The organism is Synechococcus sp. OH20 (assembly GCF_047502685.1).
Taxonomy (GTDB): Bacteria; Cyanobacteriota; Cyanobacteriia; order Thermostichales; family Thermostichaceae; genus Thermostichus.
Genome location: NZ_JANSIQ010000011.1, coordinates 95155 through 151514, shown reverse-complemented (window position 1 = coordinate 151514; position 56360 = coordinate 95155). Strand labels below are relative to the sequence as shown.

General features: G+C 61.6%; 53 protein-coding genes (1 of these 53 running past the window's edge). 14 read left to right on the top strand and 39 right to left on the bottom strand.

All coding sequences use genetic code 11. From position 1 onward, the window contains the following. Positions 1-355 precede the first annotated feature (355 nt). Positions 356-868: a phycobilisome rod-core linker polypeptide gene (locus NW826_RS02685; protein ID WP_414332438.1), complete on the top strand. Its 513-nt coding sequence runs from the start codon at positions 356-358 to the stop codon at positions 866-868. Between the two features lies 1 nt (position 869). Here the strand turns inward: NW826_RS02685 and NW826_RS02680 are convergent, their stop codons facing one another. After that, positions 870-1874 (bottom strand): ABC transporter substrate-binding protein, encoded by a 1005-nt coding sequence (locus NW826_RS02680; RefSeq protein WP_414509373.1) that lies wholly within the window; start codon positions 1872-1874, stop codon positions 870-872. A gap of 361 nt (positions 1875-2235) precedes the next feature. Between NW826_RS02680 and cobA the strand changes: the two genes are divergently transcribed. Continuing rightward, positions 2236-3735 (top strand): uroporphyrinogen-III C-methyltransferase, encoded by a 1500-nt coding sequence (cobA, locus tag NW826_RS02675; protein WP_414426933.1) that lies wholly within the window; start codon positions 2236-2238, stop codon positions 3733-3735. A gap of 49 nt (positions 3736-3784) precedes the next feature. Further along, the gene (menB, locus tag NW826_RS02670) at positions 3785-4609 is read left to right on the top strand and encodes a 1,4-dihydroxy-2-naphthoyl-CoA synthase (RefSeq protein ID WP_414378485.1); all 825 of its coding nucleotides are present in this window, start codon (positions 3785-3787) and stop codon (positions 4607-4609) included. 275 nt (positions 4610-4884) lie between these two features. Here the strand turns inward: menB and NW826_RS02665 are convergent, their stop codons facing one another. From NW826_RS02665 to NW826_RS02655, 3 genes are all read right to left on the bottom strand, one after another. Continuing rightward, positions 4885-5109 carry a hypothetical protein gene (locus tag NW826_RS02665; RefSeq protein ID WP_414332430.1) on the bottom strand — a complete coding sequence of 75 codons (225 nt, stop codon included), beginning with the start codon at positions 5107-5109 and terminating at the stop codon, positions 4885-4887. A gap of 193 nt (positions 5110-5302) precedes the next feature. After that, positions 5303-5908 (bottom strand): precorrin-6Y C5,15-methyltransferase subunit CbiT, encoded by a 606-nt coding sequence (cbiT, locus tag NW826_RS02660; protein ID WP_414332428.1) that lies wholly within the window; start codon positions 5906-5908, stop codon positions 5303-5305. 220 nt (positions 5909-6128) lie between these two features. Continuing rightward, complete coding sequence (locus NW826_RS02655) at positions 6129-7247, bottom strand: hypothetical protein (RefSeq protein ID WP_414332426.1); 1119 nt, start codon at positions 7245-7247, stop codon at positions 6129-6131. Between the two features lie 150 nt (positions 7248-7397). Between NW826_RS02655 and NW826_RS02650 the strand changes: the two genes are divergently transcribed. Together NW826_RS02650 and murI are read left to right on the top strand one after the other, a co-directional pair. After that, a complete protein-coding gene (locus tag NW826_RS02650) occupies positions 7398-9224 on the top strand; it encodes an N-acetylmuramoyl-L-alanine amidase (RefSeq protein WP_414509372.1) in 1827 nt (608 codons plus the stop codon). A 104-nt stretch (positions 9225-9328) separates the two neighbouring features. Next, entirely contained in the window at positions 9329-10195 is an 867-nt protein-coding gene (gene murI / locus NW826_RS02645; protein WP_414332422.1) for a glutamate racemase, read from the top strand. Positions 10196-10242: 47 nt separating this feature from the next. On the opposite strand, the gene NW826_RS02640 is transcribed toward murI, so the two are convergent. Next, a complete protein-coding gene (locus tag NW826_RS02640) occupies positions 10243-10824 on the bottom strand; it encodes a hypothetical protein (RefSeq protein ID WP_414332420.1) in 582 nt (193 codons plus the stop codon). A gap of 409 nt (positions 10825-11233) precedes the next feature. On the opposite strand from NW826_RS02640, the gene fba reads away from it, so the two are divergent. Further along, positions 11234-12313 (top strand): class II fructose-bisphosphate aldolase, encoded by a 1080-nt coding sequence (gene fba, locus NW826_RS02635; RefSeq protein WP_414332418.1) that lies wholly within the window; start codon positions 11234-11236, stop codon positions 12311-12313. A 129-nt stretch (positions 12314-12442) separates the two neighbouring features. On the opposite strand, the gene NW826_RS02630 is transcribed toward fba, so the two are convergent. The 10 genes from NW826_RS02630 to NW826_RS02585 all read right to left on the bottom strand — a co-directional run bounded on the left by NW826_RS02630 (position 12443) and on the right by NW826_RS02585 (position 22409). Next, positions 12443-12676: a hypothetical protein gene (locus NW826_RS02630; RefSeq protein ID WP_414365410.1), complete on the bottom strand. Its 234-nt coding sequence runs from the start codon at positions 12674-12676 to the stop codon at positions 12443-12445. A 39-nt stretch (positions 12677-12715) separates the two neighbouring features. After that, a complete protein-coding gene (locus NW826_RS02625) occupies positions 12716-12922 on the bottom strand; it encodes a hypothetical protein (RefSeq protein WP_414332414.1) in 207 nt (68 codons plus the stop codon). Between the two features lie 335 nt (positions 12923-13257). Beyond that, positions 13258-13746: a Fe-S cluster assembly sulfur transfer protein SufU gene (gene sufU / locus NW826_RS02620; protein ID WP_414509371.1), complete on the bottom strand. Its 489-nt coding sequence runs from the start codon at positions 13744-13746 to the stop codon at positions 13258-13260. Positions 13747-13895: 149 nt separating this feature from the next. Beyond that, positions 13896-15125, bottom strand: coding sequence for an NAD(P)/FAD-dependent oxidoreductase (locus NW826_RS02615; RefSeq protein WP_414509370.1), 1230 nt, complete (start codon positions 15123-15125; stop codon positions 13896-13898). 33 nt (positions 15126-15158) lie between these two features. Further along, positions 15159-17030, bottom strand: a complete 1872-nt coding sequence (locus NW826_RS02610) for a tetratricopeptide repeat protein (RefSeq protein WP_414509369.1) — start codon at positions 17028-17030, stop codon at positions 15159-15161. A 178-nt stretch (positions 17031-17208) separates the two neighbouring features. Further along, positions 17209-18015, bottom strand: a complete 807-nt coding sequence (gene cobM, locus NW826_RS02605) for a precorrin-4 C(11)-methyltransferase (RefSeq protein ID WP_414509368.1) — start codon at positions 18013-18015, stop codon at positions 17209-17211. Positions 18016-18130: 115 nt separating this feature from the next. After that, positions 18131-18838, bottom strand: a complete 708-nt coding sequence (gene ispD, locus NW826_RS02600; RefSeq protein WP_414509433.1) for a 2-C-methyl-D-erythritol 4-phosphate cytidylyltransferase — start codon at positions 18836-18838, stop codon at positions 18131-18133. A 123-nt stretch (positions 18839-18961) separates the two neighbouring features. Beyond that, positions 18962-20368: an ammonium transporter gene (locus NW826_RS02595; protein WP_414509367.1), complete on the bottom strand. Its 1407-nt coding sequence runs from the start codon at positions 20366-20368 to the stop codon at positions 18962-18964. 134 nt (positions 20369-20502) lie between these two features. Then, complete coding sequence (locus NW826_RS02590; RefSeq protein WP_011430352.1) at positions 20503-20841, bottom strand: P-II family nitrogen regulator; 339 nt, start codon at positions 20839-20841, stop codon at positions 20503-20505. A 173-nt stretch (positions 20842-21014) separates the two neighbouring features. Beyond that, the gene (locus NW826_RS02585; protein ID WP_414332401.1) at positions 21015-22409 is read right to left on the bottom strand and encodes an IctB family putative bicarbonate transporter; all 1395 of its coding nucleotides are present in this window, start codon (positions 22407-22409) and stop codon (positions 21015-21017) included. Positions 22410-23267: 858 nt separating this feature from the next. On the opposite strand from NW826_RS02585, the gene holA reads away from it, so the two are divergent. Further along, a complete protein-coding gene (gene holA / locus NW826_RS02580; RefSeq protein WP_414332399.1) occupies positions 23268-24248 on the top strand; it encodes a DNA polymerase III subunit delta in 981 nt (326 codons plus the stop codon). A 295-nt stretch (positions 24249-24543) separates the two neighbouring features. On the opposite strand, the gene NW826_RS02575 is transcribed toward holA, so the two are convergent. After that, on the bottom strand, positions 24544-26883 hold the full coding sequence (locus NW826_RS02575) for a transglycosylase domain-containing protein (protein ID WP_414509366.1): 2340 nt from the start codon (positions 26881-26883) through the stop codon (positions 24544-24546). Between the two features lie 3 nt (positions 26884-26886). Then, the gene (locus NW826_RS02570; protein ID WP_414509365.1) at positions 26887-28707 is read right to left on the bottom strand and encodes a protein kinase domain-containing protein; all 1821 of its coding nucleotides are present in this window, start codon (positions 28705-28707) and stop codon (positions 26887-26889) included. Between the two features lie 133 nt (positions 28708-28840). Between NW826_RS02570 and NW826_RS02565 the strand changes: the two genes are divergently transcribed. Then, on the top strand, positions 28841-29758 hold the full coding sequence (locus tag NW826_RS02565; RefSeq protein WP_414509364.1) for a histone deacetylase: 918 nt from the start codon (positions 28841-28843) through the stop codon (positions 29756-29758). 11 nt (positions 29759-29769) lie between these two features. On the opposite strand, the gene NW826_RS02560 is transcribed toward NW826_RS02565, so the two are convergent. The 11 genes from NW826_RS02560 to NW826_RS02510 all read right to left on the bottom strand — a co-directional run bounded on the left by NW826_RS02560 (position 29770) and on the right by NW826_RS02510 (position 39426). Further along, positions 29770-30489, bottom strand: coding sequence for a Stp1/IreP family PP2C-type Ser/Thr phosphatase (locus tag NW826_RS02560; RefSeq protein ID WP_414332391.1), 720 nt, complete (start codon positions 30487-30489; stop codon positions 29770-29772). After that, positions 30489-32225, bottom strand: coding sequence for an ABC1 kinase family protein (locus NW826_RS02555; protein WP_414509363.1), 1737 nt, complete (start codon positions 32223-32225; stop codon positions 30489-30491). Before NW826_RS02555 ends, NW826_RS02560 begins: the two co-directional genes overlap by 1 nt. Beyond that, on the bottom strand, positions 32222-32533 hold the full coding sequence (locus NW826_RS02550; protein WP_414332387.1) for a DUF6825 family protein: 312 nt from the start codon (positions 32531-32533) through the stop codon (positions 32222-32224). The genes NW826_RS02555 and NW826_RS02550 overlap by 4 nt, the downstream gene beginning before the upstream one ends. Positions 32534-32675: 142 nt before the next feature. Continuing rightward, positions 32676-33401 (bottom strand): phycobilisome rod-core linker polypeptide, encoded by a 726-nt coding sequence (locus NW826_RS02545; RefSeq protein WP_414332386.1) that lies wholly within the window; start codon positions 33399-33401, stop codon positions 32676-32678. 46 nt (positions 33402-33447) lie between these two features. Continuing rightward, positions 33448-34089: a HEAT repeat domain-containing protein gene (locus NW826_RS02540; RefSeq protein WP_414332384.1), complete on the bottom strand. Its 642-nt coding sequence runs from the start codon at positions 34087-34089 to the stop codon at positions 33448-33450. Between the two features lie 46 nt (positions 34090-34135). Further along, positions 34136-34906, bottom strand: a complete 771-nt coding sequence (locus NW826_RS02535) for a HEAT repeat domain-containing protein (protein ID WP_414332382.1) — start codon at positions 34904-34906, stop codon at positions 34136-34138. A 52-nt stretch (positions 34907-34958) separates the two neighbouring features. Further along, positions 34959-35228: a phycobilisome linker polypeptide gene (locus NW826_RS02530; RefSeq protein WP_414332380.1), complete on the bottom strand. Its 270-nt coding sequence runs from the start codon at positions 35226-35228 to the stop codon at positions 34959-34961. Between the two features lie 298 nt (positions 35229-35526). Then, positions 35527-36015: a phycocyanin subunit alpha gene (locus tag NW826_RS02525; RefSeq protein ID WP_414332378.1), complete on the bottom strand. Its 489-nt coding sequence runs from the start codon at positions 36013-36015 to the stop codon at positions 35527-35529. A gap of 141 nt (positions 36016-36156) precedes the next feature. Further along, positions 36157-36678, bottom strand: coding sequence for a phycocyanin subunit beta (locus NW826_RS02520; protein WP_304411987.1), 522 nt, complete (start codon positions 36676-36678; stop codon positions 36157-36159). A gap of 408 nt (positions 36679-37086) precedes the next feature. Next, a complete protein-coding gene (gene trpA, locus NW826_RS02515) occupies positions 37087-37902 on the bottom strand; it encodes a tryptophan synthase subunit alpha (protein WP_414509432.1) in 816 nt (271 codons plus the stop codon). 69 nt (positions 37903-37971) lie between these two features. Beyond that, positions 37972-39426: an ABC transporter substrate-binding protein gene (locus NW826_RS02510; RefSeq protein ID WP_414509362.1), complete on the bottom strand. Its 1455-nt coding sequence runs from the start codon at positions 39424-39426 to the stop codon at positions 37972-37974. Between the two features lie 201 nt (positions 39427-39627). On the opposite strand from NW826_RS02510, the gene NW826_RS02505 reads away from it, so the two are divergent. Then, positions 39628-40533 (top strand): class I SAM-dependent methyltransferase, encoded by a 906-nt coding sequence (locus tag NW826_RS02505; protein WP_414509361.1) that lies wholly within the window; start codon positions 39628-39630, stop codon positions 40531-40533. Positions 40534-40543: 10 nt separating this feature from the next. Here NW826_RS02505 and NW826_RS02500 read toward each other — a convergent pair whose 3' ends face one another. After that, entirely contained in the window at positions 40544-41332 is a 789-nt protein-coding gene (locus tag NW826_RS02500) for an amino acid ABC transporter ATP-binding protein (protein WP_414332372.1), read from the bottom strand. A 274-nt stretch (positions 41333-41606) separates the two neighbouring features. Here NW826_RS02500 and NW826_RS02495 point away from each other — a divergent pair, with 274 nt between their 5' ends. The 3 genes from NW826_RS02495 (at position 41607) to NW826_RS02485 (ending at position 45087) form a co-directional block, all read left to right on the top strand. Continuing rightward, a complete protein-coding gene (locus NW826_RS02495; RefSeq protein WP_414332370.1) occupies positions 41607-42635 on the top strand; it encodes an amino acid ABC transporter substrate-binding protein in 1029 nt (342 codons plus the stop codon). An 84-nt stretch (positions 42636-42719) separates the two neighbouring features. Then, on the top strand, positions 42720-43892 hold the full coding sequence (locus NW826_RS02490) for an amino acid ABC transporter permease (RefSeq protein WP_414367782.1): 1173 nt from the start codon (positions 42720-42722) through the stop codon (positions 43890-43892). 7 nt (positions 43893-43899) lie between these two features. Beyond that, positions 43900-45087, top strand: coding sequence for an amino acid ABC transporter permease (locus NW826_RS02485; RefSeq protein WP_414509360.1), 1188 nt, complete (start codon positions 43900-43902; stop codon positions 45085-45087). Positions 45088-45258: 171 nt separating this feature from the next. Here the strand turns inward: NW826_RS02485 and NW826_RS02480 are convergent, their stop codons facing one another. Both NW826_RS02480 and NW826_RS02475 read right to left on the bottom strand, forming a co-directional pair. After that, the gene (locus NW826_RS02480) at positions 45259-47049 is read right to left on the bottom strand and encodes a peptidase M3 (protein ID WP_414332364.1); all 1791 of its coding nucleotides are present in this window, start codon (positions 47047-47049) and stop codon (positions 45259-45261) included. Between the two features lie 33 nt (positions 47050-47082). Further along, a complete protein-coding gene (locus NW826_RS02475; RefSeq protein WP_414337906.1) occupies positions 47083-47457 on the bottom strand; it encodes a sensor histidine kinase in 375 nt (124 codons plus the stop codon). Positions 47458-48072: 615 nt separating this feature from the next. Between NW826_RS02475 and NW826_RS02470 the strand changes: the two genes are divergently transcribed. After that, positions 48073-49623 (top strand): YifB family Mg chelatase-like AAA ATPase, encoded by a 1551-nt coding sequence (locus NW826_RS02470; RefSeq protein ID WP_414509431.1) that lies wholly within the window; start codon positions 48073-48075, stop codon positions 49621-49623. Positions 49624-49763: 140 nt separating this feature from the next. On the opposite strand, the gene recF is transcribed toward NW826_RS02470, so the two are convergent. The 5 genes from recF to rppA all read right to left on the bottom strand — a co-directional run bounded on the left by recF (position 49764) and on the right by rppA (position 53417). Further along, positions 49764-50930, bottom strand: coding sequence for a DNA replication/repair protein RecF (recF, locus tag NW826_RS02465; RefSeq protein WP_414509359.1), 1167 nt, complete (start codon positions 50928-50930; stop codon positions 49764-49766). A gap of 128 nt (positions 50931-51058) precedes the next feature. Next, complete coding sequence (locus NW826_RS02460) at positions 51059-51751, bottom strand: DNA-binding protein (protein WP_414509358.1); 693 nt, start codon at positions 51749-51751, stop codon at positions 51059-51061. A gap of 66 nt (positions 51752-51817) precedes the next feature. Next, on the bottom strand, positions 51818-52195 hold the full coding sequence (locus tag NW826_RS02455; protein WP_414509357.1) for a sensor histidine kinase: 378 nt from the start codon (positions 52193-52195) through the stop codon (positions 51818-51820). Continuing rightward, positions 52158-52706, bottom strand: coding sequence for a hypothetical protein (locus tag NW826_RS02450; RefSeq protein WP_414509356.1), 549 nt, complete (start codon positions 52704-52706; stop codon positions 52158-52160). The genes NW826_RS02455 and NW826_RS02450 overlap by 38 nt, the downstream gene beginning before the upstream one ends. Positions 52707-52727: 21 nt before the next feature. Further along, a complete protein-coding gene (rppA, locus tag NW826_RS02445) occupies positions 52728-53417 on the bottom strand; it encodes a two-component system response regulator RppA (protein ID WP_414509355.1) in 690 nt (229 codons plus the stop codon). Positions 53418-53495: 78 nt separating this feature from the next. On the opposite strand from rppA, the gene NW826_RS02440 reads away from it, so the two are divergent. Continuing rightward, positions 53496-53906 (top strand): hypothetical protein, encoded by a 411-nt coding sequence (locus tag NW826_RS02440; protein ID WP_414509354.1) that lies wholly within the window; start codon positions 53496-53498, stop codon positions 53904-53906. A 66-nt stretch (positions 53907-53972) separates the two neighbouring features. Here NW826_RS02440 and NW826_RS02435 read toward each other — a convergent pair whose 3' ends face one another. The 3 genes in view from NW826_RS02435 to NW826_RS02425 are tightly spaced (at most 40 nt apart) and all read right to left on the bottom strand, a layout consistent with a single transcriptional unit that may run on beyond the window. Next, positions 53973-54839, bottom strand: a complete 867-nt coding sequence (locus tag NW826_RS02435) for an ABC transporter substrate-binding protein (RefSeq protein WP_414509353.1) — start codon at positions 54837-54839, stop codon at positions 53973-53975. 18 nt (positions 54840-54857) lie between these two features. Next, on the bottom strand, positions 54858-56147 hold the full coding sequence (locus NW826_RS02430) for an energy transducer TonB (RefSeq protein ID WP_414426927.1): 1290 nt from the start codon (positions 56145-56147) through the stop codon (positions 54858-54860). A gap of 40 nt (positions 56148-56187) precedes the next feature. Next, positions 56188-56360, bottom strand: the 3' end of a protein-coding gene (locus tag NW826_RS02425) for a TonB-dependent hemoglobin/transferrin/lactoferrin family receptor (protein ID WP_414509352.1). It continues 2248 nt past the right edge of the window; only the last 173 of its 2421 coding nucleotides appear in the window; its start codon lies off the right edge, out of view; it ends in the stop codon at positions 56188-56190.

The following is a 56360-nucleotide window of genomic DNA, read 5'->3' as shown; positions in this document are numbered from 1 at the left end:
ATTTTGGCCAGGCTGAGAGAATCAAAATGTCATAATCTTTAACTACGAATAAATACGGAAATTTTCTCCATGTAGAAAGCTGGAAAGTAGAATCACATAAACTCGAAAAAACTGGGGGCCTTCTTGTAAACATTTATCGCAAGCTTCCCCAGTTCAACTTATCGACAAGATAAATCTTGAGTAGGGCTTTTGCTCGATTGGATTTTGGGTTGGCATTGACAATTTTCGGATCTGGTTAATGCCGACTGTAAAAGTGTATCGAGCAACCCTATCTTCATTGTTTCTTTAAGTTGACCTCTTGTCTAATCGGTTTTTGTTCGCTTTTTGTCGGTCGCGTTGCTTGGGAGCTATCGCTATGGAACTACGCCAGCGGGATCCGCAAACGTTGCAAAACCTGTTGCGGGCTGCCTACCAACAGCTTTTGGAACGCCAGCCCTACCAGCACGAGAAGGCGGGAGAGCTGGAAAAAATCGAGCAGGACTTTCTGCGGGGTCGGATTGGGATCAAGCGGTTGGTTCGCCAAATTGGGGGATCCCGGCTCTACCGGCAGCTCTTTTTCAGTGCCGGCTGCAACACCCGCTGCGTGGAGCAGGGTTTTAAGCACTTTTTGGGGCGGGCCCCGGCCAGCAAGGAGGAGGTGGCCGCCTACCACGACATCTTGCTCCACCAGGGCTTTCAAGCCATGGTCAATGCCTTTATCGACTCGGAGGAGTACCGCCACACCTTCGGCAACGACCAACTGCCCCACCCGCGGCAGCGGCTGAGCGGCTGCCCGCCTCTGGCCTACCTGCTGACGGAGCAGATGCACCGGCGCCATGAGCTGGCGATGCAGGGATCCCCGCGGCTGCAGAGCTTGGCGGTGATGTAACTCAGGCGGCGGGAGCGGGAAGAAAGTCGAGGCTGTAGGCTTGGCGGGCATTCAGGCCAGCTTCGACAATTCCCAGGGCCACCATTTCCTGAACATAGGTCTGCCAGCGCTGGTGGGTCATGGCACCGATCCCCAGGGTGGCCGCGTCGCCGCCGGTGAGGAGGCCGTAGTCTTTTAGGGCTTGGTGGGCGTAGGCCAGAAGGGCCTCGCTCATGTTGGGGTTGTCCTGGCGGATGAGGCGGTTGCCGGGGCGGGGATCCTCCAGGTAGCTTTGCCAGCCCGCGATGGAGGCGGCCACAAATTTTCGCACCTCCTCCGGGTGCTGTTCGGCAAAGGGGCGGGTGGTCTCCAGCGTGGTGGCATAAGGGGAATAGCCGTAGTCGGCCAGCAGGAAGACAACAGGATCAAAGCCGCCCTCCTGGCGCACGCGGAAGGGCTCGGAGGTGACATAGCCCTGCTGGGCAGAGGATTTGTCCAGCAGGAAGGGGGCGAGGCTGAGGTTGTAGGGGCGCTTTTGCTCGTCGCTGAAGCCGAACTTGGCCCGCAAGAAAGGCCAGTAGGTGAGGTTGGCTCCCGGAGAGACCCAGATGGGCTTGCCCCGCAAGTCTTCCAGGCGCTCGATGCCCACGCCCGGATGGACCAAAAGACACTGGGGATCCTTCTGGAAAAAGGCGGCCACGGTGAGCACGGGGATCCCTGATTGCAAGGCCGCCAGGGCGTCGGGGCTGCCGCCGAGGACAAAGTCCGCTGCTCCCCCAGCCAGCAGTTGCAACACGTTGACCGCCGTTCCCCCCATGCGGATTTCCACCTGCAGGCCGTAGTCGGCGTAGATACCCAGGGCCAGGGCCTGGTAGAAGCCGCCATGCTCCGCCTGAGCATACCAGTTGGTCACCAGGCGCAGGGGCCGGGATCTGGAGCGGCGGGATCCCGCTGCTGCTGTCACTAGAGCAGCTCCACTGGCTAGAAAGCGCCGTCGGGGCCAGAGCTCTGCGGTCGTGCCAGACATGGGCAGGGATCCTCAGACTGCAACGCTTTCAGTATCTCGCAAGCAGGTGGTTTTTGCCTCAGCTTGGCCCAAATAGCCCCTAGCCGGATGTCGGTATCTCTCCTCTCCCATCCCTCACCCCCGGCCCCTCTCCTATCCCTCACCCCCGGCCCCTCTCCCATCCCTCACCCCCGGCCCCTCTCCCAGAGGGAGAGGGGAGTTAGAGCGGCGCGTTCGCGACAGCGTTGCGGAGCAATAACGACGTCAATGACGACGTAGAGAAACGCTTCGTTGCTATTTGAAATGACTACAGTTGCAAAGGGAGCGGGATCCCGCTTTTGCGGCAGGATCAACAGGTAGAGGGCAAGAGAAGGGGTGCGGCATGGGCAAGGTGTATCTGGTGGGGGCGGGGCTGGGTGGGCGGGACGGCCTGACGCAAGGGGCGCTGGAGATCTTGCGGCGGGCTGAGGCCGTTTGGGTGGATGAGCTGGTGGACGAGCGCTTGTTGGCGGAGTTGCCCCCCCAGGCGCAGGTGTGGCGACGTTCCGAAGCAGCGAGCTTGCAGGAGGGCATCCGCTGGCTCATCCAGCGCTGCCGGGAAGGGAAGCAGGTGGTTCACCTCAAGGCGGGGGATCCCTTGATCTTTGGCCGTGCCCGCGAGGAGGTGCAGGCCCTGCGGGAGGCGGGCTGCCCGTTTGAGATCTGGCCAGGTCTGTCGTCGGCCCTGGCCGGCCCTTTGTGGGCAGGGATCCCTCTGACCGATAAGCACTTGAGCCGCGCCTTTGCCGTGCTGACCGCCCATGAGCTGGAGCCCCTGCCCTGGGGCGCTCTGGCCCAGTTGGATACGTTGGTGATCTTGATGGGATCCCGGCAGCGGCAGCAGATTGCGGCCCAGTTGGTGGCAGCCGGGATCCCGCCTGAGCGAGCCGTAGCCGTGATCTGGGGGGCGGGGCAGGCGGAGCAGCAGGTTTGGGTGGGCACCCTGGCAGAGCTGCAACAGGGGGAAGGGTTGGAGCCAGAAAAGCTGCCTGGCCTGCTGGTGGTGGGCGAGGTGGTGCGGCTGCGGCAGGAGTTTTTGCCAGGGATCCCACCGTTACCGCCACCGGCTCCTTTGGCAGGCAAAACGGTGCTGGTCACCCGTTCCGAGGGGCAGTCGCCGGCTTGGCGCGAGCTGCTGCAGGCTCAGGGGGCGCGGGTGCTGGAAATGCCCGCCCTGGTCATCCAGCCGCCTACAAGCTGGGATCCCTTGGACGCAGCCATTGCCGACCTGGAGAAATTCGATTGGCTGCTGCTGACTTCGGCCAACGGCGTGCAGGCTTTTTTCGAGCGGTTGCAGCAGCAGGGGCGAGACAGCCGGGCGCTCCACCCTGTGCGGGTGGCAGTGGTGGGATCCAAAACGGCGGCGGTACTGGCCCAGTACGGCATCCGCCCAGATTTGCTGCCCTCTGAGTTTGTGGCCGAGGCCCTGCTGCCCATTTGGCCGGAGCCAGTGCAGGGGCAGCGCATCCTCTTTCCCCGCGTCGAATCCGGAGGACGGGAGGAGCTGGTGCAGGGGCTGCGGCAACGCGGAGCCGAGGTGGTGGAGGTGGCGGCCTACCAGTCGGCCTGTCCGGCAGCAGCGGATCCCCAAGTGCTCGAGGCCCTCAAAGAGCGCCAGGTGGATATCCTCACCTTCGCCAGCTCCAAAACCGTGCAGCATTTTGCCCATCTCCTGCGCCAGGCGGGGCTAGGCCCTGAAGTCTGGGATCCGCCGGTGCAGATTGCCGCCATCGGCCCCAAAACGGCAGCAACCTGCAAGCAGATCTTGGGGCGGGTGGATGTTGAGGCGCAGGAGTACACCCTGGAAGGGCTGTTGGGATCCCTCGTTCAGGCAGACGGTTAGCGCGGATAATGGGCAGGGATTGGCAAAGAAAAGGAACCCCCAAGACACCATGTGGCAGACGGCCAAGCTCTACGAAGACATCCTCTACGAAAAAACCGACGGCATCGCCAAGATCACCCTCAACCGGCCCCACAAACGCAATGCCTTCCGCCCCAAGACGGTTGCCGAGATGATCGACGCCTTTCTGGATGCGCGGGAGGATCCTAATATTGGAGTCGTGCTCTTGACGGGCGCCGGGCCGCATACGGATGGAAAATATGCCTTTTGTGCCGGCGGGGATCAGAGCGTGCGGGGGGAGGCCGGCTACCTGGACGAGGCCGGGATCCCGCGTCTTAATGTCCTGGATCTGCAGCGCATCATCCGCTCCTTGCCCAAAGTGGTGATTGCGCTGGTGGCCGGCTATGCCATTGGCGGGGGCCATGTTTTGCATCTCATCTGCGATCTGACCATTGCCGCCGACAACGCCATCTTTGGCCAAACCGGGCCGCGGGTGGGCAGCTTCGACGGCGGCTTTGGGGCCAGCTACCTGGCGCGGGTGGTGGGGCAAAAGAAGGCGCGCGAAATTTGGTTCCTCTGCCGCCAGTACACAGCCGCCCAGGCGTTGGAGATGGGCCTGGTCAATGCAGTGGTGCCCGTGGAGGAACTGGAAGCAGAAGGGATCCGCTGGGCGCGGGAGATCCTCCAGCACAGCCCCCTGGCCATCCGCTGCCTCAAAGCAGCTTTCAACGCCGATTGCGACGGCCAGATGGGGCTGCAGGAGCTGGCCGGGGACGCGACGCTGCTGTATTACATGACCGAGGAAGCTGCCGAGGGCAAACGCGCCTTCTTGGAGAAGCGCCCTCCCAACTTTCGCCAGTTTCCCTGGCGGCCCTAGTTCTTTCCATGAATTCCACTTCCCCGCAGGGAAGCGACCGCCGAGATCCAGCAAAAGATTGACCAGGCCAGCGGAAAAATCAGGGTTTGAGGGTTGTCTCCGACCCTGTCGCTGAATTTTGGGTATAAAGCTTTACAGAGATCCCGGTGCTGCTGTTGAGGTGGCCTGGGATGGGCTTCTGAGAGGTGGGCCAAGAGGGTCTTTCTAGGGATCCACGACATAGCTATCCTGGGAGAGGCGCTCGTTACTACAAGCCACAACAGCGGCTGGGATCCCTAAGTTCCTGAGGATTTGCTGGGCGGGCTCTCTCTGGCTATCTCTTGTCTGCGCCGATCCCCAATGCCGCAGTCACCACAGCATTCCGGTCGCTTGAAGTCGTCCCAATGGATGCAAGCCCGGCAGCCCTTCAGCATTTCCGGCCAGCGCTCTCGAATCAACAGTTGCCGCAGCTTGACTTCCCGTGACTCCTGAAAGGGGTGTTGGAATTGGTCCATAGCCATTGGGGTTTCCCAGCTCTCTTAATCTGGTATAAGAGCAGATTTGAGTTTGAGTTCGAGAAATATCGGCATAGCTTAAGGTTTGGAATGGGCCCATCCTTCTTACTGGTTCAGGATAGCTGAGATGAACCTATCTAATTTTGTCTGTCGCTTTGAGAAAAGATTTACCAAAAAATGTAAACAGGTTATATAAAACTTAGCTCATTTTTTCTCCGCTTAAAACAAAAGTGGGATCCAGCGGCAGCAACATTTGAGTCCGACCGCGGTGTTCCAGACGGTTCACCGCCGATTGAATGACCTCCACATGATGAGCCCGCACAGCAGCCAGACCGGCGGAGAGGCCGTAGAGCCCATCCAAAGAGTTGGTTGTCGCCACGATCCGTCCGTTGGGATTGAGATGGCTCCAGCAGGCTTCCAGGATCTCCCGTAGGGGATGGCCTCCCTCAATGCAGATGCGATCCGGTGCAGGAGAAAGGTGTTGCAAACAATCGGGGGCAGTACCTTGAATCACTTGCACGTTGGTGAGGCCAAATTTCTCACAATTGCTCTCGATCAAGCTGACCACCTCTGCGTCTCGCTCGATGGCGATCACGCGAGCCTTGGGGCACAGAACAGCCGCTTCAATGGCAATCGTGCCCGTTCCGGCGCCAATATCCCACAAGCAGTGGTTCTCTCCCAGGCGCAACTGGCTCAGCACCAACACGCGCACCTCGCGAGGGCTCATCGGGATCCCTGGAATGCGTTCAAAGGCAGAATCCGGGATCCCTGGGGTGCGGTAGGGCCAAGGGAAAGGGGTTGACATTGCAAGGCACCGCTGCTGTGCATCTATCCCTCAGCATAGAGCGAATGCTCGACAGACCATCGCCGGTCTGAAAACACCTTCTGGATCCGATCAAGTTCTGGCCATTTCCAAGAGCCATGAAACGGCTCGTTATGTCGATCTCCCCTCTCCCTCTGGGAGAGGGGCTGGGGGTGAGGGATGTAGCTCCCTTGGCTGGAGTAGATAACGCTGGAAAAAGCTGTTAAGGACATTTGCCTGAGCCGAAGTGTCCCAAACCATTCATCCAAAGGATGAGCCTTGCTCGCAGGTAGAGCCAAATCTCATCGTTTGCCCGCAACAGGAATATGACATAGAGGCTCAATACGACTAAGGCACACAAATTTCCCAAAAAAGTGTAGGTTTGGATAATTCGATCGGTACTCCAGCCAAACTCGTAGTTTAGGCGGTTCATATCCCCACTGGCATCTCCTTGCCCGCCAAACAGAGTTCCCCAAGGGATCTGGTTCAGGCCCAATTGGATAGTGTGCCACTGCCAAAAGCTTTTCCATAGGCTGCTGGCTGCAATTCCCAACACTATGAATCGCCAAAAATCCCATCGCCAACGATCCGGCAAGCGAAGATAAAAGCTGGCTATTAAAAAGGTGCTGAGATAAAACTCACCGCCAACGCCGCCAAAGGTAATCAGCAGCTCTTTGGTACGATTGGGCAGCAGCCAAGTCATATAAAACTGCAACAAGGCCAGAAAAATAGCCAACGCCTGCAGCCATCGGATCCGTTCCTTGCGGGCTGACCGGAACAGCAAAGCCAGCAAAAAAAGGATCCCAAAGTATACAAAGGGATCCTCTTTTGAGCTGATACTGGTCCAGCCAAAGGGCAGGGGCAAAGCTGGATGTCCGCTCCACCAGGCAATGGTGGCATGGCCAAACTCGTGAATCCAGATGTGTAAAGGCAAATGCAACACCTGCAACAAGCCAACGTTGTTTACCAGCAGGGCCACTGCAAATGCAACCGGATAAGCCCAGATATTGACCGCCCAGCTATCGAAAGAAAAGCGATCCCAACGCTGCTGGGATCCCAACTTGAGGCTGCGCTGCCAGAGCAATTGGGAGCCGCGGTAAGCACAAATTTCCACTTGCTTCAGCCGCGGGATCCGCAGTTGCTGCACCATCAAAAACAGTTGGGCAACGAGCAGAGATGGCTGTTGGGGCAGGGATCCGGTGAGGTGGATGTGCAGGGTTTCATCGGCAAAGTTCACCCGTCCGGGCCAGCGTCGCCGCAGCAGCTCCAGCCGCACAACCCGCACAATCGATTGGCTGTCCCCAGCTCGCGCTAGGGTGAGGGGATCCGGTGGGCTGGGCATCCCAGGATACCTCCAAAAATCAAAAATAAGGAGCGAACCCATCATCCCCCAACCCCGCCAGCAAGAGCGAAATTGCGCTCCCTCTCAGGCCGCTCCCGGGGGAGGTTGGTATAGTTGAGGGCAGCAGGTGTGCGGAGTGGATGGAGGGTCATGCCCGAATTGGACAAGCCAGGGTCAAGGCAGATATGGGGGGCGATGCTGCTGTTGAGCTTAACCGGAGCAGGCGTGTTTCTCCCTCAACCTGTCCGGGCTCAGGCAACCACGGCTCCAGGTCTATCTCACATCGACCGTTGGTACTACGATCCGCAGCAGGGACGGCTGGAAGTCAACACCCAGGGCGAGGTGCGGCCTTTCCTGTTTGTGCTCCAGAATCCGCCGCGGGTTGTTCTGGATTTTCCCAACACCCGCTATGGACGGGATCCCCAAACCCAGACTTTCCCAGGCCGTGTTGCCTCCCTGCAGATCAGCCAGCTCACAGAGACCATCACCCGCTTTGTGCTGTATCTGCAGCCGGATCAGCCTCTCAGCCTCAACCAACTGCAACTGCTCACCGCCGGCCCCTCCCGCTGGGCTGTTCAATTCCTCCAGGCCGGCCAACCCTCGCCTGCCGCCCCGCTGTTTCCCCCTGGCCCCCGCGATCCTGCGTCCCCTCCTTCGCGGACGCCACCTCCCCGCAGCCCCGCTCCCTCCCGTGCCGACCATCAGATCTTGGGGGTATCCCCGCAGGCGGAGGGTTTTTTCATCCGCACCCAGGGCAGCCCCGCCACCACGGTGCGGCGCATCCTCGATCCGGATCGGGTGGTGGTGGATTTTCTCAACACCACCCTCAGCCCCGCCCTCACCCAACGAGCCTACATCGTCAACCGTCTGGGGGTTTTGCGGCTGCGCATCGGGCAGTTTGAGCCCACGATTGCTCGGGTGGTGTTGGATGTGGATCCTTCGAGTGGCGATTGGGAAGCCCGCTACGACCCGCAGCAGGGCGGGATCTGGATCCAGCCCGCCGGTGGCGCTGACCAGGCCAGCCTTTTGCCGGAGGTCAGCCAGGGCGATCCCCAAGGGCCGCTGGCTACCTTGCGCTCGGTGGAGCTGCAGGGCAATCAGCTCATCATCAGCGCCGATGGGTTCCTGTTTTACCGGGCTGGCTGGGATCCGGAAAGCGGCGGCTACCGCATCAACGTGGCGCCGGCTCGCCTGCCCCAGTCTTTGCCAGATCCCGGCTTGCCGGTTGGGGGGCCGGTGGAGCGGATCCGCTTTGTGCAAGAAGATGCCCGCACGGTCAGCATTCTGGTGCAACCTGCCGAAGAGTTCAATGTGTTTGAGCCCCACCCCGGCCAGGGATCCCGCCGCATTACCTTGGAGCTGCGGCCTCTCAACGCCCCGCCGCCAACACCTCAGCGGCAACCGTCTGCCCAAGCTTCCCCTCCTCCACCCCAGGGCCGGACGGTCATCGCCGTCGATCCGGGACACGGCGGACGGGATCCCGGCGCCATCGGAGTGGATGGGATCCAGGAGAAGGACATCGTCCTCTCCGTTTCCCACCAGGTACGACAACTGCTGCAAGAGCGGGGCTATGGAGTGGTGATGACTCGCACCGACGACCGGGAAGTGCTGCTGCAGCCGCGGGTGGATATGGCCGTTCAGGCCAACGCTGCCCTATTGGTGAGCATCCATGCCAACGCCCTGGATCGCTCCGGCATCCACGGCATCGAGACCTACTACCTGCGGCCCGATAGCGCCGAGCTGGCCACCATCCTGCACCGCAGCTTGGTGAGGGCCACCGGCGCTGCCGACCGGGGGGTGCGACGGGCCCGCTTTTTCATGGTGCGGGAAACGCCCGTGGGTATGCCTTCCGTGCTGCTGGAGTTGGGCTATGTAACCAACCCAACCGAAGGGCGAAAATTGGCTACTGCCGAATACCAGGCTATTTTGGCGCGGGCCATTGCCGAGGGCATTGAGGCCTTTCTGCGCAGCCGCTAAGGTCCTGCAGCCGATCCCAGGGAGAGGGCCAGAAAGCGATGCCGACAGCCTCAGAGGCAGGGTAGGATACAGCAGCTTAGCCAAGGTGTTGAGGAGAACGGAGCATGCGTTGGGATCCGGATCCCGGTTGGCCAATTGGGGTGTTTGACAGTGGCTTGGGCGGGCTGACGGTTTGGCGAGCCTTGCGCCGCCGCCTCCCCCAGGAACGGCTCCTCTACTTTGCCGATACGGCGCGGCTGCCCTATGGGGAACGCTCCCCAGAGGAGATCTTGACCTTTGTGCGGCAAATTCTGACGTGGATGCAGGCGCAGCCGGTGAAGCTGGTGGTGATGGCCTGCAATACCAGCTCAGCTTTGGCCCTAGAACACGTGCGGCAGGAGTTCGCCCTGCCCATTCTGGGGCTGATCCTGCCGGGCGCCCAGGCGGCCTTGTCTCAGGGATCCCGCATTGGGGTGATTGCCACGGCGGCCACCGTTAAAAGCCGCGCCTACTCCAGGGCCATTCAGGAGTACAGCGCCCTGGATCGCAGGCGTTTTCCCCAACCTGTCCAGTGCTGGGAGCAGGCCTGCCCGGAGTTCGTCCCCCTCATCGAAGCCGGCCAGTTGGACGGCCCCGCCCTGCGGCAAGCGGCCGAACGCTACCTGCAGCCCCTGTTGCAACAGGGGATCGATACCCTCGTCTACGGCTGCACCCACTACCCGCTGCTGGATCCCCTCTTGAAATCCCTGCTGCCCCCAGCCGTCAAACGGGTGGATCCCGGCGTGGCGCTGGTGCGATCCCTGGCCCGCGAACTGAGCTTGTGGGGCTTGCGCCGCCCCTCGGCCGCCGCCCAGGAGGAACCCTACCGTTTCTGCGTGAGCGGGGATCCAGAGCGATTTGCCCGCTTGGCCACTCCTTGGCTGGGCTTTCGGCCCCAGGTGGAACGGGTGGAATGGCCGGCCTTGGATGTCAACAGCTCCCGCCGCCCCTGAACAGGCGCTCCTTCTCTTCAGGACTGGGAGCACCAGGCTCTTTGTTCTCAACGGGTCATCACCTGCAGGGGGAAGCGCTCCGCCAACTCCCCTTCTACCTTGGGCAGCCATTCCTCTTGAAACACCCACACCTGGCCTTGCTGCACGCGGCCATCGGGGTTTTGCGTCAGCTCCAGCCAATAGACGAATTGGTTTCCCCGCAGCACCACGCCTTGAATGGCCAAGGCCAGGGTATAGCCGGGAGTATTCGCCAGGGCCTCTGGGGACGGGTAGCGGATCACCTCCACCGCCCGATCCAAATCGGCGGCAATCTCTGGCCCATAGACCTCGCGAATCGCCTGAAAGAGATCTTCCGCCGTCAGCCCTTGTGGGCGAAAGAAGGTCATGCGCTCCGAGCGAATCGTCTCCCGATCCAGCGGGTTGATGATCCGTCCTGGCGGAGCCACCGAGGCCAAAAAGGTAAACCGGGATCCATCCGGCTCCACGCGGTTGATGTTCAGGGTTTCGCCCGGACGGGGCCGCAGCACGGGATTCTCCCTCACCCAGGCGGCCACCTGATCCGGAGATTGCCCAGGGATCCCCCAAGCGGCCAAGCGAAGACCCGCTGCCGCCCAGCAGGCTATGGCCAAACCAATCGCCTTAGCGGGTCGGAGTCCTCTCCCTTGAGACAAGGGCAGTTGTTTACCCCCACAGGATAGAGCCTTCCCTCGGTTGGCGCCCAAGACCGGCCACGGATTGCAATGCACCTTCTCATTCCTCCGGACAACCAATGCAGAAACGATATGAACACATGGTCAGGCAGGGGCAGAGCCTTCCTCGATGGGAAAAGTCCTGCCCTCCCGGCCCTTTCCTACTGTATCTGGAGAGGTTGGTGGGCCTGTTGCGTCTGAGCGCGAGCCTCACGGCCAATGGTTGCAAAGATCCCTCGGCAAGATACGCAGATCGCCGGCGGCTTATCCGCCAAAACGTAAAAAGTATCTTAAGATCAACGGTAAGCAAACCTTATACGCATTAGGTCAGCACCTCAGGAGGTAACCGATGGCTCTCGTTGCAATGCGGACGCTGCTGGATCATGCCGCCGAACACGGCTACGGCATTCCGGCTTTCAACGTCAACAACATGGAGCAGATCCAAGCGATCATGCAAGCTGCCCATGAAACCAACAGTCCGGTCATCCTGCAAGCCTCTCGAGGGGCACGCAAGTATGCGGGCGAGCACTTTTTGCGCCACCTGATCCTGGCGGCGGTGGAGACCTACCCCCACATTCCCGTCGCCATGCACCAAGACCACGGCAACAGCCCCGCCACCTGCTACTCTGCCATCCGCAACGGCTTCACCAGCGTCATGATGGATGGCTCCCTCAAAGAAGATGCCAAAACGCCGGCCAGCTACGAGTACAACGTGGCCGTTACCTCCGAAGTGGTGAAAGTGGCCCACGCAATTGGGGTGAGCGTGGAAGGGGAACTGGGCTGCCTGGGATCCCTGGAGACAGGCCGTGGCGAAGCAGAAGATGGTCACGGTGCTGAAGGGGCCCTCAGCCACGACCAACTGCTCACCGACCCCGACCAAGCGGTGGACTTTGTGGAGCGAACTCAGGTGGATGCGCTGGCTGTAGCCATTGGCACCAGCCACGGCGCCTATAAGTTCTCCCGCAAGCCCACCGGCGACATTCTCGACATGGAGCGCATCGCCGAGATCCACCGCCGCCTGCCCAACACCCACCTGGTGATGCACGGTTCCTCCTCGGTGCCTAAGGAGTTGATCGACATCATCAACCAGTACGGCGGCTCCATCCCCGAGACCTACGGCGTGCCGCTGGAAGAAATTCAGCGGGGCATCCAAAACGGGGTGCGCAAAGTCAACATCGACACCGACAACCGCCTGGCCATCACGGCTGCCGTGCGCCGCGCCCTGGCCGAAAATCCGAAAGACTTTGATCCCCGCTCTTTCCTCAAGCCTTCTATTAAGGAAATGCAAAAAGTGTGCGCTGAGCGCTACATCGCCTTCGGCTGTGCCGGCCATGGCACCAAGGTTCCGGTGGTTACCTTGGATGAGATGGCAGCCAAGTATGCTTCTGGCGCTTTGGCAGCTCAGGTGAAGAAGACCGTCGCGGTCTAGCCCTCACACCCGGCCGCTGCAGCCCAGAACTCCTCGGCGTTTGCTGAGGAGACTCTAGCTCAATCGACAGGTAAGGGGATCCGCAGAGGATCCCCTGTTGCTTTGGAGGAACTTGATGCGTTTTGGCGGTCAGGCAGCTTTTGCTACAAAACTTTTTTCCACTTCGATTTGCCGATTTAGCAACGCCAAAGTCAGGCGATCCAGCATTTCCAGGTCGGCCTCGGAGTAATACCGTTGAAACAGCAGCTCGTTGATGAGGTTTTCTTGATGCCAACTGAGAAGGCCGCTGCGGAAAACTTGCTCCACGACTTCTGCGATACTAGGGGCCGGAGCAACAGGGAGAAAATCGAGAGAGGTATTCATGGTCGTTTCCGTTTGAGAGAGTTGCTTCGAGAGTCCCGGTTACTTGCGCCGAGGAACGAGATAGCGCTGCTTAATCTGCTCCAGCGAGAGGCGGGAAACTCCGGCCCGCGGCTCGTCCTCAGAAGAGGCCTCACCCTGCCACTTGAGGGATACTCCCAGCAGTGCTCCCAAAGAAAAGCTCTCGCTCAACAGGGCCGCTATGCGGTAAGTACGGTAGTCTAGCGTTAGATCGACACCAGCTTGCATCTGCGTTTCCTCCGTATTTCCAACGTTCACGTCCTCATTATAGCCTGGATATCCGTAAAAAAACGTAAAACACCGAGGATCTACGTACGCGATTTATAGGATTTTTCTACGCCATTTGGCGGATAGCGGCGGGGATCCTACGGATCTGGGGGGGGCAGGTTCAGGGATCCCAGCTCAGCAGAGCCGCGATTGCGGCGGCCAGAGTGGCGGCGTTGAAGGGCTTGCTGCTGAGGCCATTGGCTCCCAGACGAGCCAAAGAGGCACCCTGGCATCCCTGATCCTCGGAGTTTCCTGGATAACAGGGATCCCTTACGTTACCGCTCAGAGCTCGAAACCTAGTCGGTGTTTTCGTTGCTCACAAAATCTGGGTTGTCCGGGGATCCACTGGGTTCGGGCGATTCCAGCGCGTGTTTGAGGGCATGCCAGGCCAGGTTGGCGCACTTGATGCGCACCGGAAATTGGGCAACTCCCTTCATGGCGTTCAAGGCCCGCTGCTCCCGCGGAAACTCAGCGCCGCCGCGCATCATGGCTTGGAAGTGATCCACCAACTGCAACGCTTCGGGGATGGTGCGCCCCCGCACGGCGTCAGCCATGAGATCGGCAGAGGCCAGGGCAATAGCGCAGCCTTCGCCCTCGAATTTGATATCGACAATTCGCTCTTGATCCGGATCCAGTTGCAAGGTGAGGTCGATGGTGTCGCCACAGGAAGGGTTGTAGCCGCGTTGGTGGCGATGAACCGGATCCACTTTGCCGAAGTTGCGGGGCTTTTTGTACCGCTCCAGAATGACTTGCTGATAGAGTCCGCGCAGGTTATCGAGAGGCATTGTTGTTCCCGCTTGGTCGCTGCTTGGGCCGGAGAGCGTCAAGAGCTTTTGAGGGTTGAAGGGCGATAGGGTCGAGATCGAGAAGCCGAGGAAGCTAGCCCATTCCGGCCAATCTGTAACTTAATCTTAACCCCGTTCTCTGTAGAGATTTAGTAGAAAAACGCCTGCCAGCGCACGGGCTTGCGTTGGCGCATGTAGAGCCAATCGAACAGGTTTTTCAGCAGCGTGGCCAGGTAGCCGCGCCAGACCCACCTGCCCTTCTCGGCGACGGCAACCCGGTTTCCCACCGTAACGCAGACAAACACAGTGGCCTGGGGTCGGTAGGGAAGCAGGGGTTGGCCGCGGATGAGCCGCAGCAGGTTTTGTGCTGCAATCGGCCCCTGGCGCACCGCGTACACGCCGATCTTGGGCAAGAGACGGGATCCCCAGACAAAGTCGGCGCAGTCCCCTAAGGCCAAGATGCGCTCTGCCCCCTGCACCCGCAGGCACTCATCCACCAGCAGGGATCCCGTCGGCCCCAGCGGCAGGCCGCAGCTTCTCAGCCAGGCGGGCGCCTGCAACCCACCCGCCCATAGGCGGGTCTGGGCCACCAGCTCGCTGCCATCCTCTAGCCAAACTTGCTGTGGCCCGAAGGCTTTTACCCGGCGCTCCGCCCAGATCTCTACCCCCAAGCGGCGGATCTCCCTTTCCACCTCCTGGCGGAAGCGTTCTGAGAAGCCCTCGACCAGATGGGCCTGGCCATGGATCAGGAGCAGGCGGGCCCGCGCCAAAGGGATCCCCGTTGCTGCGCTCATCTCGCGGCAGAGGTCGTACAGCTCTCCCATCAGCTCTGTGCCGGTGCAACCTCCCCCCACCACCACAAAGGTCAGCAGGCCCGGCGTCGGATCCCCCTGAGCCGCCCGCTGCCAGCACTGCCGGATCCGGGTTTGGGCGGCCAGCAGTTGCTCTGCCGGTCGAATGGCGAAAGCATGTTGCATCCCGTCGATGGCCCGCAGCTCCCGCCCCACATTCACCAACAGGTAATCGTAGGCAAGGGTTTGGCTCCCGCCTGCGCCTTCCAGGGTCAGGGTTTGCGCCTGCGGGTGAATGTGGGTTACTCGTCCTTGCAGAAACTGGGCGCCATTGGCTTGAATGTGCTCCAGCAGCGGGATCCGCACCAGATCCAGGGAAAACCGACCGCTCAGCAGCCGCGTGGACATGCCCGAGTTGACGATGTAGGGGCGGGGATTGATGGCGATCACCCGCGCTTGCCCTTTGAGGGCCCGCAGGGCATCGATGGCTCCATAGCCACATCCGGCCAAGACCACGGTGGGCAGGGATCCCTTCATGGCTGGAGCGGCAACCTCTCGCAGGCGGGCGCGCATCTTGTCGGGCGGCAACCGGGATCCCTCAGCGTCGATCAGCTCCCATCTTTACACGGGCAGTAGGTCGGTATGCACCTCTTCCATCTGCTTGGAGAGAAGCCGCTGCAGGCTCCCTCTGGCTTCGGGGAAGTTGGGAGAAATTTCCAAAGCCGAGCGAAAGTGATCGATGGCCTGCTCCAGCTTGCCTTGGCGGGCCAAGACGGATCCCACGCGATAGTGGGCCATGCCGTAGCTGCCGTTGCTGCGCATCGCCCGTTGATAGCTGGACACCGCCGAGCTCAGATCCCCCTTGATACGGGCCACTTCCCCCAAGCCAAAGTGGGCTTCGGGCAAATCTGGGTGTTCTCTTAACGCTTGTTCAAACTGTTGCACAGCCTCTTGCACCTGCTGGGGCCAGACAAACTTGCGCCCGGAGGCGTCGCGGTGTTTTTGACCCAAATAGGACAAGCCGATGGCAGCAACCGCCTCAGGCAAGTTGGGCACCAGCCCCAGAGCTCGCTGGTAGCTCTTGATGGCTTCGTTGTGCTGCTCCTGGGCCGCTAAGACCAAGCCCAGCCCGTAGTGGGCGCGGCCCTGCTGGAGCTTGGAGGAGCTGCCGGAGAGGAGCACCTGGCTGAACTCTTGGCCAGCCTGGGCCAGACGCCCCGCATGAACCATGGCCAAGCCCAGATCCACCCGCACAGCGGCGGCTAATTCGGGATCCAGATCGAGATTGAGGGCGGTTTGAAAAGCTGCTATTGCCGCTTTCAACTGGCCCTTGCGCATCAGCGCTTGCCCCATCAGGTGGTGGGCCAGGCCCAGGCGATCGTTCAATTCCAAAGCAGACCAACAGGAATCGATCGCCTCGTCCCATTGCCCCAACTTGAGGCGAATTTGAGCAATACGGAGGTGGGCCTGGCTGAAGTGGGGATCCAACTCAAGGGCCTTTTGTTGCTGGGCCAAGGCTTCTGCCCAGTTGCCTTTCTCGGCCCAGGCTTGGCCGAGCAGGCTATGGATCTCAACTTGAGCAGATCCCTGGGTGAGGGACACGGCCTCCTGAAACCGCTCCACTGCCTCAGGAACTTGATTGGCTTGTAAAAAGGACAAACCTTCTGCAAAAGGATCAGAGGATCCCTCTCGCTTAAAGGTGTTGACAGCACGCCGGCCTTTCCACCCCAGCCAGCTCCCCCCTGCAGCCAGGATCAACAGAGGGATCCCTACTCCCAGCGATCTGGCCCGGGCAGGGACGTCGGGCTGCCGGAAAGAATGCACCACCAACCCGGCCCCCAGCAGGAGAGACAAAGCCAGGGCTCCCCCCAGGAAGGGTCGTAGGGTAGGTTGGTGCAACTGCTGGCCAAGCGCCTGAACGTTGACCGGAAGGCTGATGGGAGAACTGGGGCGAGCAGGGGCAGTCGTGGGCGGAGAGGTCGGGATCCCAGCTTGGGCCTGTGCAGAGGCATGAGCAGCAGGAGACTGACTTGGGTCAGGCTCTGAGCGTCGCTCTTTCTGGGTTTTGGGAACCGGCGCCTCTAGAGTTTTAACTTTGCGAAAATCAGAGCTGCCATCGGGATCCACAACAGGTTTTTGGGCATCCAGCACCTTGATCTCGGAAATCTTGGCGTCCGGCAATACAATCTGCGTGGCGTCGGCACCGCTTTTCCCAGAAGACAAATAGAAGACTTTTTTCCACTGCGGCTGTGTTTCTCCCTGCAGCCGACCGTACACCACCAGTTGGCTGACTCCCTGCACCGGCGCGCCTTCCAATTGGTCGGCAACCCGCTGCAACACCATAGAGCGGCTGAACAGTCCCTGCTGTGGGAGCTCCACCATCAGGTAAAGGACATCTTGTTTCAGCGCCGAACGGCTTGGCAGGGGAGCAAGGGCCTTCTGCAAAGTCTTGATCAGGGTTGCCGCGCTGCGAGCAGCAGATGAGTCATCCATAAGCATAAGGCTAGAAAGAGGGAGAAAAAAAGTCTTGCAACAACCCCAAAAGGGATCCACTTCTTTTGGCAAAGATGGGCGCCCTGCAGCCAGAAGCCAAAGTATTTGACCTCATCTTGCTGCCTCATCGTCATTATGTTCAGCCTGCCGTCATCCGTCAATATACTGAAAGAGTCTGTTACAAATGGGCCCGCCGGCCAATTTTGGGGCGGAAGAGGTGGGCGTGGTCAGGGCTGTAGAGCCGCGAGCGGGCCGAGCCGGCTCCTGCCAAGCCCCGTAGGGCGGGACTGATGAGGTAGAGCACGGTGCGTTCCAGGCTGGCTTGCCGGGTGAGGGCCGCCATCTCCGCCAGGGATCCCAGCCAGATTCGCTCGTCCGGCCAGCCCAGACGGTAGCAAATGGCCACCGGGGTATCGGCGGGATAGTGGGTCAGGAGATCCGCCTGGGCCTGTTCCACATGGCGGGCGCTCAGGTAGAGACACAAAGAGGCGCGGTGGGCCGCCAGGCTGGCCAGGGCTTCCGCTGCCGGCACGCGCGTCCGACCGCTGGCGCGGGTGAGGATAATCGTCTGCACCAGCTCCGGCACCGTTAGCTCCACCTGCAGACGGGCGGCTGCCAGTTGAAAGGCGCTCACCCCCGGCACGATCTCAAAGGGGATCCCGGCCTCCGCCAGCCGAATCAGCAACTCGTGCAGAGCACCGTAAAGAGACGGATCCCCATCCTGCAGCCGCACCACCCGCAGCCCTGCCTTGACCCGCTCCACCATCTGGGGCAGCAGCGTTTCCAAAGTGAGCGCTCGTGTGTCGATGGCCTCCACCCCAGGGCGACAATGGGTCAGCAGCCCCTCCGGCACCAAAGAGCCTGTGTAGAATACTACATCTGCTTCCGCGAGCGCTCTCTGGCCCCGCAGGGTAATCAGCTCGGGATCCCCGGGGCCGGCGCCGACAATGTGCACAGGCCAGTAGGACGAAGTCTCCTCGCTCATCTGCTCTCCTCTCGCCCCAGCAGCCTGCATCCTAACAGCAGCCGATCCCCCAAAACTCCCCTCTCCTTTTGGGAGAGGGGTTGGGGGTGAGGGCGACAGAGAGTAAGGGATTAAGCTAACGCGCCAGCTCGAGGCGCTGCTGTAGAATTTGCTCGGCCAGCACCAGATCCCAGGGGGTGGTTAACTTCAGGTTAGACTCCTCCCCTTCCACGATGTAAACCGGCCAACCCAGGTTCTCGAACAGGGCTGCGTCATCGGTTACCTGCCACCCCTGGGCCAGCGCCTCCCGATGGGCTTGCCACAAGAGCGACAGGCGAAACCCCTGCGGTGTCTGAGCTGCCCACAGCCGGCTGCGCTCCGGTGTCGATTGGATTTGGATCCCCTTGGGGCCGGTCTCGGTGACTTTGATCGTATCCTTGACAGGGATCGCCGCAATCAAGCCGTCCACCTGCTCCAGAGCGGCGCTGCAGCGATCGAACAATTCAGGGGTGGCCAAGCAGCGAGCTCCATCGTGAATTAGCACCCGCTCCACCGTTCCCCGCCCATAGAGATACTCCACTCCCCTGTAAACCGACTCCTGCCGCGTCGCCCCTCCTTGCAGAAGCTGCACCGGCGTGGACAGCTCGATGGACGCCAGGATCTGCTCCATGGCCGGCCAATCGCCGGGCTGGGAGAGAATGCCGATCCACTCGATGGAACCGGCCCGATCCGCCGCCTGCAACGTCCAAGCCAAGATGGGCTGGCCCAAAAGTGGCAGCAACAGCTTGTTGACCGCCGCCCCCATCCGCTTGCCACTCCCGGCCGCCGGGATCAACAGGTGCATGGGATCCAAAAGTGCATCCAACCGCATCCCAGTTTACAGCCAGGGAGGGCCAGGCTTGGCCCTCCTCATCGTTGACAGTGGCGATTGGTGCCGCTGGATCCCCCTCAGAGCCGGGGTGCCGCCTCAAGGTTGGTCCAACTCGGCGGAAGCAATCACAAAATCCGGGTAGGCCACGTTACCATGCTCGCCCACATCCAAGCCGGCCAGCTCCTCTTCGGCACTGGTGCGCAGGCCAACGGTTGCCTTGAGGATCAAAAACAGGATCAAGCAGGTGAGGAAAGGCCAGAAGAAATAGGCTAGAGCGCCCACAACTTGTACCCCAAATTGCGCCCAGGTCACCCCTGAATCGGCGTGGGCAAACCAAGGGATCCCGGCTGCCAACACCCCCCAAATACCGCAGGTGCCGTGTACCGAAACGGCGCCCACCGGGTCGTCAATCTTCAGCACCGTATCCAGAATCACCGCCGAGATGACCACCAGGATCCCGGCCACCGAACCGATGATCAAAGCTCCCAGAGGGTGGACAGTGTTGCAAGGAGCGGTGATCCCTACCAAGCCGCCCAGCACCCCGTTGGCGGCAAAGGTCATATCCGGCTTGCCAAAATGCGCCCAGCAGGTGATCATCGCCCCAATGGCCCCTGCCGAAGCTGCCAGCAGCGTGTTCATGGCAATCCAGCCGATATCGGGGCTGGCGGCTGTGGTCGAGCCGGCGTTGAACCCAATCCAACCCAAGGTGAGGATAAACACTCCCAGCATCCCCAGGGGCAGGTTGTGGCCGGGAATCGCCCGCGGCTCGCCGTTGGGGCCGTACTTGCCGATGCGAGGGCCAAGCACCATGGCCCCGGCCAAGGCGGAAGCGCCCCCCACCAAATGCACTACGCCCGAACCGGCAAAGTCGATGAAGCCCAGATTTTCCAGCCAGCCGCTAGTGCCACCGTTGTAGTCGCCAAACAGCCCATTCCAAGCCCAGCCCCCCGAGATGGGGTAGATCAGCCCAGAGATGACGACAGAGTAGATGAGGTAGGCCACGAACTTGGTGCGCTCCGCCATGGCCCCGGAAACAATGGTGGCAGCGGTGGCGGCAAACACCATCTGGAAGACAAAGAAGGTGAAGGGCCAATCCCCTGCTTCGTGGGCTTGCTGCCAACTGAAAGCAAACCAGCTCCTGCCAAAGAAGCCAGTATTTTCTCCAAACATCAGGCCAAACCCGATGAACCAAAAGGCGCAACAGCCCATGCAAAAGTCCATCAGGTTTTTCATCATGATGTTGGCGGCATTTTTGGCGCGGGTAAAGCCCGTCTCCACCATGGCGAACCCCGCCTGCATGAAGAACACCAAGGCTGCCCCCACCAGTGTCCAGACAATGTCAGCATGTTCCTGTACGACTTCCGCGTCCTGGGCGAAGGCACTCCCCTGGCCCAATAGGAAAACCAGCGAAATCGTCAGAGCAGCAGTTAGACTCCACTTGGCCAGTCGCCCAAGCCGCTGAGGTAGCGGGTTCTTATGCTTTTGGATCATCGTTGTAGACATGCTTTTCGACTTACCTAAAGTGACGGTACTTTTCACAACGCACTAGTAGATAGGGCAAAAATCCCTCATTTGCCCACTGCAAGCCAGCCTGGGACTCGGGTCGAGCTACCCAGGCTCCAAGACCTTCACCTTCTCTACAGGGCGTCCTGGTTGAGTTCGCCGGTGCGGATGCGAATCGTCTTCTCGACAGGGCTGATGAAAATCTTGCCGTCCCCGATTTCGCCGGTGCGAGCCGCCGCGATCAGCTTCTCCACAACCGTGTCCACCAGGTCGTCTTCGACCACGATCTCCACCTTCAGCTTTTGCAGGAACTCTACCGTGTACTCGGATCCCCGATAGCGCTCGGTCTGTCCCTTTTGTCGACCAAAACCCCGCACTTCGCTCACCGTCATGCCGACGATGCCGGCGTTGACCAGGGCAATTTTCACCTCATCTAGCTTGAAGGGCCGAATTACAGCTTCGATCTTTTTCATTGGCCTCCCATATCCCCAGCAATTCCGCTAATTTCTAACACTACTAAAACCTGCAAATTGTAAATCTAGATACATTTTCGTTCCTCTACTGAGAATGCTTACCACTCTAGATTTGCTCTCGTCAAGACCAGAAGGCCAAGCCCGGGCCACTCTAAGAAGTCCGCGCCGGCATCTCACGAGCTGGGTCTTTCAGCGGCCGTTGAGGATCGAGGAGAACCCAGACTGGCTGTGACGAGGGCCACCGCCAGCCACCACAGCATTTGTACCTGGGGACGGTACCAGATGGTATCCACTAGGCCGTGGGCCATCATGCCGGTGCAAGCCGCTAAGCCTGCTGCCACCCACAGGCCCTCGGGATCCCGGGAGCTGAGCAAAGTGTTCCAGCCTCTCCAGCCGTGATCCCAGAGCACCAACAAAAACCAGGCAAAAGCCAGGGATCCGATGAAGCCTGTCTCCACGGCGAGTTGCAGCGGCACCGAGTAGGCCCCAAGGGCGCTGAAGTTGCCCCGCTGGTAGAGGGGATAGACGCGGTTGAAGGCGACATTGCCGGGGCCGATCCCCAAGATGGGAAAGTCGCGGATCATGTCCAGCGCGGCGGCCCAGACGTTGAGGCGAAAATTGTTGCTGGTGTCCAGCCGTCCCCAAAAGAGGCTCTGAGCCCGCAGCCGCAGGGGGCGTACTGTTACGATCGCAAGCAACAACGTGGCTGCCCCCCCTCCCAACAGAGCCGGCAGCGTCCAACGTCGCCAACGGGCTGGCAAGTGGGGGGTTTGCCATTGCGCCAGCAGCACCGCCATCATTCCCAGCGCTGCTAGGCCGCCAATCCAGGCGCCGCGGCTGTAGGTCAGCATCAGGCAGATGAAGTTGACGGCAGTTGTAAACCCAACCAAGAGCTTGATCCCCCAGCCCGGCCAGATGCAAATGGCAGCCAGCCCCAGAGGGAGGAGCGGAACCAGGTAGCCCCCATACAAATTGGGGTTGCGCAGAAAGCTGTACACCCGCGTCAGGCCTGCCAAGCCCGATTCCGGATCCACCCAGGTGGCTAGCTCGGCAGCCCCGTAAAAGTATTGCCGCAGGCCATAGACCCCCATCCCCAAGCTGACCAAGAGCAGGGATCCGACGATCCAATCCCGGAACTGCAGTTGGCGAAGCAGACGCTGCAGCAGCAGATAGCCGGCCAGGTAGAGCGTCAACTTCAGCCAGCCGTCCCGCGCTGCATAGGGAACCGGCGACAGGATTGTGGCCAGGGTGGCTATGCCCCAAAACAGGCCTAGGGGCAGATGGACGGGCAGCCAATTCGGGGTTTCCACCAGCCAGCCCAAGACCACAAGCGCCGCCATAGCCAGCAAAATCAGACCTAGGATGCCGGTGGAGCTTTGGGCCGAAAAAAACCAGTAGAGCAGCACCAGGCCCAAACCGATCCAATCCAAGGTTTGGACGAGCCGGCTGCTTTTGCCCCACTGCCGCAGGGATCCCGACACTCGGCTCAAAAGGCTGCCCTGCCACCAGGACTCGATAGAGAAATCCCGCAGCAGCAGGCCGCGCCATGCTTGCGTTGCTCGTTGCATGACCCCTTCCAACACCCTAGGCTTCAGCTCATCTTCCGAGTTTATATCCCCAGCGGACAGGAGCAAGGGCGGGAAGGCAAGAGGGATCCCCTTTCTAGAAGGCTAATCTTTTCTTCCTGGGCTTGGCTTCAGGGCTGGTTGTTTTAGAGGCAGCCCAAGACGAAACAACTTTGGGGGGAATTATCCCCCCATTAAACTGCTCACCCGTCTCTTTTTGGCCGAGAGGTATCCAGAGATTTTGATAGCCTTGTCGAGACCAAGCTCGAAACATCACTTAGGCAACCGAGGCCAACGGGCGAAACTGAGATCCTTTAACTTCTTGGGAATTGAAAGGAGAAATCACCGATCCCGATTTGTCTGCATTCAAGGTTTGAGGATCGCAATAATGAATCTGAACACGGGTAGGACGGCCTAAACCCAAAGCAGATCCCAGGCAGCGAGCCAGAACCTGTACCTTGAACTCCAGTTCGCCAATGGTGTCCATCGTTCGCGACCCCCTCCCGATGCCTATCCCTAAGCTCAATCTAGGAGAAGATTGATGATCTTTCTTCAGTGGGAACACAGAATTTGCCAAGCTAGGGCCAAATCAAAGATCATGCAAAGCTGGCACCTTTTTTCAGAGAGAGGGAAGAGGCTTGAACCTGGCCCGGTTTTTTCTGGGGGATCCCGGACAAAGGGCGGGAGCATGCGCGTTGATTTACGTAAAATAACGCCTAGAGAAACCACGGAAAAGGGCTGGAGACCAGTTGCAGTGGCGGCTCTGCGGAGGCTGAGCAACTTGCTGGGATCTGCAGCCGCCTCAATCAAACAGGTTGGCCAGGGATCCAGCCAGAGCGTTGATGAGGGGGCTAGGGTATTATGCCCGTCTACCTTTACTGGGGAGATGACACCTATCGGCTGATGCAGGCGGTGCAGCAGTTGCGGGATCAAGTGCTGGATCCCGATTGGGCTGCTTTTAATTACGATCGCCTGCCACCGGAATCGACGCTTGTCGGCCTCAGCCAGGCCATGACGCCGCCCCTGGGATCCAACGCCCGCCTGGTTTGGCTGGAGGAGACGACACTCACCCAACATTGCCCGGAAGAGCTGTGGGAAGCAGTGGAGCGCACCCTGGCCCAGTTGCCCCCCACGACACATTTGCTGTTAACCAGCAGCAGCAAGCCGGACGGACGCCTCAAATCCACCAAAATCCTCAAGAAAGTGGCCATCGTCCGCGAGTTTCCCCAACTGCCTCCCTGGGATGAAGAGGGCATTCTTAGACAGGTATACAGCGAAGCCCGGCAACGGCATCTCAAGCTCAGCCCGGCGGCAGCCCAGAAGTTGGCCGAGGCGGTGGGCAACGACTCCCGCCGCTTGGCGATGGAATTGGAAAAGCTGGCTCTGTTTACAGCCGCTCAAGAGGATCCCATCTCCCCTGAGCAAATCGAGGCCTTGGTTCCCGCCAGCGCCTACAACAGCTTTCAACTGGCGGCCGCCCTGCGCCAGGGCAACTTGGATCAGGCCCTGCCCATCCTGGCCCATCTGCTGGATCACAACGAGCCGGCCCTGAAGATCCTGGCAGTGTTGGTGGGCCAATTCCGCACCTGGCTGTGGGTACGGCTGCTGCTGGAGGAGGGAGAACGGGATCCCAAAGTCATCGCCCAAAAAGCAGAGATCGCCAACCCCAACCGAGTTTACTTTTTACAGAAAGAGGTGGGATCCCTGGAAAGCGCAGCTCTGCTGAAGGCAATGCAGCAACTTTTGCAACTGGAATACCAGCTCAAGCAAGGTCAGCCAGAGCGAGAGGTGTTTCAAGAAGCCCTAATCCAGATCGCGACCATTCTCCGCAAATCCTGCTGATCTTCCCCGTTTCTGTTACTCGGACTTCAGAGACAGTTCTGACAACAGCCCGAAGACTTAATCGGCTTAGGTTACAGCCTTTTCCAGCTTATAGCCATTTCAGATAGCAATGAAACGTTTCTCTACGTCGTTATTGCTCCGCAACGCTGTCGCGGACGCGCCGCTCTAACTCCCCTCTCCCTCTGGGAGAGGGGCCGGGGGTGAGGGCTGGGGGAGAGGGGCTGGGGGTGAGGGAGGCAAAGCGTCTATTTGTCGAGTTGTCGGGATGTGGAGTTGTCTGATTGGCTTTGGCGAGCTATTGAATGACTTGCTTCATGTAACTTCCCCAAGTTTGAGCGGCGATGCCGCTACTCCCTCGCGTTGGGCTGGAGTCATCATTGCCCAGCCAAATGCCGGTTACCAGAGGCGGGTTGGGTGTGTAGCCGATAAAGAGCAGATCCTTGTTGGCGGTGGTGGTGCCGGTTTTGCCCGCTTCTCCGATCCCAAGGCGAGCGGCGGTGCCGGTGCCGGAGCGGATCACGCCTTGCAATACGGCGGTCATCTGCTGGGCGACGCTTGCCGACAAAACCAGCCGCTGCGAGCGGGGATCCTCGCGGCCTGGGTAGATCTCGCGGCAGGTGCGAAAGTCGTCGGGGTTGGCGCAATCGCTGCTATCCAGGATGCGGCGGATGGTGTGGGGCCTGGACCAAAGGCCGCGATTGGCCAAAGGAGCAAAGGCCGCGGTCAGCTCCAGCAGGTTCACCTCCATCGTGCCGAGTACCAGGGAAGGATAGGGCTGCAAGGGGGATTGGATCCCCATTTGCCGCGCCATGGCCACCACCTGCTCCAGACCCACCTGTTGGGCCAACCGCAGGGCGATTACGTTTTCGGAGAGGATCAAGCCGCGGGCCAAGTCCATGGGGGTACTTCCCGAGCGGCAGCCCTGAAAGGTGAGGTTGCCCCAAGTAAGCGGCTCACAGGAGAGCACCTGCGAAAGCGGGATCCCCTGGCTGAGGGCGGCGGCGTAGGTGAAGACTTTGAAGGTGGATCCCGGCTGCCGTTGGGCTTGGGTAGCCCGGTTGAAGGGGCTGGCGTTGTAGTCGATCCCGCCCACGAGAGCTAAGATCTCGCCGTTGCGGCTGTCGAGGCTGACTAGGGCACCCTGACTGAAGCCCAGGCGGGAGCCCGCCTCGCGCACCGTTTGGGCCAGGGCCTGCTCCGCCAGCCGCTGGTAGGGCAAATGCAGTGTGGTCTCGATGATGAAGTTGCCCTCTGCCGAGAGGTCTTGGCCCAGAAGCTGCCGCAGCTCCTGGAAGACGGTGCTGTAGAAGTAAGGGGCAACCGTCGAGGTCTGGGAGCGCAGATTGGGGTTGAGGGTGAGGCGGCTGCGCCGGGCCCGCCGAATCTCCTCTTCTGGGAAGACTTGGAGCTCGCTGAGGCGATCCAACACCCGATCCCGGCCCCGCACGGCGGCATCGTAGTTGGCGACGGGGTTAAAGGCATTGGGAGCAGGCAGGATGGCGGCCAGGGTGGCGGCTTCGGAAAGGCTGAGCTGGCGGCTGGGGATCCCGAAGTAGAACTGGGCGGCGGTCTCAAAGCCGTAGATGCCGTTGCCCAGGTAGACGTTGTTGAGGTAGAGGGTGAGGATTTCGTCTTTGCTGTAGCGCCGTTCCAGCTTGAGGGCGGCGACGGCCTCCCGCAGCTTGCGGCCAAAGGTGTTGCCTGAGCCGGTGTAGTCGCGCAACACGGTGCGGGCCAGTTGCTGGCTGATGGAGCTGCCCCCCTGCTGCACCTCTCCGGAGCGCAGGTTGACCCAAAAGGCGCGGCCAATGCCCAGCAGATCGACCCCGAAGTGGGAGTAGAAGCGGTGATCTTCGGCGGCCACCACCACCTTGGGCAGAATCGGGCCGAAGGCCTCTAGGTTGGGCAGCTCCCGGTAGGTATCCCCCTGGTGGCGGCGCAGTTCGGTTTGCCGATCCCCGGCCAGGACGATGAGGGGGTTGCGATCGGCGGCGAGCGGCGGTTCTACTGAGAACTTGCTCCACTCGTGGCCGATCCAAATCCTCGCCCCCAGCCCCAAGAGCACCATCAGGATCAGGCAGCCGCGCACCCCGTACACCTGCGGCGGCGGTGGATCCAACACCTGAATGAACACGCTCTCCGGATCCCGGGGCGGGCCAAGGCTGAGTCGCTGGCCATGGCGCAGGATCACCCGCCGCACCCGCTCGGCGCCGCCAAAGGGCTTGAGGCGAAAGACGCCGTTGGTGGAGTCTTGATCTTCCAGTTGGTAGCGACCGGCGTTCCACCCCAGCCAGTAGAGAATCGGGGGCAACGGGATCCGCCACCCCAGGCCGGGCAGACGCCAACCCGGACGCGGGCGAACGCAGGCGTGCAGATGGCTCACCGCAGGGGCGGGGATGCGGATGGTGGCCACCGTCTGGCTGCGACCCAGAATGTCGGATCCCTGCAGGACAAACACCTGGGGAGCTTCTCCCGGCCAAGTAATCCGCAGGCGCACCGGGCGCTTGGGCGGGGGAGGGTCGGGGGGCTTGAGGAGGGCAGTGGGCCCAGCAGGGAAAGGCCGCCCCATTGCCAGGGTTTTGAAGAAGTGGACAACGGTGTTCAACAGCGACTTTTTGTCTTCGGAAGCAGACATGGCTCAATCTCCCCGCAGTTCGCGCGTACGGCGCAGCAGCTCCTGCATGGTCTGGCCGGGAGGAGGGCCGGCAGCGGCCGGACGGGGCTGGGCAACGGGGACGGTGGGCGGGGAAGGTGAAGGGCTGGGCGGGGAATCCCAAACGGCCAGGTAGAGGTGGCCCTGGGGGGTGCGCTCGACGAGGCCAGACCAAGAGCCGGAGCGGAACTGGACGCGCTCAGAACGGTTTTCCCGCACCGCCTGCAGTTCTCGCTGCAACTGGGGGGGCAAGGGGGCCTGCAGCATGTCTTCCAGCAGCCCTTCCGCCTGCGGGGCGGGCACGTCGTCGGCGATGGTGGCCTCGATTTGTTGCAGCGCCAGGCTGGATTCGTCGTAGGTGAGGCTCAAGTTCATGCCGCCCAAGCGGTACAGGTCGTACACGGTGTTGGGCCAGGCGCCCCGCCCCTGCTGGCTGGGGGATCCCAGGGCGGCCCGCACCACCTCGCGGGAAGTCTGGAGAGGGAAGGCGCGCAACACCGGCTCGCTGCTGGCGTAGGGCTCTAGCTCCGGCGCCGGATCCCGCTCCCTCTTGCCGGCGTCCTGGGCAGCACCGCCGTTGACCCGCTCCAGAGCAAGAGGTTCAGGGGCCGTATCGGGCTGCGCACCCGCTCCGGGGCGCTCATCCTCTAACTCCGTGGGAGCTGGCGAGGGGCGAGAGCCGGAGATCACCGGAGCTGCAGGGCGCTGCAGAAACCGCCCCAACCCCCAACTCACCAAAGCCAAACCCAGCAAACCGCCCGCCAAGAAGGGGATCAGGCGCAGGGGTCCCCTGTTTTCCGCCGCAGTGGCCCCTGTCACGGGCCTGAGACGCAGCGTGCCGGCTGTGGCTAAAGGAGCAGGATCCCGAAGCGAGGCGCCACGGATCCCTGGCGATGGAAAGGCAACAGGGGCGGAACTTTGGATCCCGGCTTGGATGCGCTCCAGCTCTGCCAACACATTGGCCACCGTGGGCGGACGGGCGGCTGGATCTTTGGCCAAACAACTGAGGATGAGGTCGGAGAGGCCAGCGGGCAGTCCCAGCTCTTCCAGAGGCAGGGGGCGCTGCTTGTGGTGGGCCTGGTACCAGCCCGGGAAAGATTCCGTGGTGGGCTGGAGGGGCATCTGGCCGGACGCCATCTGGTAGAGGATGATCCCGAAGCTGTAGATGTCGGAGCGGGCATCCAGCGGCAACCCTTCCAATTGCTCTGGGGAGGAGTAGGCCAGCGTCCCCAAGTAGGCGTGGGTGAGGCTCAGCGACTCACGGGTGTTGAGCAGCTTGGCAATGCCGAAATCCACCAGCTTCGCCAGCTCCCCCAAGCTCTCGTCGGCCACCACGATCACGTTGGCCGGCTTGAGGTCGCGGTGGATGACCTGGATCCGCTGCCCTTCCAAGAGGATCCCTTCGTGGGCTGCTTTGAGCCCCAGGCCAATTTGGCGGGCCAGCCGAAAAAAGCGCTCCAGAGGCAGAGGTCCCGCCGCCAGAATATCCTTGAGGGTTTGGCCGTTCAGGTATTCCATCACATAGAAGGGCACCTCATCGGCAGTGATGCCGTAGTCGCTCACCTTGACAATGTGCAGGCTCTTTTGGCCCAAAGCGGCGCAGGCTTTCGCTTCCCGCTCGAAGCGCAGGCGGGCCTGCTCGTCCATTGCCGGCTGGGAGAGCAGCTTAACGGCCACTTCCACCCCGCCAAAGAGCAGATCTTGGGCCAAATAGACCCGCCCCATGCCTCCTTGCCCCAGCAGATGGGTGAGGCGATAGCGCTGGGCCAAGAGGCGATCCAAAAAGGGATCCGAGGAAGTGAACATAGGAAATCGCGGCAATCCAGAGAAGAGAACAGAGCAAGACTTCCGCAGGGATCTGACAGGAGCGGGCTACCTCTACCATAAGCACTGAAGCTGTCATAGACTATGCCCACCGCCGTCAATCCGGTTGCTTTGAATGTCTTTGCCCGTCGTTTACCACCCCGACTACAGCGCCCCCCTGCCGCCGGGCCATCGCTTTCCTATGCCCAAATTCCGCCTCCTGCACGAGCTGCTGCTGCGGGAAGGGGTGATCCGCTCTCAGCAAGTGCATCAGCCGGAGCTGCCTCCCCTGGCTTGGATCGAATCGGTGCACACGCCAGAGTACGTGCGGGCCTACTGTGAGGGATCCCTGGAAGCCAAGCTGCAGCGGCGCATCGGCCTGCCCTGGAGCCCTGAGCTGGTGCGGCGCACCTGTCGAGCCGTGGGCGGCACCGTCCTGACCGCCCAGTTGGCCCTGCGCCACGGCCTGGCTTGCAATACCGCCGGCGGCACCCACCACGCCTTTCCCACCTACGGCTCCGGCTTCTGTATTTTCAATGACCTGGCCATTGCCGCCCAAGTCCTGCTGCAGCAGGGGCTGGTGCACAAGGTTCTGATTGTAGACTTGGATGTGCACCAGGGCGACGGCACCGCCTGGATCTTCCGCTCCGAGCCGCGGGTGTTTACCTTCTCCATGCACTGCGCCGCCAACTTCCCGGCCACCAAACAACAGAGCGACCTGGACGTGCCTCTGCCGGTGGGCCTGGAAGACGAAGCCTATCTACAAATCTTGGCCGACCACTTGCCGGATCTCTTGGCCCAGGTGCGCCCCGATCTGGTGCTCTACGACGCGGGGGTGGATCCCCACGCAGAAGACCTCTTGGGCAAGCTGGCCCTCAGCGACGAGGGGCTGTTTCGCCGCGACATGCAGGTGCTGGATACTTGCGTGAGACGGGGCCATCCGGTCGCCTGCGTCATCGGCGGCGGCTATGGCCAAGACCTTGCCCGCCTTGTGTACCGCCACTCGCTGCTGCACCGCGCCGCCAGCGAAGTGTACCGGCAATACCGTCTCTAGCTGGCTGCCAACTAGGCATATTCGGCGATCACCACTGTGATGTTGTCTCGCCCGCCCCGCTCTTTGGCCGCCTCGATTAACTTGCGGGGGAGCTGCTCCAAGTCCTCTACCTGCAGGCAATACTCGGCGATAGCCTCGTCCTCCAGCTCTTCGGTGAGGCCGTCACTACACAACAGCAGGCGATCCCCCGGACAAACTGTAATCGGCTGCACGGCAGGCGGCCCCGCATCGGGCCGGCCCAGGCAGCGCTCGAGAATATGTCGCCAGGGGTGGACGCGGGCTTGCTCTTGAGTCAACTCCCCTTGGCGAACCGAGCGGGCCACCAGGGTGTGATCCTCCGTCATCTGCTGCATCTCGGATCCCCGCAAGCGATAGAGGCGAGAATCGCCAATGTGAGCGCTCCAGCAATTGTTGTTAGGATCCACCAAGGCCACCACCACGGTGGTGCCCATGTCGGCCCGCTCCGGGTTTTGCCGCTGGTCCTTGAGGATGGCCTCGTTGGCTGCTTCTACCGCTTCGCTGAGCAACTTGGGTGCCGGCACGTTTTTCCAGCCTCGATCCAGATAGGCCCGGATGGTCTCGACGGCCAACAAGCTAGCCGTTGCCCCGGCAGCGTGCCCTCCCATGCCATCGGCAACGATGAAGTAACGTCCTTCCGGATCGCAGTAGTAGGCATCCTGGTTGCTGCTGCGAACCTTGCCCGGATCCGTAGCGCAGGCGTATCGTCGCATCACATCAATCGCTCTGACCGATTCAACCTCAAGAGTACCCTGATTAAAGCAAGAGCAGCGAGGGCAGCCAAAACCAAAGTGATAACGGCTAAGGTAGCATGTCCGGCCAAAAGGAGCTGGGTTGCGCTCAGAAAGAAGGCTGCAAACAACACTGCATAAATAACCCCCAAGCCGGTGCTGTTCAGCTTGCGCAGCAGGCGCTCTGCCTCGCTCGATCGCACCCGCAGGCGCAGTTCTCCTTGTTCCAACTTGCTCAAGGTCAATTCGAGGCGGCGGGGCAAACTGAGGCTGCTGCTGGTAAACTCAGCCGCCTGGCGGCCAACCTGGGCCAAGAGAGTCTCGGTCTCGGTTCCGTTTAAACTCATCAGCTCCTCCGCGAAAGGCTTGGCCACTTCCATAAAGTCGAACTCCGGATCCAACCCCTTTCCCAACCCCTCCAACGTGGTTAGGGCCCGCATCACAAAGGTAAAGGTAGCCGGAAAGCGAAACGGCTGATCGTAGGCCAGCTCGTAGAGGTCTTCGCTAATGGCCGCCACCGAGATTGCTCCTGAGTTGCTGGAAAAGGGTTTATCCATAAAGTGGTCCAGCATGTACTGGACAGAGCGACGCACCGGCGCCAGATCGGCGGTGGGCACCAGCACCCCCAGCTCTACCAGCGAGGCCACCACCCGATCGGCATTTTTGGAGACCACACCTGCCAGCGTGCCCATCAGCTTCTCTTTCACATCGGAGCGCAGGCGGCCCATCATGCCGAAGTCGTAAAAGATCAACGTGCCATCCGGCTTGACGGCAATGTTGCCCGGATGGGGATCGGCATGAAAAAAGCCGTCTTTGAGCAATTGCCGCAGATAGGCCTCTGCCCCCAAGCGGGCCAAGACCTTGCGGTTCAGCCCCGCCGCGCTCAGGGCTTCGTAATCGCTGATTTTGATCCCCGGCAAGTATTCCAATGTCAGCAGACGGGGGGAAGTGTAGCGCCAGTACACCTTGGGGACGGCAATTTGCGGCATGTCCCGAAAATTGCGACGAAAAGTATCGGCATTGCGGCCCTCGTTGAGGTAGTCCACCTCTTCCCAGAGGGTGCGCCGACACTCTTCGTAGATGCCGATCCAGTCCCGGCCCGGCCCGCCCCAAGGGGTGCGGTACTGAAAAAACTCGGCAATACCGCGGCAGATCTCCAGATCGATAGTGAACAGCCGGGTCAGCCCTGGGCGCTGTACCTTGACCACCACCTCTTCGCCGGTCTTGAGCTTGGCGCGATGCACCTGCCCCAAGCTGGCCGCCGCCAAGGGGGTGGGATCGAAATAGCTGTAGATCTGGGCTATTGGCCTGCCCAGCTCCTGCTGCACAATGGCCTCCACCTGTTCGTAGCCAAAAGCAGGCACTCGATCCTGCAGCTTGGAGAGCTCCTCGACATATTCAGAGGGGAAGAGATCGGCGCGGGTGGAGAAAAACTGCCCCACTTTGATAAAAGTAGGGCCGAGGTGGAGCAGCGTTTCACGGATCCAAATGGCTCTGGCGCGCCGACGTCTGGCCTTGCGCTCCGGTGTGGGTTGCCCCCCATAGCTCCAAGCTTGCTGATCCAGCCAAAGGTAGAACAGCCAGGTGAGCACAAATCGCCAAATATCCAGAAGGCGGCCCCAGCGGGTGTAGTTTTCCCGGGCCCAACGGTAGGCGGTATAGGGCTTGACGGGTTCGGATCCCAAAAAGGTTCGGGATCGGAGTGTGCTGGCATTCAAGCGTTTCGACTCCGATATTTCTGCAACTCGGAGCGCAACTGCGCCACTTCTGCCCGCAGGTCGTCCAGAGTTGCCTGCAAATCTTCTGTCTTGAAAGGAGGGGGCACCATCTCCTGGGCAGCCACCGAGGCTTCTGCCTCAGCTCGGGTCATGACATCCTGGGCAAAGGTTTGCCAGCCCTCCTGTAGCTCAGCCCACACCTTGCCCACTTCTCCGGCAATGTCGGCAAGGGCGCTCTCCCAACGCTCCCGCAGAACATCTGCTACGGCTTTGCCAACAAAAAAAGCCCGCACAACCGGATTCTTCATGCAACCCAAGTGTTAAGAAGCATCACTCAGAATTATAACGAATCTTGCCCAAGCACAGCCGCGAGCCGACCTACCCGAACAGCATCGGATCGATCGGCCCGACGGATCCTGCGAGGGATCGTCCTGGAAAGTTTGTCCAGTGCTAGCGGCGGCTGGTGGTCATGTCGGGGATCTTCAGATCGAAGACGCTGATGTTTTGCCGCGCCGCCGGCTGGGGATTGAGCATGCGGGCCATGTTGAGGAAGTTTTCCGGATCCCCGGGTTTGGGCGGGCGGGTGAGACGGTAGGTGCGCACCACTTCCCGGGTCGAGCGCTTCACGCCGGAGACATCCCGCCAACGGGCTCCATAGCGGGGGGTCACCAAGTTAGCGGGTTTTTCGGAGAGGCGACGGCGCTGATAGGGCACCACATCGTCCCCGAAAGCGGCGTTGTACTCCTCGCTATCCACTACAGCGTCGATGAGGCCATCCAGCCCACGGGTAGCAACGATGATGGAGTACTTAATGCGCTCCTGTTGGCTGTAGGTGGGCCGGCCCAGGAAGCGCTGGAAAGTGACCTCGATGAAGCGGTAGTTGTCATTGGGAACCATGACCAGATCCCGGTACACCTCCGACTTGCCCAGGCCGCGCACAAACTCTTTGACCGAAATCGCTCCGTTGCGCAACTGCGACTCCAAAGCTTTTTGTCGATAGCTCTCCAGCATCAGATGCTCGCTGAAGATTTGGCGATAGGCAGCGCGAATGATGTTGTCCACGCCCGTCGGGTCATCAGGACGATAGACCGGCGGGGTTTCGTCGCTGGGCACAAAGTAACGAGGCACCCGCTCATTTTGGGTGGTGGGACGATCGGCAAGCAACGGAAGAGACATAGGTGGTGCTCCTTGAAGAAACAAGAGACGACAAAGGGGGACAGGGCTATGGGTCGGCTGCCAGCTCCTGCTGGCTTAACTGGGCGCGCAGGGGAATCAGGGGATCCGCATCCTGCAAGGCCATTTGCAGGGCTGCCTCGACGGCAGATCGCAAAGATGCCTCTCCCAGCCGAGCCAAATCCGTCAGGGATCCGACGGCGGCATAGCGGACGCCCCAATCGGCGTCGCCCAAGCACTGACGCAGCAGCTCCAGGGCCTGCTCTTGGTCGGAGAGGGGCCGCCGTGCAGCGACCCGCCCCAGCCCACGGGTCGCCGCCCGCCGCACGCTGGGGGCAAAGTCCGCTACAATCGCCTCCGCCAAAAAGGGATAGGCATCCCCGTGGCCGATGCGGGCCAACGCCCGCACCGAATAGGCGCGCGCCCCGTAGTCGAAGCCATCGATGTTAGCCAGCAAAGGCTGTACTGCCGCCTCCCCAAAGCGCAACACCTCTTCCAAGGCGGCTTCTCCCACGGCAGGGCGGTTGAAGCCAAAGGCGCGAATGAGCAGGGGGATCCCTTCCACCTGGCCTAGGGATCCCAGCGCTCTCACCACCCGCAGCAGGTCTTCTGCTGAGGTGGCCTGCTCCAGCTCGGCGGCCAGTTGAGCTACAGCAGCGGGGAGCACTTGTGCAGCCGAGAAAGAGGACATAGGCAGAGCTAGAAGTGAAGTCGAAAGCCGGAGCCGGGGAGAGCGACTAGAACAGCTTGTCCAGTTGCGGGAGGATCGCCGCTGCCGCCCGATCCGGCGACACCTGCCCCAACTGCAGCGCCACGTCGAACAGCCGCTTCAGAGCGTTGATGCGCAGGTTGAGGGCTACATCGGCGGTCGCCAACAGCGGCGCTCCTGCCACCCAGCCGGATTCTGCCAGGTCGAACAAAGCAGCCTGGCGCAGACTGAAATTGGGGTGAGCCAGCAGCGCCACCAGAACCTGGGTCAGCTCCTCAGCTTGGGTAAAGCGATAGAGCACCCAGGCGGCTGCCGAACGCACCCGCTCCGAAGGGTGGCTCAAAAAAGGCCGGATCGCCGCCTCGGCCTCGGTGGCGCCGAGCTGGCCCAGCGCCTCGATAAGGGCTTCCCAGGGCTGCTCCTGCTCCCGCGACTGCAGCAAGGCCAGCAAGGGATCCACCGCTCGCCTGTCCCCCAACTGGGCCAAGGCATAGGCGGCCTCTTCCCGCACATGCAAGTCGGTACAGGTGAGCGCCTCGATCAAGCCGGGTACGGCTCGCACGTCGCCGATTTGCCCCAGCGCCTTGGCAGCATTGCGCCGCAGCGGATAGCCCCCCAAGACCGTGCGATCCCGTTCATCCTGCAACGCCAAAAGCAACGGCTCTACCCCGCGCGGATCCCGAATCGTGCCCAAGTACCAAGCGGCATAGTACCGCTCTTGCAGGTCATCCCCCTGCAGCCGGGCTATCGCCTGCTCCCAAGTGAGCTGTTGCGGCAGCACCGCCGTGTTGGATGCCATGCGAACCTTTGCAGAGCTGTTCATGACCCTTGGGCAACTCTGTCCGCAGCCCTTACTCAGCAGCACCGTTGCCTTGGGCAGAGGCGGCATCGGTTCCCGCCAGAGCGATGACCTGCACGATTTTGCCGCCCATTCGCAGAATGCGCTGCATCTCGGCAGACAGGCGGCTGTAGGGAACGGTGGTGCTCAGGGTGCTGCGACGCACCTTGGCAGAGGTGGCCAGGGCATCCGGCGGGTTGAGCAGGCCGGTGTACTCAACTCTGTAAACCCGGCTGCCAGCTTCCGTCAGGGTTTCAGGGCCGGTGGTGCTTTGACCAAACATCGCTTTCCCCAGATATCTATATTGGGTTTCGTCCAGAACACAGGCAGGAGCCGCCCTTCACCCGACAAGCCATATCGGCTGCTTCTGCGGGCTGCTCCGCCCTGCCATGGGGCAATGCCCAGAACGATTAAGACAAAGAGCAGGCGACCAACCCATTCGGCTGAAGAGGAGCCAAAATGCTGACTCAACCCGAAAACCGCGGGGCCAGACCCGCCTGCTCTGGAGAGACATACAACTGGAAGACGAAGAAAGAGATCGTCCACTCCCCACAAGTGGGGATCTCTAGCCCTGGGATCCCTTAGCTGAGGGCGTTGATGGCGTAGTCGAAGTAGATGGCCGCTTCGTTGGCCGCTTGGCCGCTCAGCATGCCCAGAGCGCGGTTCTTCATGTACTGCAGAGCCACAATGTACCAGCTCGGAGAGAGGTTGAAGGAGCGGTTCACCTCCCGCAGCCCGGCTACCAAGTATTCATCGAGGGGGCCGGTGCCGCCCGCAACCAGAGAATAGGTGATGAAGCGGAGGTAGTAGCCGATATCGCGGGCACACTTGGCCTGAAACACATCGCCGTGGCCCATTTCGCCCGGCTGGGTCAGGTAGGGGAAGCGCTTGAACACTTCCTGCACCGCTTCCCGCACCAGGGTTTGTTGGTTTTGGGTCAGGACACGGGCCGCCTCCAGGGAAGCAGCAGCACGCTGGTAACGGCCGTTGACCGCCTGCAGCTCGCTGGCATTGAGAAAACGCCCTTGATTGTCAGCGGAAGCAATCGCCTCAGTGATGACGGTTTTCACCTTGCAACTCCTAAATTCATCGATTTGGTTGTTAACGAACGTTCTGCAGGAATGGCGGATTACGTCCCAACTTGAGGATCTCCACCTACCCAATCAGAAAGATGGATTCAACAGGTCTGAAGAGGGACAACCCAGCCGTCCTCAGACGATGGCGGCAGCGGCTTTGTCGAAGTAGCTGGCCACCTCGCTTTGCAGCGCCGAGCAATCGCCAGGGGTGATGCCTTTCGGATCCATGATCTTGGCCAGGGCTTCTTTCTTCATGGCAGCGATACCATTGGCCACAGAAGTGGTGGGCACCCCCAGCGCAATGTAGGTTTCCCGCAGGCCGTTGAGGCAGCGATCTTCCAGCACCGAGCTATCCCCCGCCAGGGTGGCGTAGGTGATGTAGCGCAAGATGATCTCCATGTCCCGCAGGCAGGCGGCCATGCGACGGTTGGTGTAGGCATTGCCCCCAGGAGCGATCAGATCCGGCTCCTGGGCAAACAAAGACCGAGCTGCGTTGGTTACGATTTGGGCGGCGTTGCTGGTCATGCGGTTGACCGCATCCAGGCGCTTGTTGCCCTCTGCCACCAAAGCCGCCAGACGGTCGAAGTCTTGATCACTTAAAAAGGCGCCGCGTGCATCTGCCTGAGCGATCACCCGGGTAAAGGCGTCTTGCATGATGGATCTCCTTCTGGTCTTTCCAAAAAGCGATGAGCGACTGGCTGAACCTCTCAAAAGCCGAATCCCAAGCTCTCTTGTGGGATCCCGTTTCCCCAAAAACCGGGGATCCTGTGGAGCAGATTACCCCCACCGAAGCCCCAGATTTTGAGATAGGTCAAGAACTTCTGCGACCTTCAGACAGCCGAGCATCCAGGTCAATTTTATAGCGCGGGAGGGATGAGTGTTTTGTAAAGATTTACAAATAAACCAACGCCGAGCTGCCTGCTCAGCCGCCGATCTCCTGTCTCTGATGGGGCCGCGGGCGGGCAATGGGTCGGCGAGGATGCGGATAAAATGTAAACATTTGTTTCAGTCGTAAGGTAAACATTCGTTTCCCTTGTTTTGAGCTAGCGGCAAAGCCATCGGCTGTCAATGTTGTGGGGTGCTTATCCCCTGCAGGGCAGCCTTGAGATCCCGGCAGAAGTGGGCGATTTGCTGTAGCCCTTGGGCGGGGGTGGGGGCTTTGGCCAGCCGTTGCACGAAGGCACTGCCCACGATGGCGGCATCGGCTCCCCAACGGGCGATCTGGCTGGCCTGGTCGGGGGTGGAGATGCCGAAGCCCACCCCGATCGGCAGGGAGGTGTATTGGCGCAACTGCTGCAGCAAGGCCGGGATCCGCTGCTCCAGGGTGGCCCGTTCGCCGGTGACGCCGGTGGTGCTGACCAGGTAGATAAAGCCGCTGGACTGTTGGGCAATACGGCGCATCCGCTCCGCGGGGCTGGTGGGGGCCACCAGTAAAATGAGGTCGATCCCCTCTGCCTGAGCCGCTGCTCGTAGGGATCCGGCCTCTTCCAGGGGCAGGTCGGGGACGACTAAGCCAGCACAGCCGGCCCGGCGCAGTTGCTGTACAAAGGTGGGGAGGCCGAGCTGGTGGATAGGGTTGTAGTAGGTGAAGAGGATGAGGGGAGCCTGCAGGGAGAGGCACCTCAAGCCCTGCAATATGGCACCCAAGGTAACACCCCGCCTGAGGGCGCGGGCAGCTGCTGCTTGGATCACCGGCCCATCGGCCAGGGGATCCGAGTAGGGCACCCCCAACTCGATGAGATCGGCGCCGTGTTGATCCAAAACTTGCAGGGCTTCAAAGGTGGTTTCCAGGTCGGGATCCCCGGCGGTGAGGTAGGGGATGAGGGCGGCTTCGCCGCGGCTGCGCAGCGCCTGGAAACACGCGGTGATCCGGCTGGGCATGGGATCCGTCCGAGCTGAGGAGATGGAGAGAGTTGAGAGCATCCCCCACTGTAGCGCTTGCCGGGATCCCTAGGGGAGAGGCACAAAGTCGTAGCCCGTGCCGGAGCGGTTGCCCCGTTCAATGCGCACCAGCACGTTGGGGGCATCGCGGTCGCCGGAGGGCAAAAAGCGCACCTCCCCGGAAGCGCCGTCTGGCAAGCGGAAGTTGGAGTCGCCGAGGGCAGTGAGAATGCCGCTGCGGCTGGGGGATCCCTGCCGAATAGCCTGGAGAAAAACACGGGTGGCGTCGTAGGCCAGGGCGGTGCGCCAACTCACCTGCCCTCCCCACATCTGGGCTGCCTTCTGGGCAAAGCCGCGGCTGCGGGGAAGATCGGGATGCCAGGGCACCGCCACCACCATGCCCTCCACCGCTGCTCCCCCTTCCTTGAGGGTGGTGAGGCTGAAGAGCACATCCCCCCCCACCAGGGCAAGGGGTTGGCCGAGGAGGGCGTTCTGGCGGGCAACGGCCAGCGCTTGTTCGGCTACGGAAGCCGTGGGTGCCAAGAAAGCCGCCTGGGATCCCTGCTCCAGTGCACTCTGGAGGCTGGCCTGGGGGTTGAAATCGGCGGCTGTTAGGTCGAAGGTGGCCAGCACAATCCCCCCTTCGCTGGTCAGGGTGGAGGCAAAGGCGTCGCGCAGGCTGGTGCTGTAGGCGCTGTTGGGGTTGTAGAAGATGGCCACCCTCTGCAGGCGCAGCTTGTTAAGGACGTAGCGGGCCAGTTGCGTGCCAGCAATCTGGTCGGAGGGGACGGTGCGAAAGATGGCGTTCCCCAGCAGGCTGATGCGGGTGCTGGTGGAGGTGGAGGAGATCATGGCCAGGCCGGCAGACTGATAGATCTCAGCCGCCGCCAGGGTGGCATCGCTGGCGTTGTGGCCGATCACCCCCAAAATCTCAGGCTGGCCCACCAGCGCTTTGGCCACTGCCGCCGCTCGCTCCGGGTTATCACCGTCGTCGGCAATCACCACCCGCAGCAGCCGCCCCCCAAGGCCCCCCTGTTGAAAAAGCTCCTCTTGGGCCTGGGCCACGCCCCGCAGCGTCTCTTTGGCGCGGTTGGGGTTGCTGGAGATGGGCACCACCACGGCTAAGCTCAAGGGGTTGCCCTGTTGCCGGGCGCGGGCGTTGTTCAAAAAAATGCGCGCTTCCGGGTCGTTGCGGTTGTTCTGCAGCCCCATCTCCAAGAGCGGGATCGCCGCCCCAAAATTGCCCTGGCGGATGAGCTCTGCGGCAGCCACGGCGGCGGGGCTGCTATCGGCAAAGAGGGTGCGCTCGCCGCTGGTTAAGAGCAGATCCTGGGCCCTACTGCCCAACCCTGGCAGCGAGATCCCTGGCGGCCAGCGAAGGTAGCCCGCCCGCCAAGCGCGATGACCGCCCCAGAAGAGCAGGAGCCCCAGAGCAATGTAGACGATGGGTGGCGGAGACTTGGCAACCATGGGCCCCAAAGAAGAGAACAACAGCAGAATCCGGGCAGCAGGGGTATCGCTCACACTTTCAGGAAGCTCCTGGAACCCCCCTCTTCAAGGATCTTCAAGAGCTTTCTTGAAGCATACCTGAAGGATCGGGCCGGTAGGAAGGGCTGTTGCGGTATTGGCGCTCCAGGTGCTCCACAATGGAGACAGGAACAGAGGGGGTTGCCGAGGCTCTTCTGGGTGTACGCTGTGGCTCAGTCTCCCGGTTAGCCTGCAGAGATGGGGCCCAAACCCCTGCAGCGATCGCAAAAGGACGATAGCGGCGGCATCAAGCAATGCGACATCGGGGCAAGACGCTGGCTTTCCCTTCCCATGATAGAGGTTGTCGAAAACCCTTTGCCTCAGGATCCGCTCGAGCAAGCCCTGTGGGACTGGCACCGGGGCCAGGCCAGGGGCTCCCTGCGCTTGCACGCCTACAGCGCCGAGGGGATCCCACTAGCAGAGGAGCCCCAGGTGGTCTCGCCGGAGGTGTTCTTCACCCAGGAGCTGCCGGAAGTCGAGGCCCTGGCTTTGGATCTGTGTCGCGGTCGGGTGTTGGACATCGGTGCTGGCACAGGCCGCCACAGCCTGCTGCTGCAGGAGGAGGGGTTGGCCGTGGCCGCCCTGGATCGCTCTCCGGTGGCTCTGCAGATCATGGCCGAACGGGGGGTGCGCTGCCCCATTGCCGCCGACCTGTTCTCCTGGGAGGGGCCGGAGGAGCCCTTCGATACGCTGCTGCTGCTGATGAACGGCGCCGGCCTGGTGGGATCCCTGGCGGGATTGGAGCGTTTTTTAACCTTGGCCCGCCACTGGGTTCAGCCTACCGGGCACTTGCTTGTGGATTCCACCGATCTAAGCGACCTCAGGGAAGATGGCGGCTCGGCGGATCTGCCGCAGGTAGAAAGTTCAGCCGATTCTGAAGCCGAGGATTGGGAGAAGGGGAAGGACTTGAAAGCGGCGGGCGAGGCAAAAGCCAAGGTGGTGAACTTTGTGGCCGAGTACAACGGGCAGCGCGGGGATCCCTTTCCCTGGCTGTTTGTGGATCCGGAGACCCTGCTGCGCTATGCCCACGCCCACGGCTGGCAGGGACAAATTCTCTACCAAGAGCCGGAGGGAGCCTTTCTGGCACGGCTTGCGCCTCTCTAAGCGTAGCCCCTTAGTGGGAAAGGATCTGCGACAAAAAAAGGCGGGAACGCTCTTCCTTGGGGTTGCTGAAAAACTCCTGGGGGGTGTTTTCTTCCACGATCTTGCCGCGGTCGAAGAAAATAATTCGATCCGCCACCTCGCGGGCAAAGCCCATTTCGTGGGTTACACACACCATGGTCATGCCCGAGCGGGCCAGCTCCCGCATCACGTCCAGCACCTCTTTGATCATCTCCGGATCCAACGCCGAGGTCGGCTCATCAAAAAGCATCACCGCCGGATTCATGGCCAAGGCGCGGGCAATGGCCACCCGCTGCTGCTGCCCCCCCGAAAGTTGACCAGGATACTTTTCCGCTTGCTCAGCGATTCCCACCCGCCTGAGCAGCTCCATGGCCCGTTCAACTGCCTCGGCCTTTTTCATTTTCTTCACATGAATCGGGCCGAGGGTTACATTCTGCAAGACCGTGAGATGGGGAAACAGGTTGAACTGCTGGAAAACCATGCCCACTTCGCGGCGAATGGCGTCGATGTTGCGCAGGTCACTGGTCAACTCAATGCCATCTACCACAATGCGTCCTCTCTGGTGTTCTTCTAAGCGGTTCAGGGTGCGAATAAACGTCGATTTGCCCGAACCTGAAGGTCCACAGACCACCACCACCTCGCCGCGACGGATGCGGGTGGTAATGCCCTTGAGGACGTGGAACTCGCCGTACCATTTGTGAACATCTTCACATTGGATGATGTCGGTGCCGGCTGAGGTTGGCAGGGAGGGTGAAGACATCATGCGCGGGGATCCTTTCATGGGCGGATAAATCCCTTTTATTTCATCAAAGCAAGCATGGGTACCATGGCAGAACCGGCTGAGCTATAACCGTAGCCTACATAACATTTCTCTACGCCCTGACATGTAAGGCTTTGAGAAAATCATTGACGCCTCTGGCGAACCATTCTATGGGGTGTGGCAGGAGTGCGACGCCATTGGCCTGGCGAACAAGTAGATCCACCAGGTAGATCCACGTGGATACGGACTACTGAAGATTACGAAGGATTGACATTGAGGTCATTCTATGAGCTGGATGAAGCATTTGAACGGATTGGCCCCCTTGGCCGGGGCATTGGTTCTGTCGGTGGGCCTGCAGTCGCTCCCCGCTTGGGCACAACTGGGGCCGCTCACCAACCGCATCAAGGCGCGGGGCGAGCTAATCTGTGGCGTAAACAACCAACTGCCCGGATTTGGCAACCTGGATGACCAAGGCAAGTATGTCGGCTTCGACATCGACATCTGCCGCGCCGTAGCGGCTGCTCTGTTCGGGGATCCCGACAAGATCCAATTCGTTTACCTGACGGCGGCCAATCGCCAATCGGCCATTCAGGCAGGAGAAGTGGATATCATCAGCCGCAACACCACCTGGACGCTGACGCGGGATCGGGAGTGGGCGGTAACTTTTGGCCCCACCACCTACTACGACGGCCAAGGGTTTTTGGTGCGGAAAAGTCTGGGTGTACAGAAGCTGGAGGATCTGAACGGGGCCACCATCTGTGTGATTGCCGGCACCACCACCGAGCTGAACCTGGCGGATACGTTCCGGGCCCGCGGCATCGCCTTCACACCGGTGACCTTCGACGGCGATGATTCCTCTTTTAACGCTTACGAAGAAGGCCGCTGCGACGCCATCACCAGCGACCAAAGCGCTCTGATCTCCCGCCGCGCCAGTTTGGCTGCTCCCGACGACCATGTGATCTTGCCGGAGGTGATCTCCAAAGAGCCGTTGGGGCCTCTAGTTCCTCACGGCGACGAGAGCTTCTCTGATATTGTGAACTGGACGGTCTACGCCCTCTTCTACGCGGAAGAAAAAGGGATCACCAGCGCCAATGTGGAAGAGTTCCTCAAATCGGAGGATCCCGACATTCGCCGCTTCTTGGGCCAGGAGGGCAACCTGGGAGAGCTGCTGGGCCTGCAGCCGGATTGGGTGGTCAAGGTCATCAAGGCGGTGGGCAACTACGGCGAGATTTTCGACCGGCACTTGACGCCCTTAGGGGTGGCTCGGGGCTTGAACCGGCCCTACACCCAGGGTGGGATCCAGTACGCGCCGCCTTTCCGCTAATCGGAAATCCGGGAGCCGTCGCCCCAGGGATCCCACTTGGTCAGGGATCCCTGGCCCTCTATCTTGGACTTTCGCTCGCGCCTCATGACCGCTCTATCTGACCAGCCCCACCTGCGCCCCCCTTGGTGGCGGGATGAGCGCATCCTGAAGATCCTGCTGCAGGCGGCCTTTGTCGTGGCTGTGTTGCTGGTGTTTGGGATCCTCACCCAGAATCTCCTCGCCAGCTTGCGCCGCCTGGGCATCAGCTTGGGGTTTCGCTTTTTGGGCAACTCCGCCAACTTCGGCATCACCGAGGGGCTGATCCCCTACGACCCTTCCGAGAGCTACCTGAAGGCCCTGCTGGTGGGAGCCCTGAACACCCTCTGGCTGTCCGCCGTCAGCATTGTCTTGGCGACGGCGATGGGCTTTGTTTTGGGGATGGCCCGCCTCTCCAGCAACTGGCTGGCCCGCCAGTTGGCCGCAGTGGTCACCGAGATCTTTCGCAACGTGCCGGTGCTGTTGATCGTGATCTTCTGGTACCAGGGGGTGATCCTCACCCTGCCAGGGGTGCGCAACAGCCTCTCTCTCGGCGGGCTGGTGTTCATCAACCAACGGGGAGTCAAGCTGCCCGGCTTGGATCCCAGTGGCTGGCTGGTTCCCACGCTGGCCATCTTGATCGGGGCCGGGTGGGGGATCCACAGGTTGCTGCTGGCCCGCCGGCCCGAGCTGGGATCCCGGCAGCGAAACCTGTGGGTGGCCGGGGGGGTGGCGCTGCTGGCGGTGGCCTGCTGGGTGCTCTTCCCCGAACCACCGCTGCGGCTGGATGTGCCGGTGCTGGAGCGCTTTAACTTCCGGGGTGGGATCCAGCTTTCGGCAGAGTTTACCGCCATGATGCTGGGCCTGGTCACCTACACCGGCTGCTACATCGCCGAAGTGGTGCGGGGATCCTTTTTGGCGGTGCCGCGGGGGCAGTGGGAGGCGGCCCGAGCCATCGGCCTGTCAGAGCTGGAAACCTTTCGCCTGGTGATCGTGCCGCAGGCGCTGCGGATCATGATCCCCTCTTTGAACACTCAGTATCTTACCCTGATCAAGAACTCCAGCTTGGCCATCGCCGTCGGTTTTTCTGACCTGTTCAACATCAGCAGCACCATCATCAACCAGTCGGGACGCTCGGTGGAGATGTTCGCCATCCTCATGGCTGCCTATTTGGGAATCAATCTGCTGGTTTCCTACGGCATGAACTGGCTCAATGCCCGCGTCAAGTTGGTGGAGCGCTAACTTACTTATGTCCAGCACTCTCTCGCCTGGCGAACCCCCCGCGAACCAACCCAGTCCTCTGGGGTGGATACGCCGCAACCTGTTCGACTCCTGGCTAAGCACCCTGCTCACCTTGGCCTCCGCCTGGGTGTTGGCTTGGGCCCTTTCCCTGTTCTGGAACTGGGCTTTTACCCAAGCCCGCTGGGAGGTGATCCCGGCCAACCTCAAGATCTTGACCACCGGCACCTACCCCAGCGACCAACTGTGGCGGGTGTGGGCTGTGTTGGGGGTTGTGCTGGCCACCTTAGGGGTAGCCGGAGGAGCTTGGGGCGGTGTGCTGCTGCACTACCTCATCCTCTTGGGAGCCGCCATGGGCTTGGCTGCTTTCCTGCCTTTGGGAACCCAATCGCAGGGGTGGCTGGCCGCTTGCTCTGGAGTGACCTTTGCCGCTGTTGCCCTCAGCCGCGGTCGAGAAGCCTGGCGGCTGCCCTCCATCTGGGTTTGGGCCTTGATCTTGCCCCTCTGCCTGGAGCTGCTGCTGGGCGAGCTGGGCCCCAACTGGCCGGCGGTGCGCTCTGAGCAACTGTCGGGACTGCTGCTGACCCTGATCTTGGCGGCAGCCGCCATGATCATTGGTTTCCCCATTGGAGTGCTGCTGGCGCTGGGCCGGGCCAATCGGGCGCTGCCGGTAATCCGAATCTTCTGCACACTGGTGATCGAGCTGGTGCGGGGGTTACCTCTGACCACCATTCTGTTTGCCGCCTGGCTGTTGGTGCCCTTCTTTTTGGGGGGCATCAGCGTCAACTTGATCATCCGGGCGGAGGTGGCCTTTATCTTGTTCACAGCCGTGTATGTGGCCGAGGATGTGCGGGGCGGCCTGCAGTCGATCCCCCTGGGACAGCTAGAAGCAGCACGGGCGCTGGGCTTGAACCCGTTTCAAGTGACGGCTTTGGTGATTTTGCCCCAGGCGTTGCGGGCAGCCGTTCCAGCTCTGGTGAACGAGTTCCTCACCCTTTTTAAAGACACTTCCCTGGTGTTCATCATCGGCCTGATCGACCTGCTGCAGGCAGGTCGGGTCGTGTTCACCAACCCCAATTGGCTGGGCACTCAGCGGGAGGTGCTGTTTGTGATCGGCGTGATCTACTTCATCTGCTGTTTTGCCATGGCCTACGCGGCCAAACAGGTGGAAAAGGCGCTGGGCTTGGGCAAGCGGTGAGCGTGGATGGCTTGGAGAATCTGTCAGCTAGAAGCCGCAGGAGCCCCGCACTGTACCCCCTCTTTCCCCCTATATACGGGGGGGCCGGGGCTTGCTTGCTCTCTGTCCGCGACAGCGGGACGGAGTCCTTAAACCCCATCCGCCTACGCGGTGGGGTAGTTTATTCAGAACCTAGTGATCTGGATCCTCTTCCAGCAGCTTTTCGAGCGTTTCGATCCAATGCTCCAGTTCCTCCAGCGCCTGTAACACCCCCTCCGGATCGCTCAGATCCGCCTGTAGCCTTTGGGTGGTCTCTTCCAGAGTCAGGGATCCGGGCGGGCTGGCCAGCCAGTGGAGGTAGTGGGGCAGAAAGTTGCGCGGAGAACTACGATAGCGACGGTGGCAGGCCATGGCCACCAAGCTGGCAAGGCTGGCTTGATAGGCGCTGAAGGGGCGGAGAAACAGCTCCGGCATCCCCACCCAGCGGAACTGGTGTTCTGGCAACAATTCCACCGCATCTCCGCACAGCTCTTGACACAGTTTCAGCCACTCCTCGCTCACCCAGAGGGGAAAGGTTGCACCGTTTTCCGGGATCCCCGACCGATACAGGAGCAGCTCCAGCCGACCGATCAAGCTCTGGTAAAACACCGCCTGCAACTGCGCCTCCAGATGGCCTATCAACACGGCCTGGGCCAACTTCAGGCTGCCGGCACGCTGCCCCTCTGGATCGTAAGGAGCAGAGCGAGGGGATCCCATTGCCGAGGCGACCAGGTGATCCAGGAATATCTGCTGCAAAAGGGCGGTGTGAACCTGCACGCCCCACATTTGCGCCGACGGTGCGTAGCCCCTCCCCTGCATCTCCTCCAGATCCAGCCAAACTTGGGGATCCTCAGGCCGGAGCCGCCGGCTGATGGCCGCAAGGGTCTGCAACAGGAATCCCGTTTCTCCCGGTCTGGGCGAGGACTCGGGCTGGTCTGCTTCAGAGCCGACTTCGAGTAGCCAGGGTTTGGCCTGGGCCGCACACTCGGGGCAAAAGTCCTGCAAAGCAGCCCAGACCAGAGAGGTGGCCTCGGCAGCAGTCAAGAGGGGGACGGGATCCTCCCAGGGGGCATGCAAATCGCAGATGCGGATGGAACGCCCCATTGTTCGGCTTTTGAGCCGGTAGTAGCGCTGGAACAGGTCAAACCGATCGCGGATCCCTTCCAGTAGGTTCTCCAAAAAGGTTTGAGTCAGGCCGTGGCGAGCCAGGTACAGCTCGGCAACACAGTCATAGCCCCGCCATTGGGCCTCCCACAGGTGGTCGCGGATCAGGGTGCTGAGGATAAATCCCCCCAGCTCCGCATGGGCCTCTAGGTACTGACCCAGTCGCTGATAGGCATCCCAACGGATTTCGGCGCTGCTGTGGGTCTCTAAGCTCTGGAGCCGAACGAGGGTGTGATCTGGGAGCGCCGTAGGCGGGTTCAGGGTCACCTGCCACAACTGCCGCCAAGCCAACCGTCCTGTCAGGTACTGTTGGTGGAGCAGGCGCTCCAGAGGCTCGGGCTGTTGGTGGCCCTGCTGATGGCGGAGGCGACACAAGAATTGGCGAAAGGGCTGCAGCTCGGGCTCGCCTGGGCGTTGACCCTCTGGGTTGTGGGGAGCACCTTCCGCCGGGCCAGTGGCAGGAACGGCAGGTAGAGATTGCAGCTCCAGAGGGAAAAACAACAGCTGGTTTTGGAAAAAGATGACCTGCTCCAGCCTCTGCCAAGCTGCCTCTGCCGCGCCAGCCGTGGTTTTGGCCTCAGACAGGATCCCTTGCATCCTTTGCGTCAGCTTGGCCAACTCCTGAAGTGCCGCCGCCAGCTCTGGCGGGCTGAGTTGCGCCACCTGCCCCCGGTAGCGCCGGGCAAACCGCTGCACCTGTTCCCCAAGATCGTCAAGATTGTCGAACTCAGGGGAGCCCGAAGAAAGACCCAAGGAAGGTTCAGAAGCAGGAAAGACCACCGGGATCAGCCTCCTAGAGATAAGGGTTCTCCCTCAGTTGGCCCAGAAGGGCGCGCCTGCTTTTTGCTCCCACCAAGGCGCGAATGGTAAGGCAGTACCCGGCTGATCCGGTGTAGACACAAAGTCCATGCTGCCGCCAGATCGCTCCACAATCGCTTTGCTGATGCCCAGACCCAAGCCCGTCTCCCCCTTCTGCCGCGTATCGGAAGCATCAGCTTGGGCGAACTTTTGGAAAATGCAGGTCCGAAACGCCTCCGGGATCCCCGGCCCGCGATCCTGCACACAGGCCCGGATTCCTTCTGGAACCAGCTCGGCCCAGATGCGGACGGTTTCTCCCAACAGGGAAAATTTAGCGGCATTGGAGAGCAAATTGTTCATCACCTGCATCAGCTTACCCGACTCAAACACGTAAACGCGGCTGGCTCCACAGGCTGTATAGCTCTACCAATAGATCTGCTGGTAATAGATCTGCTGGCGGCTGGGGGTTTCCAGAGAAGGCGCTGTTGGTTCTCAACTGGGGTGACCAAATAGCGCTGCTGGGCAGAGAGGAGAGTTGAGGATCCAACCTTATCGCCGTCGCTGTTCGGCGAGGGGGGCTGTGGAGCACAGGGCGGGCGCTTCCGATCAACAGAGAGGACTCCGTCCCGCTGACGCGAACTGCTTGACCAGCCCAAGCGCCTTTCCACCAGAGGGGTCGGTAGCTTCCCTAACTCGGCAGGCGTGTAGCCCAGGCAGGCTTCCCAGTCACCCCCCAACGCCCCCAATCGCCCATCGGAGCTCAGCATATAAAACAGTTCTGGATCAGGAAGGGATCCCATTGCAGGAGAGGAATCCACACGCAATCTCACGCAGCCCGATGACGAGGACGAGATGGGGGAGCGGCTCGATGGGCGTTCTCAACGTTGATTGTGACGTTCTCCTTTCGGGAATGCAGCTGGGGGAAAGCGCTGGATTGGGCGGGCGGGGGGCGTGCCGCCAAAACTTCTGCCAGGATGAGTTGAGATGCTCGTGGAGGCGATCTTCTTGTTTGCCCAAGTGACCTCCGCTGCTCTGCTGGGACTCAAGGCCGTGCGGGTTACGGTGGAGGTGGACGTTGGCGGTGGGCTGCCCCAGATCACCCTGGTGGGGCTGCCCGACACGGCCGTTCAAGAGGCCAAAGAGCGGGTGCGGGCGGCCATCAAGAACTCCGGCTTTGCCCTGCCGCAGCGGCGGATCATTGTTAACTTGGCCCCCGCCGATCTGCGCAAAGAAGGCCCCAGCTTCGATCTGCCCATCGCCATCGGCATTCTGGCAGCCGCAGGAGTGGTTGAGGGAGAAGCGCTGGCCAACACCCTGATGCTGGGGGAATTGGCCCTGGATGGCACCCTGCGTCCCGTGGCAGGCGTTTTGCCCATCGCCGCCAGCGCCGCCGAGATGGGGATCCGCCGCCTGGTGGTGCCCCGGGAAAACGGCCCGGAAGGAGCGTTGGTGCAAGGGATCCAGGTGTATGGGCTGCCCTCTTTGGCGGCGGTGGTGAGCTGGCTGCAAAACCCGGAAGGGGTCGAGCCGGTGCGGATCCAGCCGGAGCAGATGCTGCCAACTGAGGCGGAACCCCTGCTGGATTTGGCCGACGTGAAGGGACAAGAACACGCCCGACGGGCCTTGGAGATCGCGGCGGCCGGCGGGCACAACCTGTTGCTGGTGGGCAGTCCGGGAGCGGGCAAAACCATGCTGGCGCGGCGTCTGCCCGGCATTTTACCCCGGCTGCAGTGGGAAGAAATGTTAGAAATTACCCGCATCTACTCGGCAGCCGGCCTGTTGCGGCAAAATCTCCACCTGGGCGGACAGACCGCCCTGATCGCCCAGCGGCCCTTTCGGGCTCCCCACCATTCGGCTTCTTCCGTGGCGCTGGTGGGTGGTGGCCCCTACCCCAAACCCGGCGAGATCTCGCTGGCCCACCGCGGCATTCTGTACTTGGACGAGCTGACCGAGTTTCGCCGCGAGGTGCTGGAGGTGCTGCGCCAGCCTTTGGAAGATGGCAAAGTCACCATCTCCCGCGCCCGCGTTTCTTTAGAGTTTCCCGCCCAAACCACCCTGGTGGCCTCCACCAACCCCTGCCCCTGCGGCTTCTACGGGGATCCCGTCCAGCCCTGCACCTGTACGCCGCAGCAGCGGGAGCGCTACTGGTCCAAGCTCTCCGGCCCGCTGCTCGATCGCATCGACTTGCAGGTGCGGGTCAACCGCCTCAAGCCGGAAGAAATTGTCCGCGCGCAGGGTGGCGAATCCTCCCAAGCGGTGCGGCAGCGGGTGGAACGGGCGCGGCAACGCCAACGGCAGCGCTTCCAGGACGAACCCGGGATCCACTGCAACGCCCAGATGCAATCTCGCCACCTGCGGCAGTGGTGTGCCCTGTCGGATCCCTGTCGTAAGCTCCTAGAGAGCGCCATCCACAAGTTGGGCCTCTCTGCGCGGGGGAGCGACCGCATTCTCAAGGTGGCCCGCACCATTGCCGACCTGGAGGGCGCCGAGGCCATTGCCCCCACCCACCTCGCCGAGGCGATTCAGTATCGCAGCCTGGATCGCGGACGGCTCTGAGCCCAAGCGCTCCGCGCCGCTCACGCGACCACCCCCGGCCCCTCTCCCATCCCTCACCCCCGGCCCCTCTCCCAGAGGCACCCTCACCCCCGGCCCCTCTCCCAGAGGGAGAGGGGAGTATGCTGGGGGGTTGGCTTGCTTTAAGCCAAGGGGAGTGAGGCGGGGGAGGGAGAAATTTGCCCCTGGTGCACGTGAAGGATTTGCGCTCCCTTGAGCCAAGCGGTGTCAAAGGATCCTAGGTGGGTGGTGGTAACCAAAGTTTGCACCCGCTCTTGAATGGCCCCTAAGAGCTGGTTTTGGCGGTGCAGATCCAGCTCCGCCAGCACGTCGTCCAACAGCAGCAAGGGCGGATCCCCCTTCACCTGCTCAATCAGCTCCAGCTCCGCCAGTTTGAGGGCCAAGACCAAGGTGCGCTGCTGCCCCTGGGATCCGTAGGCACGAGCCAGCCGTCCGTCGAGGCTCAGCTCCAACTCGTCCCGGTGGGGGCCGACCAGGGAAGTGCCCAAAGCCTGTTCGGCAGCGGCCCTGGCGCGGATCTCTGCCAAGAATTGGGCCTGAACCGCCGCGGGATCGGCCTGGGGATCCGGCAGGGGCACCTGGGAGCGATAGGTGAGGCTGAGGGTCTCCCGTCCGCCGCTGATGGTTTGGTGCCAGCGGGCGGCCAGGGGTTCTAGCCGCTGCAACAGCCGGGCGCGACGGCGCACGATACGACTGCCGCTGGTGGCCAGTTGTGCGTCCCAGAAGGCCATCTGAGAAGCTTTGTTGCTGGCGGCTCCTTGCGTCGGCGGGATGGAATCCTTGGGATCCTGCTTCAAGAGGGCATTGCGCTGCTTGAGGATCTGGCGATACTGCTCCACCAAGTCGGCATAAACAGGCTCCAGTTGGATTAACACCCCGTCTAGCCAATGGCGCCGCGCCTCTGGCCCCCCTCGCACCAGCTCCAGATCCAGGCTGGAGAAGACCACGGCGTTCACCTGCCCCAAAAAGTCAGATTGTCGCCGTAGCACCTGGCCGTTAACCCTCAGGGATCGCCCCCCCTGGCTGCGCAGCTCCATTGCCAGCTCGTGGGCCACCCCCAGCCGTTCCACGGTGGCGGCAATCCGCGCCTTCTCTTCCCCCTGCTGCACCAGCTCCCGATCCCGGCTGGCCCGCCGCGAGCGCAAGGTGGCCAAGAGCTCCACTGCCTCCAAAAGGTTGGTCTTGCCCTGGGCGTTCTCCCCCACCAGGATGGTCTTGGGCGCCTCGAAGGGGATCCCCTGATCCCGGTAGTTGCGGAAGTGCCACAGGTGCAGAAAACGCAGGTACACTCGACGAGGGTGGGCTATTGACTCTGGATTTCTGGGAACAAGAACGGCCCCCGCGGCGGGGGCCTTTACTCTAACGCAACTGCTGCAGGGTTAGGAGAAGAGAGCGGGCTGCCTCAACCAGGGGGCGCTTAGAGGCTGCCCAGGGATCCCAAACCGCTCAGGCGCTCTGCCGCCAACAGATACAACGCAGCGCGGGCCGAGTGGTGGGCAGCCTTGCTGCGGCTGTAGTCGGCGAAGGTGTAGCTGCCCGGATCGGTATTGACCCTGCTCAACAACTGCTGGGCTTGCTGCTGCAGCTCGGCCACAGGGCCAGCGGTGATGTTGGCGAAGGCCATCTCCGCCTGCAGCCGGCTGAGGGACTCTTGGGCGCGCAAGGGGGCCTCGAAGAAGGAACGGCCAGGACGGCTCCCAAAGCCCAACTCCGCTTCGTAGAGCGCCTTGGCGGCTTTGGCCAAGTTTTCCGCCGCTTTGGCCTGCTCGCGGACGGCGAAGACATTCCCCCTTTGCAGAGCGTTCTGGGCCTCGGCCAAGCTCTGGCGGCTCAGCTCCAGGAGACGGGCGGCTTCCGGAGAGGATCCCCGCTGGGCGAAGAAGCTGGCTTCCGCCAGGTGCCGCTGGGCTTTGGCCAGGTCGTGGCTGGCCCGCTCCAGCTCCCGCGGGCTCTGCCAACTCGGCTGCATTGGCACGGGGGCTGCGGTTCCAAGAGCCGGGCGGCGGCCCCGCTGGGCTTGCGCCGGGGATCCCAGCACCAGGGGAGTGAGGAGCAGCAAAATCGGCAGGGAACAGCCGAGGGCACCGGTGAAGGAAGCACGAATCGTCATGGTTACAAACTCCAATCGACAGGACAAGCCGGTTTGGGGTTGGCTCAGTGGGCTTTCCCTTGCGGCCTATCCTGAGGATGGCGAAAGAAAATGACGTGAAGATGACAAGGGCAGCTCCACTGTAAACACCGACCCCTCTCCCACTTGGCTGGCCACCCGCAGGGATCCCCGATGGGCGGTGACGATCTGGTGGGCCAAGGCCAGGCCCAGCCCAAATCCCCCTGTATGGCGGGCGCGGGCCGTGTCCACCCGGTAAAACCGCTCGAACAGGTGGGGCAAGTGCTCAGGCGGGATGCCGAGGCCCGTGTCCCTCACGTGGATGCAAACGCAATGGCGCCGGCTTTCCAGGCTCAGTTGCACCGTGCCGCCGGCGGGGGTGTACTGCAGGGCATTGCGCAGCAGGTTTTCAACCGCCTGCCGCAGCAGAGCCGCTTCCCCGCGCACCCGCCATTTCCCAGCAGGCCCCGGCAGGTCGCATTGCCAGCGAAGCCCCAGGGACTCCGCTTGGGGCCGGTATTGTTCGCCCAGCTCCTGCACCAGCTCCCGCAAATCCACCAGGGGCAGATCCTCCCAAGTAGGCCAGGTGATGCTCGAGGGGCTGGGTTTTGCTCCCCAAGAAAGGCACTTCGTTCAAGACCAGCCGCCACTGCCCCTGGCGCAGCTCGTACTTGATGGCGGCTGCCATAATCCGGGCTTGACCCTGCAGCTCCTCGTCAAAAGCCTGCAACCGGTTCTCCACTTCCAAGCGGTAAAAGAGGGCGGCAAACACCACCAGGATCCCGCCCATCACCCCGGCAAAGCTGCGGGCCAAGCGACGGCGGCTGTGCTGAAACAGCCCTGCCTCTTCTGTCTCGGCCTTCCGGCTCAGGTGCTGCTGAAGAGTTGGCCTCAGAGAAGCCCAGTCCCAGCCCAGCCGCGGGAGAGAATGCTTTGGCCCGGCTCTTTTGGCCTCCATGCCACCCCTAAGGAACTGCTTCTATGGGTCTGCTGCCGGGGAGGGGATGCGCAGCCGGTACCCCTGGCCATACACCGACTCCAGCCAATCCTGGGCCTCCACCTCCTTTAACCGTAACCGCAACCGCCGCACCAGCGCCGCCACGGCATTGCTTTCCGGCTCACAGCCCCACTCCCACACCGCCTGTTCGATCTGGCCGCGACTGAGCACCTGGTTGGGATGGCGCATCAGGTATTCCATCAACTGAAACTCTTTGCCCGAAAGCTGCACTTGCCGCCCCTGCCGCTCCAGGATGAGGCTGGCCAGATGCAACTGCAAGGATCCGAGGCTGAGGCTGTCGCCTTGCCATTGGGGGGAACGGCGCCCCAACGCCCGCACCCGCGCCAGCAGCTCTAGCAGATCCACCGGCTTGACCAGGTAGTCGTCTGCCCCCGCATCCAACCCCTGCACGATGTCCGATGTGGCATCCTTGGCGGTTAACATCAGCACCGGTGCGCATCCCCCCAAGCGGCGGTACTGTTGACAGAGTTGGATCCCACTGGATCCTGGCAGCATCCAATCCAAGATGAGGAGATCGTAGGCTTTCTCCTCCATCAGCCAAGCGGCCGTCTCCCCTTCGCTGGCGCAGTCCACCACATGGCCGCACTTGGCCAAAGCAGCCTGCAAAGGCTCCAACTGCTCCGGGTCGTCTTCCACCAACAAAATGCGCATGTCCCGCTTGCTACCCACCGATCCCACTCTGCCAGGCTAGGATGGCGGAGAAAAGCTGTTTCCCGGATCCCTCAAGGCATGGCGAACCTCTTCAAGCTTCTTCAGTCGCGTAAGCGGCGCGGAGCGCTCTGGCCCAGCTTGGGGGCCGACTTCTGGCTGGTCTTGCCCCTGGCCGGGATCCTGTTTGGGGTGGGTGGAGAATGGGTGACCGGCCAAGTGCTGAGCCGTCCCCGCTCGCAGGCGCAGCCTTTGGCCATTCGCAGCCAGCAGCAAGCCATCCTAACCCTGGATATTCTCTCCATCCAAGCGGAGATCCGCCGCTCCCGTGGCTACACTAAGGTGGAGGTGACGACCACCAATCCCCATTTGCGCAAGCTGGAATTTGAATTTCCGGAGCTGGATCCGAATCGGGTGGCTGCCCAGATTGCCCAAGAGCTGGGCCTCAGCTCCGACCAGGTGCAGCGCCTCACCCGCTACAGCTTGGACTAGAAAGGTATTTCAACAATAATTTTTTAATTTTTCAAGCAAAAAGGCCATCCCCCGCGTTCCCTTGGGTCAGCCCTCCAAAAAAACGCGGGCCAACTGCTCGCAGGCCGCTCTAATTTTCTCTAGGTTGCCGGGGTTGACCAAGCCGTAGTAGTCAAATCCATAGACCCTCTGGGTTTGAACGGCTTTCAACTGGTTCCAAAAGGGGCGGGCCCGGAAAAACGCCAAGGGATCCGCCGCCTCCGGGTTGACCACCAACAAAACCTCGGGGTTGGCTTCCAGGATGCGCTCTGCCGCAAGGGTGACATAGCCGCGAAATTGCCCTTGGCTTTGCAGGGCAGCCGTTAGGTTGTCGGCGCCAAAGCGCTCCAGCAGATCCCCGGCCCAGCTTTGCCGGTTGGGAGCAAGAATCGGCTGGGTGCCGACCAAAAGCAGGGTTTTGGGGCGAACCGGGGGCAGCTCCTGGGGCAAAAGCGATCCGTACTCCTGCAGCAAGGGATCCGGATCCACTCCCACAGCCGCAGCCAGAGTGGCGATGGTTGCTTCCAGGGCAGCCCAACTGTCCACCTGCGTGAGATAGGTGGGGATCCCCAATGCCTGCAATCGTTCTGCCAGAGCCGTGTGCAAGCCACTGGCCCCCACCACCCAGTCCGGTTGCAGGGCCACGATTGGCTCCAGGTTAGGTTGGTTGCCCAGCCCCAGCCGAGTTATGCCCTGAAAGCGGGGATCCGCCTCCAGCAAACGTCCGGCCGGGATCCCCACCAGTTTGTCCGGGGCCAGGCGATAGAGAATATCGGCGGTCAAGGAGGTGAGGCTGGCCACTCGCCGAACCGGAGCTGGCGGGATCTGGCTTTGGGCCTGGCGACCCATCCCCCAGACCCCCAGGCTGGCCAGGCCAAGGACAAAAAGTTGACGGCGAGAAAGAGAAGACGGCATGGACAATCTCCAAAACAGTCAATTGAGGGTAAATTGAATCGGCACCGTCACCCACGACTCAATCGGGGTGTTGTTTCTCAAGGCAGGGCTAAATTGCCACCTTTGCACCGCCTCTTGTGCGGCCCTGTCCAGGGCTGGGAAGCCGCTAGAAGAGACAATTTCCACCTGCTGCACCTGCCCTTGGGCATCCACCCTGGCCCGCAACAGCACTTGGCCTTGCTGGCCGAGGCGGCGGGCTTGGGGAGGGTACTGTGGCGGCGGGTTGCGACCCGGAATGGGGCGGGCCAGGATGTCCGGATTGGCAGCCACTGCTGCAGGCGAGGAGGTAGGAGTGGAAGCCTCCCCAGCCCCTTCTCCTGCTGTCGGCGCAGACCCCTGCGCCTGGGATCCACCGAGGCCAGCAACGACACCCCTCCCAGGAGCGCTGGATTCGGATCCCTTGCTCCCGGCAGTGCCCCCGCCACCCGAACGGATCCCTTGGATGAGGGGGGTGAAGCGGGGAATGGGAGCGCTCGTAGCAGCCCCAGAGGGCGGCCTGTTGGCCACAGGTGCGGCCGTGGGGGTAGCCACCGGAGTTGGAGGGGGCTGCTGCGGTGAGGGGGTGACCGTCGGTGTTGGGGAGGGCGGCGGAGGGGTTGGGGCGGCCATCGGCGTGGGTGTAGGGGTCGGCCCCAGCTTCGCCGTGGGAACAGGCGTGGGGGGCGGCGTTGGCAAAGTTGTCAGTGAAGAAGCTTGAATCTGCTGGGGTGCAGGATCGGGCGGGAGTGGGGCAGCCGCAGGGGGGGATTCCGAGGCCGGCTGGGTCGGCTCCTCCGCTGGGTCAGGCAGAGCTGATTCTGCAGCCGCCTCAAGCGGGGCCGGCGGGGGATCCTCCAGCCACAGCGTGACCGGGATCCGCACTTCGGGTTCTCTCAGAGGTCGGGATCCCCACCCCAGCAGCCCCAACAGATGCAAAAGCAGCGAGAGCAAAGTCTCCCAGCGCAGCGGGCGGAGCTCCCGACTTTGCCCAGGCAATTCAGGGAGATCCTCCAGCGAGGTGCAGGCAACCGAGAGAGCAAGGGAGCAATAGCCCGCCAGCAGGGCCGCCCTGAGCAGCTTCTCGCCCCAGCCAATCCAGCGCAGCCCCTCAGAGCTCTGGCCCCGCGCCACCCCCCACAGGCCCAGCTCCAGCCAGGCCAGACCCACCCCATAGGCCATGCCTGCCTGCTGCCAATACCCCATCTGCAGGCGCCACAAAAGCCGAGGGTGGGATCCCCTCTGCAAAGAAGCGGATCCCCGGTCGGTGCGAGTGGGGGGTTTGGCGAGCATGGCTCGGGGCTATCTCGATGGGCACGTCTGGCGGGGAGTCCTAGAAGCGGCTGGAGAAGCTGAGGGCCATATGGCGCCCCGGCTGGGCCCGCCGCTCCACTTCAGGGCCAACAAAGAGGGTGCGGGTTTCGGAGTAGAGAAAATACCGCTCGTCGAAGAGGTTGAACACCCCGAAATTGAGCTGCCAGTTGTCGTCTAGGTTGTAGTAGCCCA

Bases quoted from the DNA above. Each gene is read 5' to 3' on its own strand.
- NW826_RS02590 (WP_011430352.1), bottom strand. From the start codon at position 20,841: ATGAAAAAGATCGAAGCTGTAATTCGGCCCTTCAAGCTAGATGAGGTG.
- NW826_RS02440 (WP_414509354.1), top strand. From the start codon at position 53,496: ATGGCGAACCTCTTCAAGCTTCTTCAGTCGCGTAAGCGGCGCGGAGCG.
- ispD (WP_414509433.1), bottom strand. From the start codon at position 18,838: ATGCACCTGTTGATCCCGGCGGCCGGGAGTGGCAAGCGGATGGGGGCG.
- NW826_RS02545 (WP_414332386.1), bottom strand. From the start codon at position 33,401: ATGTCTCTTCCGTTGCTTGCCGATCGTCCCACCACCCAAAATGAGCGG.
- NW826_RS02630 (WP_414365410.1), bottom strand. From the start codon at position 12,676: ATGAATACCTCTCTCGATTTTCTCCCTGTTGCTCCGGCCCCTAGTATC.
- NW826_RS02430 (WP_414426927.1), bottom strand. From the start codon at position 56,147: ATGCTCGCCAAACCCCCCACTCGCACCGACCGGGGATCCGCTTCTTTG.
- cbiT (WP_414332428.1), bottom strand. From the start codon at position 5,908: ATGTCAACCCCTTTCCCTTGGCCCTACCGCACCCCAGGGATCCCGGAT.
- NW826_RS02625 (WP_414332414.1), bottom strand. From the start codon at position 12,922: ATGCAAGCTGGTGTCGATCTAACGCTAGACTACCGTACTTACCGCATA.
- NW826_RS02460 (WP_414509358.1), bottom strand. From the start codon at position 51,751: ATGACGATTCGTGCTTCCTTCACCGGTGCCCTCGGCTGTTCCCTGCCG.
- cobM (WP_414509368.1), bottom strand. From the start codon at position 18,015: ATGAGCGAGGAGACTTCGTCCTACTGGCCTGTGCACATTGTCGGCGCC.
- NW826_RS02505 (WP_414509361.1), top strand. From the start codon at position 39,628: ATGGGGCCCAAACCCCTGCAGCGATCGCAAAAGGACGATAGCGGCGGC.
- NW826_RS02575 (WP_414509366.1), bottom strand. From the start codon at position 26,883: ATGTCTGCTTCCGAAGACAAAAAGTCGCTGTTGAACACCGTTGTCCAC.
- NW826_RS02485 (WP_414509360.1), top strand. From the start codon at position 43,900: ATGTCCAGCACTCTCTCGCCTGGCGAACCCCCCGCGAACCAACCCAGT.
- sufU (WP_414509371.1), bottom strand. From the start codon at position 13,746: ATGCCTCTCGATAACCTGCGCGGACTCTATCAGCAAGTCATTCTGGAG.
- NW826_RS02435 (WP_414509353.1), bottom strand. From the start codon at position 54,839: ATGCCGTCTTCTCTTTCTCGCCGTCAACTTTTTGTCCTTGGCCTGGCC.
- murI (WP_414332422.1), top strand. From the start codon at position 9,329: ATGCGTTGGGATCCGGATCCCGGTTGGCCAATTGGGGTGTTTGACAGT.
- NW826_RS02610 (WP_414509369.1), bottom strand. From the start codon at position 17,030: ATGGATGACTCATCTGCTGCTCGCAGCGCGGCAACCCTGATCAAGACT.
- NW826_RS02540 (WP_414332384.1), bottom strand. From the start codon at position 34,089: ATGTCCTCTTTCTCGGCTGCACAAGTGCTCCCCGCTGCTGTAGCTCAA.
- menB (WP_414378485.1), top strand. From the start codon at position 3,785: ATGTGGCAGACGGCCAAGCTCTACGAAGACATCCTCTACGAAAAAACC.
- NW826_RS02490 (WP_414367782.1), top strand. From the start codon at position 42,720: ATGACCGCTCTATCTGACCAGCCCCACCTGCGCCCCCCTTGGTGGCGG.
- NW826_RS02530 (WP_414332380.1), bottom strand. From the start codon at position 35,228: ATGTTTGGTCAAAGCACCACCGGCCCTGAAACCCTGACGGAAGCTGGC.
- NW826_RS02665 (WP_414332430.1), bottom strand. From the start codon at position 5,109: ATGGCTATGGACCAATTCCAACACCCCTTTCAGGAGTCACGGGAAGTC.
- holA (WP_414332399.1), top strand. From the start codon at position 23,268: ATGCCCGTCTACCTTTACTGGGGAGATGACACCTATCGGCTGATGCAG.
- NW826_RS02685 (WP_414332438.1), top strand. From the start codon at position 356: ATGGAACTACGCCAGCGGGATCCGCAAACGTTGCAAAACCTGTTGCGG.
- rppA (WP_414509355.1), bottom strand. From the start codon at position 53,417: ATGCGCATTTTGTTGGTGGAAGACGACCCGGAGCAGTTGGAGCCTTTG.
- NW826_RS02680 (WP_414509373.1), bottom strand. From the start codon at position 1,874: ATGTCTGGCACGACCGCAGAGCTCTGGCCCCGACGGCGCTTTCTAGCC.
- fba (WP_414332418.1), top strand. From the start codon at position 11,234: ATGGCTCTCGTTGCAATGCGGACGCTGCTGGATCATGCCGCCGAACAC.
- NW826_RS02535 (WP_414332382.1), bottom strand. From the start codon at position 34,906: ATGGCATCCAACACGGCGGTGCTGCCGCAACAGCTCACTTGGGAGCAG.
- NW826_RS02585 (WP_414332401.1), bottom strand. From the start codon at position 22,409: ATGCAACGAGCAACGCAAGCATGGCGCGGCCTGCTGCTGCGGGATTTC.
- NW826_RS02565 (WP_414509364.1), top strand. From the start codon at position 28,841: ATGTCTTTGCCCGTCGTTTACCACCCCGACTACAGCGCCCCCCTGCCG.
- NW826_RS02550 (WP_414332387.1), bottom strand. From the start codon at position 32,533: ATGAAGAATCCGGTTGTGCGGGCTTTTTTTGTTGGCAAAGCCGTAGCA.
- cobA (WP_414426933.1), top strand. From the start codon at position 2,236: ATGGGCAAGGTGTATCTGGTGGGGGCGGGGCTGGGTGGGCGGGACGGC.
- NW826_RS02570 (WP_414509365.1), bottom strand. From the start codon at position 28,707: ATGTTCACTTCCTCGGATCCCTTTTTGGATCGCCTCTTGGCCCAGCGC.
- NW826_RS02560 (WP_414332391.1), bottom strand. From the start codon at position 30,489: ATGCGACGATACGCCTGCGCTACGGATCCGGGCAAGGTTCGCAGCAGC.
- NW826_RS02650 (WP_414509372.1), top strand. From the start codon at position 7,398: ATGCCCGAATTGGACAAGCCAGGGTCAAGGCAGATATGGGGGGCGATG.
- NW826_RS02500 (WP_414332372.1), bottom strand. From the start codon at position 41,332: ATGAAAGGATCCCCGCGCATGATGTCTTCACCCTCCCTGCCAACCTCA.
- NW826_RS02655 (WP_414332426.1), bottom strand. From the start codon at position 7,247: ATGCCCAGCCCACCGGATCCCCTCACCCTAGCGCGAGCTGGGGACAGC.
- NW826_RS02450 (WP_414509356.1), bottom strand. From the start codon at position 52,706: ATGGAGGCCAAAAGAGCCGGGCCAAAGCATTCTCTCCCGCGGCTGGGC.
- NW826_RS02595 (WP_414509367.1), bottom strand. From the start codon at position 20,368: ATGTCTACAACGATGATCCAAAAGCATAAGAACCCGCTACCTCAGCGG.
- trpA (WP_414509432.1), bottom strand. From the start codon at position 37,902: ATGCCCAGCCGGATCACCGCGTGTTTCCAGGCGCTGCGCAGCCGCGGC.
- NW826_RS02495 (WP_414332370.1), top strand. From the start codon at position 41,607: ATGAAGCATTTGAACGGATTGGCCCCCTTGGCCGGGGCATTGGTTCTG.